At 42.4% G+C, this 57,671-nt stretch carries 56 protein-coding genes and 1 riboswitch (2 of these 57 running past the window's edge); of the genes, 14 read left to right on the plus strand and 42 right to left on the minus strand.

Going from position 1 to position 57,671, the window contains the following annotated elements; genetic code table 11:
- Positions 1 to 292, plus strand: partial view of a pectate lyase family protein gene (locus tag NSQ76_RS19045; RefSeq protein WP_042995243.1) — the end only. It extends 746 nt beyond the left edge of the window; the window shows 292 of its 1,038 coding nt (coding positions 747–1,038); its start codon lies off the left edge, out of view; the stop codon is at positions 290 to 292.
- Between the two features lie 57 nt (positions 293 to 349).
- On the opposite strand, the gene cydC is transcribed toward NSQ76_RS19045, so the two are convergent.
- From cydC to NSQ76_RS19120, 15 genes are all read right to left on the minus strand, one after another.
- A complete protein-coding gene (gene cydC / locus NSQ76_RS19050) occupies positions 350 to 2,083 on the minus strand; it encodes a thiol reductant ABC exporter subunit CydC (protein WP_024427503.1) in 1,734 nt (577 codons plus the stop codon).
- Positions 2,073 to 3,809, minus strand: a complete 1,737-nt coding sequence (gene cydD / locus NSQ76_RS19055; protein WP_341055500.1) for a thiol reductant ABC exporter subunit CydD — start codon at positions 3,807 to 3,809, stop codon at positions 2,073 to 2,075. The genes cydC and cydD overlap by 11 nt, the downstream gene beginning before the upstream one ends.
- The gene (gene cydB / locus NSQ76_RS19060; RefSeq protein ID WP_024423880.1) at positions 3,809 to 4,825 is read right to left on the minus strand and encodes a cytochrome d ubiquinol oxidase subunit II; all 1,017 of its coding nucleotides are present in this window, start codon (positions 4,823 to 4,825) and stop codon (positions 3,809 to 3,811) included. The genes cydD and cydB overlap by 1 nt, the downstream gene beginning before the upstream one ends.
- Positions 4,812 to 6,227, minus strand: a complete 1,416-nt coding sequence (locus NSQ76_RS19065; RefSeq protein ID WP_024423881.1) for a cytochrome ubiquinol oxidase subunit I — start codon at positions 6,225 to 6,227, stop codon at positions 4,812 to 4,814. The genes cydB and NSQ76_RS19065 overlap by 14 nt, the downstream gene beginning before the upstream one ends.
- 323 nt (positions 6,228 to 6,550) lie before the next feature.
- The gene (gene isdG, locus NSQ76_RS19070) at positions 6,551 to 7,666 is read right to left on the minus strand and encodes a heme oxygenase (protein ID WP_274382408.1); all 1,116 of its coding nucleotides are present in this window, start codon (positions 7,664 to 7,666) and stop codon (positions 6,551 to 6,553) included.
- Positions 7,667 to 7,673: 7 nt separating this feature from the next.
- Complete coding sequence (locus tag NSQ76_RS19075) at positions 7,674 to 8,687, minus strand: FecCD family ABC transporter permease (protein WP_024423883.1); 1,014 nt, start codon at positions 8,685 to 8,687, stop codon at positions 7,674 to 7,676.
- Positions 8,684 to 9,622 (minus strand): ABC transporter substrate-binding protein, encoded by a 939-nt coding sequence (locus NSQ76_RS19080; protein WP_034281344.1) that lies wholly within the window; start codon positions 9,620 to 9,622, stop codon positions 8,684 to 8,686. The genes NSQ76_RS19075 and NSQ76_RS19080 overlap by 4 nt, the downstream gene beginning before the upstream one ends.
- An 18-nt stretch (positions 9,623 to 9,640) precedes the next feature.
- Positions 9,641 to 10,393: a class B sortase gene (gene srtB, locus NSQ76_RS19085; protein WP_034281345.1), complete on the minus strand. Its 753-nt coding sequence runs from the start codon at positions 10,391 to 10,393 to the stop codon at positions 9,641 to 9,643.
- Positions 10,394 to 10,419: 26 nt separating this feature from the next.
- Positions 10,420 to 11,190 carry an ABC transporter ATP-binding protein gene (locus NSQ76_RS19090; protein WP_024427508.1) on the minus strand — a complete coding sequence of 257 codons (771 nt, stop codon included), beginning with the start codon at positions 11,188 to 11,190 and terminating at the stop codon, positions 10,420 to 10,422.
- Entirely contained in the window at positions 11,177 to 12,163 is a 987-nt protein-coding gene (locus NSQ76_RS19095; RefSeq protein WP_024427509.1) for a FecCD family ABC transporter permease, read from the minus strand. The genes NSQ76_RS19090 and NSQ76_RS19095 overlap by 14 nt, the downstream gene beginning before the upstream one ends.
- 33 nt (positions 12,164 to 12,196) lie before the next feature.
- Positions 12,197 to 13,084 (minus strand): heme ABC transporter substrate-binding protein IsdE, encoded by an 888-nt coding sequence (gene isdE, locus NSQ76_RS19100; protein WP_268420463.1) that lies wholly within the window; start codon positions 13,082 to 13,084, stop codon positions 12,197 to 12,199.
- A 76-nt stretch (positions 13,085 to 13,160) separates the two neighbouring features.
- A complete protein-coding gene (locus NSQ76_RS19105) occupies positions 13,161 to 14,900 on the minus strand; it encodes an NEAT domain-containing protein (protein ID WP_341055517.1) in 1,740 nt (579 codons plus the stop codon).
- Between the two features lie 19 nt (positions 14,901 to 14,919).
- Entirely contained in the window at positions 14,920 to 15,573 is a 654-nt protein-coding gene (isdC, locus tag NSQ76_RS19110; protein WP_034624143.1) for a heme uptake protein IsdC, read from the minus strand.
- A gap of 20 nt (positions 15,574 to 15,593) precedes the next feature.
- Entirely contained in the window at positions 15,594 to 16,052 is a 459-nt protein-coding gene (locus NSQ76_RS19115; RefSeq protein ID WP_044334343.1) for an NEAT domain-containing protein, read from the minus strand.
- A gap of 369 nt (positions 16,053 to 16,421) precedes the next feature.
- The gene (locus tag NSQ76_RS19120) at positions 16,422 to 16,754 is read right to left on the minus strand and encodes a winged helix-turn-helix transcriptional regulator (RefSeq protein WP_025093788.1); all 333 of its coding nucleotides are present in this window, start codon (positions 16,752 to 16,754) and stop codon (positions 16,422 to 16,424) included.
- A 177-nt stretch (positions 16,755 to 16,931) separates the two neighbouring features.
- Between NSQ76_RS19120 and NSQ76_RS19125 the strand changes: the two genes are divergently transcribed.
- Genes NSQ76_RS19125 through ribD form a run of 3 tightly spaced genes read left to right on the plus strand, consistent with a single transcriptional unit; the run spans position 16,932 to position 19,642 of the window.
- Positions 16,932 to 17,786: a VOC family protein gene (locus NSQ76_RS19125; RefSeq protein WP_044334348.1), complete on the plus strand. Its 855-nt coding sequence runs from the start codon at positions 16,932 to 16,934 to the stop codon at positions 17,784 to 17,786.
- Positions 17,787 to 17,802: 16 nt separating this feature from the next.
- Complete coding sequence (locus tag NSQ76_RS19130) at positions 17,803 to 18,564, plus strand: GTP cyclohydrolase II (RefSeq protein ID WP_024427515.1); 762 nt, start codon at positions 17,803 to 17,805, stop codon at positions 18,562 to 18,564.
- Positions 18,551 to 19,642: a bifunctional diaminohydroxyphosphoribosylaminopyrimidine deaminase/5-amino-6-(5-phosphoribosylamino)uracil reductase RibD gene (ribD, locus tag NSQ76_RS19135; RefSeq protein ID WP_025093787.1), complete on the plus strand. Its 1,092-nt coding sequence runs from the start codon at positions 18,551 to 18,553 to the stop codon at positions 19,640 to 19,642. The genes NSQ76_RS19130 and ribD overlap by 14 nt, the downstream gene beginning before the upstream one ends.
- A 44-nt stretch (positions 19,643 to 19,686) precedes the next feature.
- Here ribD and NSQ76_RS19140 read toward each other — a convergent pair whose 3' ends face one another.
- The 7 genes from NSQ76_RS19140 to NSQ76_RS19170 form a co-directional block, all read right to left on the minus strand.
- Positions 19,687 to 20,055 carry a VOC family protein gene (locus NSQ76_RS19140; RefSeq protein WP_024423896.1) on the minus strand — a complete coding sequence of 123 codons (369 nt, stop codon included), beginning with the start codon at positions 20,053 to 20,055 and terminating at the stop codon, positions 19,687 to 19,689.
- 312 nt (positions 20,056 to 20,367) lie between these two features.
- Positions 20,368 to 21,216 (minus strand): polysaccharide deacetylase family protein, encoded by an 849-nt coding sequence (locus NSQ76_RS19145; protein ID WP_103131790.1) that lies wholly within the window; start codon positions 21,214 to 21,216, stop codon positions 20,368 to 20,370.
- A gap of 65 nt (positions 21,217 to 21,281) precedes the next feature.
- Positions 21,282 to 21,611: a PTS lactose/cellobiose transporter subunit IIA gene (locus NSQ76_RS19150; protein ID WP_024423898.1), complete on the minus strand. Its 330-nt coding sequence runs from the start codon at positions 21,609 to 21,611 to the stop codon at positions 21,282 to 21,284.
- A 19-nt stretch (positions 21,612 to 21,630) separates the two neighbouring features.
- Complete coding sequence (locus NSQ76_RS19155) at positions 21,631 to 21,954, minus strand: PTS sugar transporter subunit IIB (RefSeq protein WP_024427519.1); 324 nt, start codon at positions 21,952 to 21,954, stop codon at positions 21,631 to 21,633.
- A 12-nt stretch (positions 21,955 to 21,966) separates the two neighbouring features.
- The gene (locus tag NSQ76_RS19160; RefSeq protein ID WP_341055530.1) at positions 21,967 to 23,400 is read right to left on the minus strand and encodes a glycoside hydrolase family 1 protein; all 1,434 of its coding nucleotides are present in this window, start codon (positions 23,398 to 23,400) and stop codon (positions 21,967 to 21,969) included.
- Positions 23,401 to 23,431: 31 nt separating this feature from the next.
- Positions 23,432 to 24,742: a PTS sugar transporter subunit IIC gene (locus tag NSQ76_RS19165; RefSeq protein ID WP_024423901.1), complete on the minus strand. Its 1,311-nt coding sequence runs from the start codon at positions 24,740 to 24,742 to the stop codon at positions 23,432 to 23,434.
- A gap of 89 nt (positions 24,743 to 24,831) precedes the next feature.
- Entirely contained in the window at positions 24,832 to 26,790 is a 1,959-nt protein-coding gene (locus NSQ76_RS19170; protein WP_327831104.1) for a BglG family transcription antiterminator, read from the minus strand.
- 137 nt (positions 26,791 to 26,927) lie between these two features.
- Here NSQ76_RS19170 and NSQ76_RS19175 point away from each other — a divergent pair, with 137 nt between their 5' ends.
- The gene (locus NSQ76_RS19175; RefSeq protein ID WP_024427523.1) at positions 26,928 to 27,131 is read left to right on the plus strand and encodes a hypothetical protein; all 204 of its coding nucleotides are present in this window, start codon (positions 26,928 to 26,930) and stop codon (positions 27,129 to 27,131) included.
- Positions 27,132 to 27,178: 47 nt separating this feature from the next.
- On the opposite strand, the gene NSQ76_RS19180 is transcribed toward NSQ76_RS19175, so the two are convergent.
- From NSQ76_RS19180 to NSQ76_RS19205, 6 genes are all read right to left on the minus strand, one after another.
- Entirely contained in the window at positions 27,179 to 27,604 is a 426-nt protein-coding gene (locus NSQ76_RS19180) for a YwqH-like family protein (RefSeq protein ID WP_024423904.1), read from the minus strand.
- Positions 27,605 to 27,891: 287 nt separating this feature from the next.
- Entirely contained in the window at positions 27,892 to 28,155 is a 264-nt protein-coding gene (locus NSQ76_RS19185) for a YwqI/YxiC family protein (protein WP_024423905.1), read from the minus strand.
- A gap of 37 nt (positions 28,156 to 28,192) precedes the next feature.
- Complete coding sequence (locus NSQ76_RS19190; RefSeq protein WP_024423906.1) at positions 28,193 to 28,618, minus strand: YwqH-like family protein; 426 nt, start codon at positions 28,616 to 28,618, stop codon at positions 28,193 to 28,195.
- 295 nt (positions 28,619 to 28,913) lie between these two features.
- Entirely contained in the window at positions 28,914 to 30,320 is a 1,407-nt protein-coding gene (nhaC, locus tag NSQ76_RS19195) for a Na+/H+ antiporter NhaC (RefSeq protein ID WP_341055540.1), read from the minus strand.
- Positions 30,321 to 30,464: 144 nt separating this feature from the next.
- The gene (gene aspA / locus NSQ76_RS19200) at positions 30,465 to 31,886 is read right to left on the minus strand and encodes an aspartate ammonia-lyase (protein ID WP_024423908.1); all 1,422 of its coding nucleotides are present in this window, start codon (positions 31,884 to 31,886) and stop codon (positions 30,465 to 30,467) included.
- Positions 31,887 to 31,914: 28 nt separating this feature from the next.
- Complete coding sequence (locus tag NSQ76_RS19205; protein ID WP_024427527.1) at positions 31,915 to 32,904, minus strand: asparaginase; 990 nt, start codon at positions 32,902 to 32,904, stop codon at positions 31,915 to 31,917.
- A gap of 205 nt (positions 32,905 to 33,109) precedes the next feature.
- Here NSQ76_RS19205 and NSQ76_RS19210 point away from each other — a divergent pair, with 205 nt between their 5' ends.
- Positions 33,110 to 33,457: a helix-turn-helix domain-containing protein gene (locus NSQ76_RS19210; RefSeq protein ID WP_024427528.1), complete on the plus strand. Its 348-nt coding sequence runs from the start codon at positions 33,110 to 33,112 to the stop codon at positions 33,455 to 33,457.
- 54 nt (positions 33,458 to 33,511) lie between these two features.
- On the opposite strand, the gene NSQ76_RS19215 is transcribed toward NSQ76_RS19210, so the two are convergent.
- The 5 genes from NSQ76_RS19215 to NSQ76_RS19235 form a co-directional block, all read right to left on the minus strand.
- Entirely contained in the window at positions 33,512 to 33,976 is a 465-nt protein-coding gene (locus tag NSQ76_RS19215; RefSeq protein ID WP_024423909.1) for a helix-turn-helix domain-containing protein, read from the minus strand.
- Positions 33,977 to 34,075: 99 nt separating this feature from the next.
- Positions 34,076 to 34,603 carry a YfjD family protein gene (locus NSQ76_RS19220; protein ID WP_327831106.1) on the minus strand — a complete coding sequence of 176 codons (528 nt, stop codon included), beginning with the start codon at positions 34,601 to 34,603 and terminating at the stop codon, positions 34,076 to 34,078.
- A gap of 21 nt (positions 34,604 to 34,624) precedes the next feature.
- Complete coding sequence (locus NSQ76_RS19225; protein ID WP_341055546.1) at positions 34,625 to 35,383, minus strand: hypothetical protein; 759 nt, start codon at positions 35,381 to 35,383, stop codon at positions 34,625 to 34,627.
- A gap of 12 nt (positions 35,384 to 35,395) precedes the next feature.
- A complete protein-coding gene (locus NSQ76_RS19230) occupies positions 35,396 to 36,592 on the minus strand; it encodes a DUF6861 domain-containing protein (RefSeq protein ID WP_341055549.1) in 1,197 nt (398 codons plus the stop codon).
- A gap of 4 nt (positions 36,593 to 36,596) precedes the next feature.
- Positions 36,597 to 36,920, minus strand: a complete 324-nt coding sequence (locus NSQ76_RS19235) for a WXG100 family type VII secretion target (RefSeq protein WP_024427532.1) — start codon at positions 36,918 to 36,920, stop codon at positions 36,597 to 36,599.
- A 226-nt stretch (positions 36,921 to 37,146) separates the two neighbouring features.
- Here NSQ76_RS19235 and pepT point away from each other — a divergent pair, with 226 nt between their 5' ends.
- Both pepT and NSQ76_RS19245 read left to right on the plus strand, forming a co-directional pair.
- Positions 37,147 to 38,379, plus strand: a complete 1,233-nt coding sequence (gene pepT, locus NSQ76_RS19240; protein ID WP_171464799.1) for a peptidase T — start codon at positions 37,147 to 37,149, stop codon at positions 38,377 to 38,379.
- 289 nt (positions 38,380 to 38,668) lie between these two features.
- Positions 38,669 to 38,848: a hypothetical protein gene (locus NSQ76_RS19245; protein WP_008345664.1), complete on the plus strand. Its 180-nt coding sequence runs from the start codon at positions 38,669 to 38,671 to the stop codon at positions 38,846 to 38,848.
- 84 nt (positions 38,849 to 38,932) lie between these two features.
- Here NSQ76_RS19245 and NSQ76_RS19250 read toward each other — a convergent pair whose 3' ends face one another.
- Entirely contained in the window at positions 38,933 to 39,610 is a 678-nt protein-coding gene (locus tag NSQ76_RS19250; protein ID WP_024427534.1) for a DUF3298 and DUF4163 domain-containing protein, read from the minus strand.
- 161 nt (positions 39,611 to 39,771) lie between these two features.
- On the opposite strand from NSQ76_RS19250, the gene NSQ76_RS19255 reads away from it, so the two are divergent.
- From NSQ76_RS19255 to NSQ76_RS19280, 6 genes are all read left to right on the plus strand, one after another.
- The gene (locus tag NSQ76_RS19255; protein WP_024427535.1) at positions 39,772 to 40,629 is read left to right on the plus strand and encodes a MurR/RpiR family transcriptional regulator; all 858 of its coding nucleotides are present in this window, start codon (positions 39,772 to 39,774) and stop codon (positions 40,627 to 40,629) included.
- A gap of 197 nt (positions 40,630 to 40,826) precedes the next feature.
- Positions 40,827 to 41,720 (plus strand): 2-hydroxy-3-oxopropionate reductase, encoded by an 894-nt coding sequence (gene garR / locus NSQ76_RS19260; protein ID WP_056765369.1) that lies wholly within the window; start codon positions 40,827 to 40,829, stop codon positions 41,718 to 41,720.
- A gap of 7 nt (positions 41,721 to 41,727) precedes the next feature.
- Complete coding sequence (locus NSQ76_RS19265; RefSeq protein ID WP_285710718.1) at positions 41,728 to 43,149, plus strand: four-carbon acid sugar kinase family protein; 1,422 nt, start codon at positions 41,728 to 41,730, stop codon at positions 43,147 to 43,149.
- A 50-nt stretch (positions 43,150 to 43,199) separates the two neighbouring features.
- The gene (locus NSQ76_RS19270; protein WP_024423918.1) at positions 43,200 to 44,519 is read left to right on the plus strand and encodes a gluconate:H+ symporter; all 1,320 of its coding nucleotides are present in this window, start codon (positions 43,200 to 43,202) and stop codon (positions 44,517 to 44,519) included.
- Positions 44,520 to 44,601: 82 nt separating this feature from the next.
- Positions 44,602 to 44,714, plus strand: a riboswitch (SAM riboswitch).
- An 88-nt stretch (positions 44,715 to 44,802) separates the two neighbouring features.
- The gene (locus NSQ76_RS19275; RefSeq protein WP_024423919.1) at positions 44,803 to 45,924 is read left to right on the plus strand and encodes a 5-methyltetrahydropteroyltriglutamate--homocysteine S-methyltransferase; all 1,122 of its coding nucleotides are present in this window, start codon (positions 44,803 to 44,805) and stop codon (positions 45,922 to 45,924) included.
- Between the two features lie 1,036 nt (positions 45,925 to 46,960).
- Positions 46,961 to 47,950: a GNAT family N-acetyltransferase gene (locus NSQ76_RS19280; protein WP_034667859.1), complete on the plus strand. Its 990-nt coding sequence runs from the start codon at positions 46,961 to 46,963 to the stop codon at positions 47,948 to 47,950.
- A gap of 492 nt (positions 47,951 to 48,442) precedes the next feature.
- Here the strand turns inward: NSQ76_RS19280 and NSQ76_RS19285 are convergent, their stop codons facing one another.
- The 8 genes from NSQ76_RS19285 to NSQ76_RS19320 form a co-directional block, all read right to left on the minus strand.
- Positions 48,443 to 49,861 (minus strand): glycoside hydrolase family 1 protein, encoded by a 1,419-nt coding sequence (locus tag NSQ76_RS19285; RefSeq protein WP_024423920.1) that lies wholly within the window; start codon positions 49,859 to 49,861, stop codon positions 48,443 to 48,445.
- Positions 49,833 to 51,740, minus strand: a complete 1,908-nt coding sequence (locus tag NSQ76_RS19290; RefSeq protein WP_341055564.1) for a beta-glucoside-specific PTS transporter subunit IIABC — start codon at positions 51,738 to 51,740, stop codon at positions 49,833 to 49,835. Before NSQ76_RS19290 ends, NSQ76_RS19285 begins: the two co-directional genes overlap by 29 nt.
- A 326-nt stretch (positions 51,741 to 52,066) precedes the next feature.
- The gene (gene licT, locus NSQ76_RS19295; RefSeq protein WP_025093772.1) at positions 52,067 to 52,900 is read right to left on the minus strand and encodes a BglG family transcription antiterminator LicT; all 834 of its coding nucleotides are present in this window, start codon (positions 52,898 to 52,900) and stop codon (positions 52,067 to 52,069) included.
- Positions 52,901 to 53,134: 234 nt separating this feature from the next.
- Positions 53,135 to 53,950 (minus strand): YwqG family protein, encoded by an 816-nt coding sequence (locus NSQ76_RS19300; protein WP_341055568.1) that lies wholly within the window; start codon positions 53,948 to 53,950, stop codon positions 53,135 to 53,137.
- 169 nt (positions 53,951 to 54,119) lie between these two features.
- Positions 54,120 to 54,959, minus strand: a complete 840-nt coding sequence (locus NSQ76_RS19305) for a methyl-accepting chemotaxis protein (RefSeq protein ID WP_025093771.1) — start codon at positions 54,957 to 54,959, stop codon at positions 54,120 to 54,122.
- A 149-nt stretch (positions 54,960 to 55,108) separates the two neighbouring features.
- Positions 55,109 to 55,843, minus strand: coding sequence for an energy-coupling factor transporter transmembrane component T family protein (locus NSQ76_RS19310; RefSeq protein WP_197202751.1), 735 nt, complete (start codon positions 55,841 to 55,843; stop codon positions 55,109 to 55,111).
- A complete protein-coding gene (locus tag NSQ76_RS19315) occupies positions 55,833 to 57,431 on the minus strand; it encodes an ABC transporter ATP-binding protein (protein WP_341055575.1) in 1,599 nt (532 codons plus the stop codon). Before NSQ76_RS19315 ends, NSQ76_RS19310 begins: the two co-directional genes overlap by 11 nt.
- On the minus strand, positions 57,406 to 57,671 hold the end of the coding sequence (locus NSQ76_RS19320) for an ECF transporter S component (RefSeq protein WP_224426976.1). The gene runs 334 nt beyond the window's last position; only the last 266 of its 600 coding nucleotides appear in the window; the start codon falls outside the window, past its right edge; it ends in the stop codon at positions 57,406 to 57,408. The genes NSQ76_RS19315 and NSQ76_RS19320 overlap by 26 nt, the downstream gene beginning before the upstream one ends.

The following is a 57,671-nucleotide window of genomic DNA, read 5'->3' on the forward strand; positions in this document are numbered from 1 at the left end:
TAACAACTATTACAAAGACATCCTCACAACAGCGATTAACTCGCGTATGGGCGCGAAGATGAGAATTGAACACAACGTATTTGAAAACACCAAAAATGCGATCGGAAGCTGGGACAGCCGTCAAGTTGGTACATGGCATGTCATCAACAACTCGTATATTAACAGCACAGGCAGTCTGCCTACGTCTTCAACAGGTACGTATAACCCTCCTTATAACTACTCTTTGCTTAACGTGAACAATGTGAAATCAGAAGTGATATCAAATGCAGGTGTTGGGAAAGTAAACCCTTAAACCACAAAACGTTCGGGCAGAGATTTCCTGTCCGAACGTTCTTGTCATTTCATTCATTTAAATAGTAGAAAATGGACGATCCATTTCATACAACTTTTGATAACGCGTGTTTTCTTTTAGTAAATCCTGATGCTGACCCTGCATCTCAATGCGCCCGTTTTCAATAAACATGATGCGGTCACATGCCTCACAGCCAGTCAGGTGATGGGTAATCCAAATAACTGTTTTCCCTTTTAACACACGGAAGATGGTTTCAAGCAATTCACGCTCTGTCCGCGGATCAAGCCCGACGGTCGGTTCATCTAATACAACTACCGGCGTGTCCTGAAGCAATATCCGAGCTAACGCTATACGCTGTCTTTCTCCACCTGAAAATCGAACCCCTGTCTCCTGAACACCTGTGTGATAACCTTCTGGCAAAGACTCAATGTAATCATGCAGCTGCACTTGTCTTGCTGCTTCTTTTACCTGTTCTTCTGTCGCCTCTGGAGATCCTAAACGAATATTGTTTAAAACAGACGTATCAAATAAATAAGGCTGTTGATTGAGCACAGACACATAGGCAGACACCTTCTCTTGAATGCTTTGAACCGATTTCCCTTGAATGCTGACCGCTCCTTGATTTGGAACGACTGCCCCTTCTAACAATTTTAAAATGGTCGATTTGCCTGCACCGCTTTTTCCTAAAAGCGCGAGTGATTCCCCTTGCTTCAGAGAAAAGGACAGGTCTTGAAGGACATATCGATGCGTGTCATACCGAAAGGACACTTGATCAAAACAGACAGCTTCATCGTGAGAAATGGCTGACTGATCCACTGCCTTGCTCTCAGCTTCTCCTTCATATGACTGCTTTTCATAATGATGTAATCTGCTGACAGCATGCTGGTAGACGGGAATATCACCTGCCGCATCTGAGAGCGGAAGAAAGGCTTCTGTTAATGGAAACAGCACAAGTACAAAGGCTGCAATCAGTGTGTGTGACATGGATCCTGACTGAACGACCGAGCCGCTCCAATACACAACAAGCACGACAGCTCCTCCAATCAAGAGCTGTGCCAAAAATTGACGCACACGGATAAATCGGTGTTTGGCTGCTTCAAGCGCTAACAGCTGTGCTTCTTTCTGTTCATATCCATCCACAAAATCTTTCTGCCTGCCGCTGAACAGCCAGTCACTAACGCCCATGACTGCATCTGTTAAATGGCTGTACAGTTCATTTCTGCCTTTTTTCATTTGAATTTGTCTTGCCCGGTTCACAAGCACTGTGACGTATGGGAAAACGAATACGAGAAGTGCCATATAAAGCAGCATCAGTCCAGCAAAAGGCCATGAGAAAAGGCCAAGTGCTCCAATGGATGCGGCATATAAAAGCAGTGCACCGATGGATGGAAAGATGGTTTTTAAATAGGCATCCTGCAGTCTCTCCACATCATCTGACAAGAGACCAAGCATTTCACCTGTCCCCAGCTTTGTCCGTTTGGCACTTCGTTCAGCCATGTCATAGAGGCGTACACGCATTTTTTCAATCATTGTCAAAATGAGCTGATGACTTGCCAGCCTTTCTGCGTAGCGGGCAGCAGAGCGCGAAATACCAAAGGTACGTACAGCCACAATTGGGACGTAGACCATGAGTATATTCTCAGGTCTTGTCGCAGCTTTTGAAATGAGAAATCCCGACGTGTACATCAGCATAGAAGCAGAGAATACCGCAATGGCTCCTAAAAATAAAACCAGGGCAAACAGCTTTTGATTCTCCTTGATATAAGGTATAAACCAGCCTTTACTGACCATGTGTGATCGCCCCCATTTGCTCCTGTACCAATTGATAATACACGCCTTTTCTTTGCATTAATGATTCATGTGTCCCCATTTCTGCGACGGTTCCTTGATCCATGACAATGATTTCATCCATGTCCGGCATCCAATGGAGCCTGTGTGTCGCTAAGAACACAAGTTTATGTTCAAACAGTGGAAGCATTGTTTTCTTCAGTTCATACTCTGTTTCAATATCGAGATGCGCCGTTGGTTCATCTAACAGCATAATGGATCGCTGGCCCAACACAGTTCGAGCAAGCGCAATTCTTTGCGCCTGTCCGCCGCTTAGCTCTCTTCCCTGTTCTCCAATGACCTCATCCAGGCCATTTGGCAGCTGCGTAACCAGCTGAGATAAGCCAGCCTCATGCACAGCTCTTTCCACTTCTTCGTCTGTTGCATTCGGTTCATAAAAACGAATGTTTTCTCTTAATGTCATGTGAAATAAATAGGGATGCTGCGGCATATAGACAACTTCCTTTTGCCATTCGTTCATCTGTAAATGAACAAGCGGCTGGCCGTTTAGCGTAATTTGACCTGCAGACGGTTCAACAAAACCGCCGAGGACATCGGTTAATGTCGATTTCCCTGAACCACTGGCACCAATGATGCCGATTTTTTTCTTCCCTTTGACAGTGAGATCCACATCCTGAATGGAATAAGGGGCATGTTCATCATGCTGGACACAAACATCTTGCAGCGTGAGCACGGATTGTTCATCCCACTTATTCAGATGCACAGATTGTGTCTCCTGCGTACGGAAGCCCTTTTCTTCTAAAATGACCTGCATCGCTTCATTCGCTTCTTTTCCATTTAACGTCGCATGATAATCATTTCCCACTTCACGTACCGGCAGGAAATACTCCGGCGCCAGCATAAGCGCCGTCAAAGCCGGCAATAACAGAAGCTCTCCTTCAATTAAACGTAATCCAAGAAAAACAGCGACGGTTGCAATCGATAGCATGGAAAAGAAATCGAGGGCAAACGATGACAGAAAGGCGACCTTCAGCGTACTCATGGTCGCTTTTCGATATCGCTTTGACACCTCCGCAATATTACGGGAGTGTTTTTTGCTGATACCTAAGTAACGAAGCGTCTCAAGGCCCCGGAGAGAGTCAGTAAAATGATTGGATAATTTCTCATACGATCTCCATTGTTTGGCCGCTTTACGCTGAGCAACAAGGCCTAGCAAAATCATAAAAATAATTAAAATTGGCAGCGTCACAATTAAAATGACGGCTGATGTTTCATCTAATGTCCACACATAGATAAGGACCATCGCCGGAATCACTGCCATGTTCACCATTTTCGGCAAAAACAGCTGTAAATACTGACGGTATTGAGCAATTCCTTCCATTGCTAATGTGACAAGCTTTCCTGTCCCTTTTTTCTTTGCAAAGGCAGGCCCTAATCGAAAGAGTTGGTCTAGCAGCTGCTTTCTGACGTCTGCTCCAATTCGGGAAGAGTAGGTAAACATGACCTTCTCCCGAATCAAGGTGAGACCGTGCCGCACAAGAAAGGCAGCAAGAAACAGCATGACGTAAGGCGCTGCCTGCGAGAGGCTTTTCCCGTCAAACAGCGTTGTAATGGCATGTGCCAGCCACTGTGCTTGGAAAATAATACTTGCTCCTTGGATGAGTGACACAATACCTAAGAGGGCAAGAAGCCCTCTCATTCCTTTTAATTGAAGCAAACGTTTATCCATTAGTAGGTCATTGGCTCCTTACCGCTTACACGTTTACGGAAGACGTAATAGCTCCAAATTTGATACCCAAGCACAAAGGGCAGCAAAGAAACGGCAACAATCGTCATGACCGTCAGTGAATAAGATCCAGATGCAGCGTTTTGAATTGTGAGATCAAACGAATGGCTGATTGAACTAATCATGACGCGCGGGAACAATGCTGTGAAAAGCATGGCCACCGTCACCATGATGCCTGTCCCTGTGAATAAGAATGTCCAGCCATCACGTTCTTTTCTCATCAAAACAAGGGCAGCTATATAACAAACCACAATCAGCACAGTTAACGGAATGGTGATGATCGGGCGTACGGTATAAATGTCTGTTTCAATGATGGACACACCGACAAATATAACAAGAACAGGGAGGGCAATGAGCAGGACACGCTGGCCCAATTTTCTTGCACGATCTCTTAAGTCACCCTCTGTACGAAGTGTGACAAAAATCAAGCCATGCAGCAGGCAAAGAACCGTCACAGCTAACCCGCCGATCACTGAGTAAAGATTCACAAAGTCCGTAAATCCAGCGTACATGTTCATGTCTTGATCAATTGGCATCCCGCGTAAAATACTCGTGAATAACACACCGAGCAAAAACGGCGGAAGCAGACTGCCAAAGAAGATCACCCAGTCCCACGCCTTAATCCAAGAGGCTTTCTCAACCTTCCCTCGGAATTCAAAGGCGACTCCGCGCCCAATGAGCGCTAAGAGAAGAACCGCAAACGGAATATAGTATCCGCTGAACATCGTGGCATACCAGTGAGGAAATGCAGCGAAAATAGCTCCGCCGGCAGTAATCAGCCAGACCTCATTCGCATCCCAGAAAGGACCAATCGTATTGATTAAAATGCGGCGCTCGTGCGCGTCCTTTCCAAGCAGCTGCATGGACATCCCGACACCAAAATCAAATCCTTCTAAGAAGAAAAATCCAACAAACAATACTGCGACAAGAATAAACCAAATCTCGTTAAGATATGCCATGATATGCGCCTCCATCAAATGGATCTGTAGACAGGTCCGTTTCATCCTTTTGATCTGTATCCTCTTCAGAATGTGCACCTTTTTTAATTTCTCGAATGAATAAGTAGGCAAGCAAAATGGCAAGAATCAGATACATCGCCGTAAAGCTAATGACTGAGAATAACAGCATGCCATACGATACGTTCGGTGAAATCGATTGAGCCGTCGTCATCATACCAAAGACGGTCCACGGCTGACGCCCAATTTCAGTCATGATCCAGCCGGCTGAATTCGCAATAAACGGGAACGCAATCATCCCTACCATGAAGCGTAAAAACCATTTGTTTGTTTCGAGTTTCTTTCTAAAGCTCAAGTACAAACCAATCATACTAGCAAAAATCATCAGCATGCCGGCACCGACCATGATTCTAAAGCTCCAGAATGTTGTTTTCACTGGTGGAATGTAGTCTCCAGGGCCAAACTTGGCTTCATATTCTTTTTGAAGTGTCAGCATGCCTGGAACATCTCCACTGAACTTCGAATATGCCAAATAACTTAAGGCAAACGGAATATTGATCTCCGCAGAGTTTTCTTTTTTATCTGTGTCAATGTTGGCAAATAGTGTCCAAGCCGCTGGATCTCCACTATCCTTCCAAAGGGCTTCACTTGCTGCCATCTTCATTGGCTGTGATTTCATTAAGTGCTTCGCTTGATCATGCCCAGAGAACGCCACACCTAAGCCAGAAATTAAAGCAAGGACCATCGCAATCTGGAATGATTTTTTGAAAAAGGCGATTTCTTGTTTTTTGATCATTTTATAGGCACTAACTCCTGCAATAAAGAAAGCACCTGTTGCCAGCGCACCAAACAGAACGTGCGGGAACTCAACCCAAAGCTGCGGGTTCGTCACAAGAGCCCCAAAATCATTCATTTCTGCACGGCCATTTTTAATGGCAAATCCAACTGGCTCCTGCATAAATGAGTTGGCGAGTAAAATCCAAAACGCCGAAAAGATCGTACCAAGGGAAACAAGCCAAATGCACAATAAATGAATCTTCTTCGGCAGACGATCCCAGCCGAATATCCAAAGTCCAATAAATGTAGATTCAAGGAAAAAGGCCAAAAGTGCTTCAATGGCAAGCGGTGCACCAAAGACATCACCGACAAACCTTGAATAATCTGACCAGTTCATCCCAAACTGGAATTCCTGTAGAATCCCTGTTACCACACCTACTGCAAAGTTAAGTAAGAACAGGTGACCCCAAAACTTCGCCATCTTTTTATAGATGTCTTTTTTCTTGACGACATAAAGGGTCTGCATCAATGCGACGATAAACACCAAACCTATTGACATAGGAACAAAAATAAAATGAAATAATGTCGTTGAAGCAAATTGAAATCTTGCTAAAAACAGCTCACTCACAGCCTTACATCCTCCCTTACTTTCACATGCCGAACGATTCATGCTCACCATTTCACAAAATATTCACTATTTGTTCAATGTTTCACAAATAAAAGTCCATTTGAAATGGTTCACTCGGTGAAATTTTACTCTTGATTTTCATTCGGTTAGTTATTTATACCTGTACTTTACACCCATACGCTTCAAAAATAAAGTAAATTTTACCTAAAATTTGGATAGTATTGTGTCAGTTGTTTGAATACTTTGTCAAGAATATGTGACGGAAAATAAACAACCGCAAAAAAAATAGCGCTGCATGTGAGCCGCAGCGCTTTGTTTCTATTTTAAGCTTTTTTCTGTAAAGCAGGTCTTGTCACTTGGACTTCATAGTACGTAATTTTGTTTTTTAATAGACCTTCAGGTTTCGCTTTTCCATGAGCGTGTGCATCTCCAAATGCCTGAGACTTTGTCCAGTTCACAAAGTCTTCTTTTCGATTCCAGCGGGTATGAATGGTCACTTCATCGTAATCGGTTGTCTGCTGTGTGACCCAGACTTCCATGCCTAAAAATCCTTCCATGAATTCTACTTGTCCCTGCTTGTTAAAACGCTTGACGAGGTGGTCTGCACTGCCTTTTTCTACTCTAACCTGGTTGTTTACAATGATCATGTTTGATTCATCTCCCTTTTGTTGTTGGATCGAAGCGATTGGGATAATGAGCGGATGCTCTCCATCTAGGTGAACCTCTGCCTGAATCCCAAAGACCTCTTTGAAAAAGTTTTCTGTTAATACTTCGTTTGGTGTCCCTATTTGGTAAACCTGACCACGCTTCATTGCAATCAGGCGGTCACAATATTTTGCTGCCTGCTGCAGGTCATGAAGAACCATTAAAATGGTGATCCCATGCGTTTCATTCAGCTGTTTGAGCAGCTCCAGTAAATCAAGCTGATGCGCAATATCTAAGTAAGTGGTAGGCTCATCCAGAATAATCGTCTCTGTCTTCTGAGCCAGTGCCATGGCAATATACGCTTTTTGCCTCTCTCCGCCTGACAATGTATGCAGCATTCTGTTTTCATTCACGCGGCTATTTGTCACATCAAGCGCCCACTCTATCGCTTCCTGATCTGTCTTCGAGCTCTTTTTCCAGATCGAACGATGCGGACTTCGTCCAAGTGCGACCAGCTCACGTACTGTCATCGATGGGATGGCCGTTCTCGTCTGCATCAGAACGGCGATTTCTTGTGCAATCTCCTGTGCTGTCATTTCTTTTTGCGGGATATCGTGAATATAAATCATGCCGCTTTCAATCGACGTAAGGCGTGCGGCCGCTTTAATAAACGTCGACTTCCCTGACCCATTCGGTCCAATAATTCCTGTTACACTTCCTTTAGGCACAGCTGCTGAAATAGACGACAATCGAAAGCCTCCTTGACTGAGGCTCACGTCATCCATCGCAATCACATCCAACTTAACCCCTCCCTTTCTTTTTTAATAAATAGAGGAAGAAAGGTGCACCAATACAGGCAAGCAGAATACCAACAGGCAGTTCAACCGGTGTAAACCATACCCGTGCTGCTGTATCAGCAAAAACCACAAGTACGCCGCCGCCAAGCATTGAGATCGGCAGCAGGTACCGGTAGTCATCTCCAATTAAAAGGCGGATAAAATGAGGAACGACAAGACCGACAAATCCAATTAATCCGCTCACGCTTACAGCTGCACCCGCCAAAAGCGCCGCCAGTGCAATTAAGAAAAATCGGGTTCGCTCGACTCTAAGGCCGAGCAGCTGTGCTGAATCATCACCAAGCAAAAGAAGATTTGCCGGCTTGATCGCAAAAAAACAAAGACACAATCCAGCAATCGCATAAGGTGACACAAAGCTCAGGTGATGCCAGCTCCGTCCATTTAATCCTCCTGATAAAAAAGGCAGAACGGCCTGCACACGCTCACTATAAAGCACCATAAATCCATTCATGACCGCACCAAGCAGGGCATTGACTGCCACTCCCGCCAGAATCAATTTCAGTGGTGAAACCCCTTGATCGAACGACAAAATATACACAACAAGTGCCGCTAATAAAGCCCCTAGGAAGGCAGCCGCTGGAAGCAGATAAGTGAATTGCGGAAACACAATCATGCTGAGTACAGCAGCTAACCCGCCGCCGGCAGTCACACCGATGATCCCGGGGTCAGCGAGTGGATTTCGGACGACTCCTTGTAAAATGGCCCCTGATGCTGCGAGACAGGCCCCGACGATAAAACCTATGAGAACGCGCGGCAGGCGTAAATCCATGACGATTTTTTCATGGACTGGCTGGCCTGATCCCGTCAAAGCAGCGATCAAATCTGGCAGCGATAATTGAACAGAACCTAATGCAAGCCCTAGGCATATGCCCACACCTAGTGAGATAAGCAGTCCCGGTATCAACCATCTTCGTCTCGACTGTCTTTTTTGAAAATCTAACTCTGCATTCACCTTCATGATGACAATCGCTTCAATCTCTTCTCTAGTTCATCAATCGCCTTTATAACGTCTGCGCCTGGGTTCGTCCCGAATAAATCACTAGGCAGAATCTCCACGCGTCCATTTTTGACAGCTGATACGTCGTGCCATGCTGCATTCTGTTTCATTTCACTCATAAAGCCCGCTTTCACATCGTCAGGATTGCTGTGTGTCATGAGCAGAATGAGATCAGGATCGGCTTCGATCACCTTTTCTGCATTAATTTGAGCGTATTGAGGAAATTTTTCGAGTGCCGGTTCATTCTCAGCAATGTTTGCACCCCCAGCGATGTGCAGCAAATCTCCGCTCAAGGATTGAGGAAGTGCCGCCATATATGTGCCGGGTGCACCGTACACAACGAGTGTTTTCACTTTTTTCTTAGGCTGCTTGACCTGCTTTTTTCGCTCATCAATTTGCTCATTGAGTGCTTTAGCCTTTTGCTGCTTTCCGAGCAACTCCCCAAATAACGAGATTTGGCGCTGGATGTCCTTCACTGAATTGGCACTTGTCAAAAGAAGCTGTGAATCAATTCCTTCTATTGTAGAGATGTCCTTGCTGTTTAATTGTTCATTTCCAAGCACCACATCAGGCTTTAAGCTTGTGATCAGCTCTACATCAAATTGATGTGTTGTGCCAATCGTTTGTACGGACTTTGCCTTTTGTAAGCTGTCTGGTAACTCAGCAGTTGGCCGGCCGACCGCCTTACCGCCTAAAGCATACAGAATACTCATGTCCCCGGTCGACAAGGCGACGATACGCTGAGGGGATTCATCAAACGACAGCGTTCTTCCGGTAAAATCCTTTATTTTCAGCGCTCCTTGCCCGCTTCCTTTCTCTACCGGTGCTGCCTGACTGCATCCGCCGAGGAGAAGCATCAAGACGAGTCCCGCTAAGATCACATGTGAAAATTTCAACCGTCTGTCTCTCCTTTTCTAGTAAACTTTCTTTAGCTTTGCCTGTACCACGAGACGCCCGCTTTTAGGTGCAAGCACATGATCACAGGTCGATAAGGTGAGGATGAGGTCATCTGTGGACACGTCTGTCTTCGTTTGATAGATTGATTTCTTCCGCACAGCTTGCAAGTAGTGCGCATATTCGCCAAGATCTTGAAAATCGGTTTGAATATAGTCAAAGTCAACCGTCGTTTCATACACAGCAAAAATCTCCGCTTCATAGCTTTGATACAGCGTATCGTACTGAAATGTCCGGTGCTCTTGGAAGAAATCTTTTTTTAGATAGTTTGTGAGTCCAGCGAACATGGATCCATCCCTCATCCGATGGCCGTACACCACTGTATTTGGGCTTTCATGCAGGACATCATTACGATAATCCATAAAGATACTGCCTGCCCGGGTGTCGTTTTTTAAATAATTGCGAGTTAAGTAGAACGCATTATCGTGAGATTGAACAATCGGATACTGAATCATCGTGTCTTTCATATTGATCCAGCCGACAATGTCCTCATTCACCTTCCGCAGCTCATCAAATGACGAACGGATCTTTCCCTGCTCCCGTTTTTCAGTCATATCTTCTTCATATCCATACATCGTCTGAGCCTTTGCAAGCACCTGGCGATTTTGATAATAACCGAAAAGTTCGAAGCCGATGGCTGTCCCGCTGTAAATAAATACACCTAAACAAACGATCGTCAGCATCCGCTGCCAAAGCCGTTTTCCTCGTTTCACACTGTCTCACCTGCTTTTTGCCCAGCTTATATACCAACAGGCACGATGTACATCCCTGTTTCTGCATCCTGTCTAATCGTGACGGACACATCATAAATGTGCCGCACGTTTTCCTCTGTTAACACATCGTTTGGCTGTCCTTCACTGATAACCTGTCCATCCTTCATCGCTATGATGATATCGCTGTAGCGGACAGCCTGATTCATGTCGTGCAGCACCATGACAATCGTTAATCCATGCACGGCATTCAGTTCACGGATCAGCTCAAGAATGTCAAATTGATAGTAAATATCCAAATAAGTTGTCGGTTCATCTAAGAAAAGGATCGGTGTTTTTTGCGCAAGTGCCATCGCAATCCATACACGCTGCCGCTCTCCACCTGACAGAGAGGCGAGCGGCACCTTTCGTTTGTCCGTTAGCTTTGTACTGGACAGCGCCCACTCTATCGCTCTCTCATCCTCTTCCTTGTCTCCTCCGCGCATCGTCTGGTACGGCGTTCTGCCGAATGCCACGACCCGTTCGATCGTTAAATCAAGCGGCGCTTCATTTTGCTGATGGACGACAGCGAGCTTTTTTGCCAGCTCCTTTGGCTTGAACGTATTCAGCGTTTGCCCGTCTAAGTGAATTTGCCCTTTATTTGGACAATGATTATTCGACATTAAGGAAAGCAGTGTGGATTTTCCCGAGCCATTTGGACCGATAATGGTTGTGATTTTCCCCTTTTCAATCTTTGTTGTGACTGATTGAACGATGTCCTTCTGCTGGTCATATGAGAATGACACCTCACGAATGTCCATGGAGACGGTCCCCCCTTCTTAATAAAAAGATCAGAAACGGCCCGCCAATCACGGCCATGATCGTAGAAGCAGGAATCTCATTTGGCGCCACAAGCGTCCTGCCAAGCGTATCAGCCGTCAAAATAAGCAAAGCCCCGCTTAACGCAGAAAATGGAATCAGTACCCGGTGATCCGAGCCGACAAGCCTTCTTGAAATGTGCGGAATGAGCAAGCCGACAAAGGCGATCACGCCCGCTACTGCAGCTGTCACCGCCGCAAGTAAAACGGCTGTGATGGAAATCAAAAGGCGCATTCTGGTCACACGCAATCCTAAATTTTTCGCTGTCTTGTCCTGAAGAGCCAGGAGGTTGCACCACCTGCTGAAGAAGAGTGCAACGACAAGGCCGGCAACACCATAGACACCGATTAAACGGACATCTCCCCACGTTTTCATCGTGAGATTCGACTGTCCCGACTGATTAATCGTGATATTGAAATAGCTGCAAATGGTCACAAATGCTTCAGCCATTCCAGTAAACATGGCATTGATGGCGATCCCAACCAAGATCATGCGGATTGGGCTTAAACCACCCTTCCAAGACAGAACATACACGAGGAAGCACGCAATAGCTCCGCCTAATACCGAAAATAAAGGAGAGTAGAAATAAAATTGAGGAAGCGCTGTAATCGCCATTAATGAAAAGAAGCTGGCTCCTGATGAAATGCCAATGACGCCGGCATCAGCTAACGGATTCCTCATGACCGACTGCAGCAGTACACCAGAGACAGATAAGGCGGCCCCTGTAAACATCGCGATAAGCATGCGGGGAATTCTCAAATCTTTAATGATTTCTACCTGTGCATGTTGACCGGTGATGAGCCCTTCTAATAATTCAATTGGGGTGACATGAATGCTCCCAGTAATGGCTGAATAAATAAACACGCAGACCAGTAAGAGACTGACTATCAGAAATAAAATCCCTGTTTTTTTCATCTTGAACGTCCTTTTATCATTAAGATTCGCCGCTTATGACGGATACAACATACGAGTCAATTCATCTAATGCTTCTGCTGCCTTTAAATTGCCTGTTGTCCCGAATAAGCTTTCTTCGAGGTCATACACCCGGTCTTGTTTGACCGCATTGAAATGTTTCCAGATGTCATTTGTTTTGAATTCTTCATCAAACATTTGGACGACTTCGTCTGGCATCCCATGTGCGGCCCGGAGAATGATATCTGGATTGGCTTTTTGTAAATATTCCGTATTGGATGCCAAATACTCCATTTTCTCGCCTTCCACAATGTTCTTTCCTCCTGCGATACGCACAAGATCACCAATATATGAATTCTCTGTCGCCACCAAATAACTGCCTGGCACACCAAGCAAAATCAGAACGGACGGCTTGCGTTTTCCTTTCGTCCTCTCTTGAATGTCTTTCTTTTTTTGCTCAAACTCAGACACAATGCGTTCAGCCTGCTTCTTTCTGTCATACTGATCTCCAAGCTTCGTGATGGCCTTCTCCATGTTGGACATGCTCTCAAGATTTAAGTATGTAGCAGGGACACCTGCTTGCTGAAAGGGTGTCTCTAAATCATATTGAAGGGTTGTGACAGACAGGACATCTGTCGGTTGAAGTGATTGGATGATTTCCATGTCCGGGCTCATTGGGTTGCCGACTTCCGGCAGTCCTTTGTAACGAGCTGGCAAGGATTTTTGACTTGTTGGCACCCCGACAAGATCCACCTCTAAAGCATCCATGATCTCCGCAGCAGCTACAGTCGTTGCTACAATGCGCTCACTTGATTCAGCGCTTTTTTTGCCTTTTGCTGAGCTTTCTGCTGACTGTGAGCAGCCCGATAAGATCACGCACACACTGAGAGCAGCGATCAAGGTACATAACATTCGATGCTTCAAAAACGGAAGCCTCCTTTCGAAAAAAGAGAGTGGATGCGCCGACATAAATGGCGCATCTCACTTAAAATAAAACGAACTATCTTGTCCGTGTTTGATATTTTCTAACGAGTACGAATAACGAAGCGCCGAATAAAAGAATATACACCCAAAGAAGAGAGGTATCTCCCGTTTTCGGATTCAGCTGTCCAGACTCAGATTTGGTTTGATCATCTGATGGCGTAAATGTCATCTGCTCCGCACCCGTTTCCTCAGGTGCTGCATTCTCAAGTTGATTTGTTTGAGAATCGTGATCATTTGGATTTTTGACAAAGCCGATACTCTCATCGTCTCCAATGACTGTTGAAATTCCGCTTCCCTCACCGAGAGCGATTCCTTTTGTGTCATAGACAAGTTTGACATCATACTGCTCATGGTAGTTCGCAGCTGGAATATCAATTTTTACGCGTGCAGCCTGAGCTCCACTTAAACTTTTTGCTTCATATTGAATAACGCGTGTATCTGCTTTTTCATCTGTTTTCGCGACAAGAGTCTCTTCAAACTTTCCGCCTGTTCCTACTTGGAATGACGTGATGGCTGAGCTGTTCTTCACTGTATATGAAACGAAATGGCGGCCATTTTTTACAACCAGTGTCGCAGGACTCACGACGTAATCGTTCATGCGAGAAAGCTCATCCTTATCTGCTTTCTTCATTGAGAAAGGAAGCTTGTATACACCATCTTTTAGCTGAGCCGTCTCTTGATTTGCTCCGCCGTTATTTGTTTCTGTTGTTGGTGTGTTTGGTTTTGGTGTTGCTGGTGCAGTTGGTTTTTCTTCCTCTACCACCTGCCCGTCCTTCACTGGAGCGATACTCTTTGAATCAAATTGAAAACGAATATCGTAGGTTTGGTCATAGTTAGCGGCTGCTACTACAATGTGTACTTTTCCTTTGACCTCGTTTTTCAAATCATCTACATCAAATGAAACCACTCTTGTATTCTTTGCTTCATCCTTGCTGACTGTTTTGGCTTCTTGATAAGAACCGTTTTTCTCTGTTTTTAAAGAAGCGACAGACTTATGGTCCTTCACCGTAAAGGAAATGGTTTGCTTTCCATTTTTGACCGTTAAGGATGCAGGGTGTGAGAAGTAATCACTCATTCGAGATGCCTCATCCGTATCCCCTTTTAGCACACTGTAATTAATACGATATACGCCATCTTTTAATTGATTTTGCGCAGAATCATCTGGTTTTGGTTTTGGTTTTGGTTTTGTGCCATTGTTATTGCCTGGTGTTGTCGGTTGATCGTCTGGTTTTGTACCGTTTTGGTCATCTGGCTTTGTTTCATTATCGTCTGGTTTTGCAGGCGTAACGAGTGTTAGGCTGCTTTGATCAAATGCAAGCTGTACGTCATATGCTTCGTCATAAATAAAGCCGCCTAAATCCCAGTAAATTTTCACCCAGCCGTTTAATTTCGCTGATAAGTCGTCGACATTAAATTTGATCACACGTGTATTGGCTGTTTCGTCCTCACTGACCGTTTCAGTGGTAACGAGAGCACCATTTTGTTCGACCTTGAAATCTGTTATTTCTTTGCTTTGCTTCAGTGTGACATAGGCTGTTTTTTTGCCATTTTCCACAATCAGCTTAGCTGGCTTTTCTGTATAGGTATCCATCATGGACGCTTCTGTGCTGCCATTTTTTAAAATGGTGAATCCGACTGTGTATTCACCATCAACGAATGATGCCGCTTGAGCTGTTCCTTGAGGAATCTGAAACGCAGTCAACAAACTGAATAAAACGAGCAGAATGGCTGCCTTTAGATGAAAAAGACGTTTCAAATGGTGACACTTCCTTCCGTTAATGCTTGATGATCCACTTTCTTGCTAAAAACCCGCCTGAACATAAGACAAGCACAAGGAGCCACCCTGTTTGGCTTGTATCACCAGTTTGAGGATTTTCTTCTTGTTTCGTTGTGGATGAATCAGCTTTGTTCGTTGATTCTTTTGATGGATGCTGACTTTCTGCTGCACCCGCTGATTGATTTGCACTGTTAGACGAAAGTGACTTGATGCTGCTTTCATCAAATTTCAGCTGAATGGTGTAATCATGATCATAATCAGCAGATTTCACAGTGACATGAATTTTTGACGTGATTGGTTTAGACAAGCTTTGAGCCTGGAACTGAACGAGCCTTGTATTGGCTTTTTTATTTGTTGAGAGAACGGTTGTATCGACATAGCCGCCATTTCCTGGTACTTTAAATTCCGTTACCCAGCTGCTATTTTTAATCGTCATTTGCACTGTCAGGTTCCCATTTTTCACTATCACTTTTGCTGGTTTCAGCCAGTAATCATTTGCCATTGAGACCGCATTTCCTTCAGCTTTCAGCACTGTATAATTGACGGAGTATGTACCATCCTTTAATGCGGCAGCCTGTGCGTTTGAAAAAGGCAGCATAAGTGCCAGTAAAAAAACCGCCATGAAGACTGACAGCCTCATTCTTATTTTCATCAAGCGAATTTCCTCCCTTTCTATTGAACAGATGCCGCATCAAACTTGAGACGAATGTCGTAATTGCCTGTATATCCGATAGCCGGTACAGTCACACTCACTTTTGCTGGTACGACCTCAGTCAGGCTGTTCACATTGAATTCTACTGTCCTCTTATTCGCAGCTGTATTTGTACTAATCACCTTCGCATCTTTGTAGACACCTTGATCGAGCGTCTTAAAGCTTGTGATCCAAGAGCTATTCGTTAACGTGACTTGTGCTTTGATTTTTCCATCCTTGACGACAAGCTTGGCTGGTTTTTCGAAATACGTATTCGCTGTTGAAGTCGAATCGCTATCAGCCTTCCAAACCACATATTGCGCTGAATATTGACCATCTGCTAAGCCAGCTGCTGAGGCTGAGCTAACAGGAGCTAGAGCAAATAATAAAACAAAACTAAGGAATAATAATACGGGTGATGTTGAACGAATGACTTTCACGTGAGCCCTCCTAAATGATATTGATAATTATTCTCAATAGACAATAAAAAAAATAACCTTCATAAGTGCTGGAACACACTTATAGATGATTATGATAATCATTATCAATTGAGTTGAAAAAATAAATCTTTGCTTCCTAAAGTCAAAGATGTCTGCTTCTAAATGATGGATTGATAAGAGTTTTAGGCAATCTGTCCCATTCATAATACCATGGCATAACCTCCATTCCATTACAGGGAAAAGAACCCTCTTCTCCTTGATATTATATAATGGGTGAAATAATTGTCAATATCATTTTTCATACTATTGTCTTAGTTTTCTGGAAAATCACACAAAAAAATTTCGATCAGACACACTGATCGAAATGGATTAAGAAGGAACATGTTCCTCCATTTTGCTGTTTTTACGCTCTAAAGACCAAGCATACATTTCACGAATAATCGGTTCAATTTTCTTCCCTTGCACCGTTAATTCGTATTCAATCCGCACTGGAATGTCGGGATATACTTTTTTCTCAACAAGTCCCTCAGCTTCTAAATCCTTCAGCCTTTCTGATAGTAATCTTCCGCTGATGTTCATTTCATTTTCAAGCTGACAAAAACGCTTAGGCCCTGTCAGAAGCTGATTGATGATGAGAATGACCCATTTCTTGCCTAGAATCTCCATGGCATCTGTAATTGGGCAGCCATCTACTTGTGCCATATCTTACTCCCTCCTGCTTTTTTCTCTTTTTTTCATTATAACATAATTAATTACTTGAAATAAGTCACTAACTATTATATAGTTTAGTTACTAAAAGTAACAAGGTATTCATTTTTTATAGATTTTCAAAAACATTTGAACATGCCGATGCATATATCATGAAGGAGATGACCGAGCTTGAAGACAATTGAGCAGCTAAGGTTGGGTGTGACAGAATTACATGTGTCCAGCTTTGATCGTTCTTTACCTTTTTATACAGACATTTTAGGATTTTCTATATTAGAAAAAACAGATTCCACGGTGACACTTGGCAGCAATGCAAAGGAACCGATTCTTTTGTTAAAAGAAGATGCACAGCTCAAAGAGAAGCCTGATCATGAGCCAGGACTTTATCATTTTGCTGTTTTATTACCTACCAGAAAAAACCTGGGCACATGGCTGGCACATGTGATCAAAAAAGGCTATCCTTTAATTGGAGCAAGCGATCACTTTTTCAGTGAAGCCATTTATTTAAGTGATCCTGACGGCATTGGCGTAGAAATTTATGCGGACCGTCCTCAGGACATTTGGGTAGGTGAGCATGGAGAACTGAAAGGTGGCGGAAATTCACCGCTTGATGGAGATGGACTCCTGCAGGAAGCCGCTGATACCACATGGGAAGGACTCCCTGCGGGCACAGTGATGGGACACTTGCATTTCCATCTCAACCCAGAAGAAGCAGATCCTTTTTATGTCCATACACTCGGTTTTCATATCCGAATGGCTCCACCAGCAAGCCTATTTATCGCGGCTGGTGTGTACCACCACCACCTTGCCTTTAATGCATGGGGACGCGGACGAAAAGGAGCCATTGATCCACGTTTCTCAGGAATTAGAAGCTATACACTGGTTTTCCCAGAAGAAGCAGACAGACAATCCGTCATCGAACGCCTGACAAAAGCAGGCACCCAAGTCAACACGACAGGAAAAAGCAGCGAATTTGTTGATCCATTTGGCGTTCTCGTTCGTTTACAGATTGAAGAAACAGACTAAAAAGAAGGTGCAGAATATGGACAAACACACAGAGCTTAAAACAGCCATATTAAAAGATAAAATCAAACGAGTACAGCAAGAAGACGGGTATATATATATCACTGGACCCATTAAACTCCCAGTGAATTTAGACGGCAGAACCGTCATGTTTAACTGGTATTCATGGTTAAAAGATGATGGAAAAGAGCCATTGTCGGATGAAGCTTTAATTGAAAGCCTCTCGTCCCGCCAGCTTGCTGATCATCAGCAGTCAAGCGTTCTTGTATATGGGGATTTTGAGCATGCTGACGAAGCTCTTATCCGCATGCATTCCATTTGCCACACTGGCGATATTTTCGGAAGCAAGCGCTGCGACTGCGGATTCCAATTGAAGCAGTCTATGCGAATGATTGAGGACAATGGAGCAGGAGCCCTGTTTTACTTAGCCAATCATGAAGGCCGCGGCATTGGTCTTTTCAGTAAAGCCATGGCTTATATTCTTCAAGAAAACGGCTATGATACAGTAGAAGCGAACGAAGCACTTGGTTTTGAAGATGACACACGTCAATACGAAGAAGCCATTGCCGTTCTTCAAACACTTCGTACAAAGCCGGTCAGACTCATTACCAATAACCCGAAAAAGACAGATGCGATCAGCCATGCAGGTTTATCTCTTTCTGGACGCATTCCACTTTGGGGAGATGTCTCTGAATTTAACGAAAAATACTTGCAGACAAAAATCAACCGCTCAGGTCACATGAAGGCGGAGCAAGAGGTGCGTACGATTGCCACATCATGAGCGATATATGAAGCTAGCCCTTGATAATGCACGGGCAATGAAAGGTCAGACATCTCCGAATCCGCTCGTCGGGGCTGTGATTGTGCGAGAGAATGAAATTGTTGGAGTCGGTGCTCATATGAAAGCCGGTGAACCGCATGCTGAAATTCATGCACTTAACATGGCCGGGGACAAGGCAAAAGGAGCCACGATTTATGTGACCCTTGAGCCTTGCTCCCACCATGGACGTACAGGCCCTTGTGCGGAAGCGCTTGTAAAAGCCGGCGTCGAAACTGTTGTCGTGGCAGCACTTGATCCGAATCCGCTTGTCGCTGGCCGCGGGATTGCCATTTTACAAGACGCGGGTATCCAAGTCATCACGGGCGTACTTGAACAGGAATCCATTTTGATGAATGAAGTATTTAATCACTTTATTACGAAAAAAACACCTTTTGTGACGCTCAAAGCGGGCATTACCTTAGATGGGAAAATCGCCTCTTCCACGTCTGACAGCAAGTGGATTACATCTGAGACATCCCGTTATGATGCTCACCATATCCGCAGTATCAATGATGCGATTTTGGTCGGTGCTCAAACCGTCATTCACGATGACCCTTCATTAACTGCGCGGATTCCAAATGGAAACAATCCGATTCGAATTGTCTTAGACTCAAAGCTGTCAACACCACTGACAGCAAAGATCGTCACCGATCAGATGGCACCTACATGGATCTTTACAACAAAGCAAGCCGATGAGGAAAAACGAGCGGCCTTAGAAGAAGCTGGCGTTCGTGTCTTCATGACAGACAGCGACACGCGGGTGCCCCTGCAAGAAGTGCTTCAAGTGCTGGGAGAAAAAAATATCTCCTCTCTCATGATTGAAGGCGGCGGCCAGATTAACGCCTCGTTCTTAGAACAGCAGCTTGTAGATAAATTGGTCATCTATATGGCGCCTAAGCTCATTGGCGGACGACTTTCCCCTTCCTTTTTCGGAGGCGAAGGCATACGCCTCATGAGTGATGCCATTGAACTGGATCAACTCACCGTGGAACCACTTGGAAAAGATATTAAAATAACGGGCTATCCCGTTTATCAATAACAAGTAGGCTGTCGAGGAAATCTCGACAGCCTTATTTTTGTCTTCTAGTCTCTTCTCTCTAAAAACTCAATTCGATTCCCAAAAGGATCTTCTACATAAAACCGATTGGCACCCTCCAATGGCTCATCTTCTTTTATACTAATCTGATGCTTCAATAATACCTCTTTTAATTCCGATAGGCTCTTTACAAGAAAAGCTGGATGAGCTTTCTTTGCAGCTTGAAAATGTTCCTGAATGCCAATGTGAAGCTGATGATGACCGCATTGGAACCAGACACCTCCGCGTTTAGCTAAATTACTAGGCTTAGGTATTTCTTTCATCCCTAAAATTTCGCCAAAAAACAAACGAGCTTTCTCTTCACTGCCTTTTGGGGCAGCTAGTTGAACATGGTCGATTCCAAAAAAGTTTGACATATTCCCTCTCCCTTTCTTTTCTCAATTGGTTTTTCTATGTAGGGTTTCTTAAGTTTTGCGTTGCTGAGCAATATTTGATTCTTACTTCATTGGCGGGCTTGATACTTTGAGTCTTTCATTGAGGTGTTTCTTACGATGTAGGGTTTGAATGACAATTTTAAAAAACAGAACTCCCCTGGTCATGAAAGTTCTGTCTATCTAAGTGTCTCTTATAATAACAGTTGAAACCAAGACATATCATGTCAAGGTGTATGGGCGGTGATTCATTTTGGTGAAACTTGTCGTAAAATGTTTCATGTGAAACATTGATCGTTACTTCCCTTCGACCAGCCTGCCAAAGCTTTCTGGTGAAAGTCCCGGTGAAATGCGGACGCGGTGCAAGGACATCATGCCTTGTTCCTTCTTCGCATGTCCTGGTTCAGTGGTGACAGCCATTTGATATCCAGCATCCTTCGCCAGCTTCAACGTCTCTTCATTATAGCGCCCGACAGGATAGCTGACCATTCTCGTACGCTGAGAAAACCGCTGATCGAAGAATGTCTTTGATCCTTTTAACTCTTCTTCCTGCTGCTGTTTTGATAATCGATTGAGCTCTAAATGATGAATCGTATGACTCTCAATCGATATCCCATGTGCCATCATCTCATCCATTTGCTCATCCGTTAAGTGATTTGGACGGCCAATGGATTGCTCAATCATGAAAATCGTTGCTTTCATTCCATACTGCTTTAAAATTGGAAATGCCTTTGTATAGTTATCCGTATATCCATCATCAAATGTAATGAGGACACTCTTCTTACTTGGCATCGAATTTGTTGTGAAAACGCGGTACGCCTCTTCTGGCGACAGTGTGACATAGTCATTGTCCTTCAGCCATTTCATATGAGATGCAAATTCGCTCTTAGGCACACGTAACGAGTTGCCGCTTGAGATACTATGATACATCAAAATCGGAAGCTCGACCGGCTCCTTTTGCTTCATCCAGGTTTTTGTCTCTATCACTGCCGTTTCTTTTTTCTGCTGAATCTCTTTTGTTTGTAATGGACCCTTTTCCTCTTTGACGACTTGCTGGCTTCCTTCCGCCTGCTCTTTCATTCCCATACAGCCCGAAATGAGCAGCAGCATAAGACCAATCGTCATCAGCCTACATGTTTTCTTCATTCACCAATCCTGCTTTCTCTTTATCTACCGAATGATTATAACAGAAATTGGTTATTGATTGACAACTATTTTGACAGGGTATTCATTTTTTTACACATTTCGATCATTTCGATGGCGAGCAGATGAATGGTCTCTGTTGTGAGCATTTGATCTTCTGCGTGTATCAGCAGTAAAGAAAACGGAAGCTGTTCACCTGCCGCTTCTTTTTGAATCAGCGACAAGTGCAGGTTGTGGATGCTTCGAAACGCTTCCTCCCCTTTTTCGATCAACTGCTGCGCTTTTTCAAAATCATCAGCTCTTGCTAGACGAATCGCTTCTACATAATGACTTCTTGCCTCGCCTGCATGGGCAATGATTTGAAAGGCTGCTCCCTGCATTTCCTCTAATACCGTCATCTGCTTCTCCTCCAATTATTCAAGATTCATTTGCTAGTGTCAGTGCATGCTCTAGAATTTTTTCTCCGTTTGCTGTTCCGTATAATCTCACATTGACGACATCGACAGGGATTTGATAGGGTGCCGCCGTTTTTTCAGCTGCTTTTTTCATAAAACTAACTTGCGGTCCAAGTAAAATCGCCTGTACATCCTCTCCATGCTCTTCTAGTTCATCCGCAATGGCTCCTTCAGGTATAGCATAAATATAGTAATCCAGCCCTTTAGCTTCTGCGGCAGCCTTCATTTTGGACACCACAATGGACGTTGACATTCCTGCTGCACAAGCGAGAATGATTCGTTTCATTTCTCATCACTCCTATTGATAAATGACTTCTGTTTCAACCTGCAGTTCCCTTGTTTTGATTAATGTCTGGTACCAATACGCAGATGCTTTCAGCTGACGATTTCGTTCATTCTCCAGCTGGATTTCGACTAATCCGTAGCGGTTTTTAAAGGCATTCATCGGTGAGACATTGTCTGTAAATGCCCAAAGCATATAGCCTGTGCAATTTGATCCTTCTGCTTTCGCTTGAAGAGCCCGCTTCAAATGCTGGCTGATAAATGAAATGCGATACTGATCATCAATGATACCGTCTTCTGTTTTAAACCGTTCTTCCTTTTCGACACCCATGCCATTTTCGGCCACAAACCACTCAATATTTCCGTATTCTTCTTTTATTCTCATCCCCATATCATAGACAATCTTCGGGTAGATTTCCCAGCCTCTGAAAGGATTCATTTTTCTCCCTGGAAGCTCAAACATATCGTAATAATAGGATGGATGAAAAGGTGTTCCTTCGTTCCAAGCCTTACTCGGTGCCTTGACACGATGCGGATAGTACAAGTTAAGCCCAACGACATCCACCGTATGATTCTTGATGATCTGAAGCTCTTCCTCTGTCGACTCGAAAAGAATATCATGCTTTTTCAACACATCGATCAGTTCCTCTGGATACTCCCCTTTGATGGAAGGATCTAAGAACATTCGATTAAAAAACAAGTCATACATACGTGCCGCTTCTTGGTCATGCGGGGCAGACGATCTTGCATACGTCACTTCTGGATTGAGAATCACGCCGATTTTGGCTCCTGCCGATTCCTTCAACCCCATCTCCTGAAACAGCTTCACCACTTTTGCTGTTGCCAGTGCTTTATGATAGTTCCACTGCATCCATTTCTTCGTATTTTGCTCAAACGGATATCGGATGGCATCTAGATAAACACGTGTCTGGACAACAATCGGTTCATTAAAACTAAACCAATGCTTGACCCGGTCTCCGTAGCGCTCAAACACCTTTTCTGCATAGAGAACAAACAGCTCGACAACATGCTTTGATGACCATCCGCCGTACTTCTCAAGCAAAACGGCAGGAAGCTCATAGTGCTCTAAGCAAAACATTGGTTCTACACCTGCTGCGATTAATTCATTGATCAGATCATCAATGTAACGAGCATAGGCCTCATCCACTATCCCATTTTCGTAATCTATGAGAAACCTCGACCAATTGATCGATGTCCTGTAATGTGTCAGCCCAATCTCTTTCATTAAGGCTACATCTTCAGGGTAGCGCTCGTAAAAGTTTGTCGCACCAGCAGGACCATAGCCTTCGTGCCACACGTGATATCCTTCCTTATACCATAAGTCGATGTACGAGTCCTGATGCGCCCGCTTTCCCTTCCATCCTTCGGTCTGCCAAGCAGAAGCCGCAGCACCTAGGATAAAATCACTTGGAATCTCAATTCTGTTCATGTCGCCGCCTCCCTTTTCTTCGTCTGAATGTTTATTCTGAATCTGGTGCTGCTTCTGGCTTGCGGTTAGACAAGAGTACAAACGGTAAATAGATGAAAACAGCAACCACAATACAGATAAGCTGTGTGATGACAGCGCCCATACTGCCAGCGGTGGACAGCCATGCATTCACAAGCGGCGGTGTCGTCCACGGCACCATCACGACCGCTTTTCCAGCGAATCCTGTAGCCGTCGCAATATAACCAATCGTACCTGTCACAAGCGGTGTGACGATAAATGGGATCGCCATCACAGGGTTTAGCATGACAGGTAACCCAAAAATAACGGGTTCATTGATGTTGAACAGTCCGGGTCCTGATGAGAGCTTGGCAATACTTCGCATCTCTTCCCTTCTCCCAGCAATAAAAATCGCAACCAAAAGACCAATGGTCACACCTGAACCACCGATGCTCATATACACATCCCAAAACGGCATCGTGATGATATTCGGTATCTCTTTTCCCTCTTGAAATGCTGTCATATTCACTGCAATCGATCCTAATAAGAGCGGCTCCCGGATCGGCTTAATCATCTGGTTGCCATGGATGCCGATCACCCAGAAAAATTGCGCCACAAACATCAACGTTAAAATCCCAGGCAGCCCCTGTACAACACTTTCTAAAGGACGCTGCACCACGTTATACACTGCTTCATGCAAATAAATGCCTGTCACACGATGAAATGCAAAGCCGAATGAACTAATGATTGTAATTGTAATGATCGATGGGAAAAGTGACGAAAAAGATGTTGCCACATTCGACGGAACCGAATCCGGCATCTTAATTTGCAGCCATTTCACCTCGGTCAGCTTACAAAAAATCTCCACAGATACGATCGCAATGATCATCCCTAAAAATAAGCTTTTTGGATCAGAAAATTGTCTTGCCAACACGTCAACAACCTCACGCATCGATCCATCGACTTCAAGAAGAAGTGTCGTTGGAATAACAGATATAAATGAAATCAATGCCATCAATCCTGGGAACAGAGACTTGTGACCGTTGATTTTCCCAAGCTCAATCCCAATGAGGAACACAGCCCCAATGGTTAAAAAGTTCAGCGTGGCATAATTGATTGCCTTCATAATAGGCTGAAGCTCTGCTAAAAACCTGAATATCTCAAAATGAGCAAGCCCTGTCTCCGGGCTCATGATCATATTCGCCACCAGTACAGCAAAAGCTCCTGTAATGATGATCGGCATCAGTGTGACAAATGCCTGTTTAATCGCCATAATATATTTCTGGTTGGTGATGCGATAAGCCACATGCCCCATGACATCTGCCGCTTTCTCCTTGAAGCTCATGATCCGTCTCCCCCTTTGCAAAAACTCGTGATCATCCTCCTTTTTGATGATATTTTAAAAGCGCTTTCATTAACATCTAATCTTTTTCCTCACAGATGCGGAAATGGGTGCCGCATTTTTTCATTTGGATGCTCCAATACTTGAAGCGCAGCTGTCAGTTCTTCAAATGAAGCGGCTTTGATGAGTTGTTCCACCACTTCCTTCCGTTCTGTCAGCCGCACAAGAAATTGATAAAGCGACTGTAATTCTTTTTGATACGTCTTCTGGATGCTTAACAAGCATACGACTTGTACTCGATCTTCTCCCCACAGCACCGGTTTTTTCAACGTACAGATCGCACAAAACGTGTCATCTGTTGCCGGTTTAATTGGATGAGGAATCGCAACCAAATGACCGAAAGATGTGGGTGATACTTGCTCTCTTTCTAGCAATAATTGTTCAAACTCGTCTGGGATTCGATGCTGCTCCTTTAGCACGTTCACAAAAAATTGAAGAACCTCTTCTCTTGATTGAAGATCTTGCTGAAAAAATGTCAGCGCCGGACTCACATACCGCAAAACTCCTGTATCCTGTGAATTCTGCACAAATCGTTTCAGCCGCACAATATCATCGTCACTTAGAATCGTATGTACATCAATGACTGGCACCGGCAATGTATTCTGAAGCGGAATGGTACTAATAATAAAATCAATTCTTCTTAAATCATACAAAGGAAGTTCCCCGACACTTGCAGTTCCAGCGATCTCCAGCCTTCCGTTAAAAGCTGCCGTGAGTTTATGAAGAAGAAGCTGGCTGCTGGCGACACCCGTCGCACACACAATAAGACATGTCTTTCTTACATGCTGTGATTTTGTCCGCTCGATTGCAGCCCCAATATGAAGCGCCAAATATCCGATTTCATCCTCAGGAATTTCAACACCCTCTTTTTCCTTCAGCCATCTGCCCATATAAACACCCGCCTCAAACGCAATGGGATAATGCCTTTTAATGTCTGGTAAATAAGGATTTCGGATGTTCATATCGTATCTAAAGCGATGAATCGCAGAACGCAAATGAAGACTTAAACCAACGATCAGCTCCTTATCAAACTGAATATCAAGTGACATGTGCTCTTCTACATAAGCAAGCAATTGGTGAGTGAAACGAAAATGGTCTTCGTCCAGCAGATGAAATAGCGTATGGCCAGCCTCTCCATATGCCATCATCTTTGCTCCCATTAAGTGAATCGCAATGTACGCCATTTCAGATAACGGAAAATCAATCGCTAATACGCGGCGAATATCTTCTGCCATTTGTTGAGCTACCTGAAAAACTGGCTGCACTTGAATTTCTTTCAATTCCGCTTCTGGCATCTTGACCAGCTTTTTTTCTTCAATTCGTTTGCATGCGATGGCAATGTGGGTCACTAAATTACTTAAACCGATTTCTGATAGATGAAGTCCGGTAGCTTTTGTACGTGAACGCACGATGTCCTGAATCAATTGATACGTTTCTTCAGGTAACAGTGCAGCATTCGCATGCTCCTGCTGAAACACATGCTCTGCCATACAATATCTTAATTTCATTTCATCGCCTGTCAGACGAAGGCCATATTTAGGCCGGTGCGATATAGAAAGTCCATGCAATGAAAACAAGTGCCTGACAGCTTTCAAATCATTTTTCACTGTAGATTCACTCACAAATAATTCCTCTGCCAATCCCTCTAATTTGATATAGTCTTCTGACAGAAGCAGCCTTTTTAATAGATAAGCCACACGGTCCTCAGGCTGATTGGGAATGGACGGTTCCTTTTTCTCATTCCTTTCTCTCAGTGAGGTTTTCAAAAATGTACGAAATGCTCCATAATCTTCAACGCTCAATGTATACCCTGCCCCGCGTTTAATATGCAGTGCGGCACCATGTTCTTCTAAGATCACTTTAAGCGCTTTCATATCTGTGCGGATGGTTCGTGATGTGACTCCGATCACACGGGCAATTTCTTCACTTGTCAGTTCCTGCTCCGCTTGCATCAATCGTTTCAGAAGCTCCTCCTGACGTAGAGATAGCATGGGCTCTCCTCCCTTGGCATTTACTTTTGCCTATCATCATAAACGAAAATAGAACTCTTTGCCCAGTATTTCTTTCAAATCGGGAACCTAGATATGGCTCATTCGTATGAATATGAAACTAGAGGAGGGATGCTTTTATGTTTGTTGTCATTATCATATTAGCTTTTTTAGGAGCCATCATTGCCAGCTTGTTCGCATCAAATGATAAACGTGCATCTGCTAAGCGTTCTGCACATCATAGCTCAACGACAAGCACTTATACTGATTCGTATACCCATCACGCTTCTGAAGCCTCCTGTGGGAGTGATTCAGGTGACAGCGGCGGTGGTGGATGTGACTAAACAAAAAAACAGCCGCCTTTTAAGAGACGGCTGTTTCGTTTATGGTTTTAAAGAGCTTTCCAGCCCCGTTCAATCAAATGTTTAACATCCTTTGCAAAATCCTCGCCCTTTTCCATCACGTCCTGAGCTCTTCCTGCAAAGTTACTGGCAACAGCCAGCTCCATTTTTTTCAATTCAAAGTGTAAGATTTTTTGATCAATCTCTGTTATATATTTTTCATATTCATTGTTGACGACGTCGTGCATCACGCTGTAAGCATCTTTCCGGTGGCGATGAAAGTCGGTTCCTCTCTCGCCTTTCCATGACGAATCTAGTGCAGGCTTCTTAATTTCTTTGATATCTGACTGGGCAAGATCTTGTTCTGTTCGAATATTACTTTTGGCTGTCTTTAACCGAGAGATCATTTCGTCAAATTCTGCACGTTTGTTCTCAATTCCCATATGCAGATGGTGCAGCATCTCGGATAAACTCATGTCATCCACCTCTATCTGACCTCATACGAAAGCACGGCGTGAGCGCCTTTGGAAACCATCGACTCACTTGATTTTTCCAATCCTGACATTTCTATCGTTCTGCTTTCATTAAGTATAGTATAAGGCGAAAAGCCTCAGGCTTAAATAGGGAAAAGGTGTCCTTTTAGCGACGCGTTTGGAAGAAAAACGGAATAATACAAGGTCTTACACCCCTGATTTTATATGAGTCTTTAAGACTAGAATCATATTATGTCAATGGTACCCATAAATAAAAGCGATTGTGCTGATTATTTTGCAGCAATCGCTTCGTCTTGTTCTTTTAATGTTTTCACGTTAGAGCGTGTATCCTGAACATTTTTAATTAAGGCTTCTTTAAAGCTTGAGACCATTTCGCTCACTTCTGCTTCACGTGCCGTCCACTTGGTTACAAATTCAAGGCTGTTTTCACCCGCTTTATCTGCTGCTTTTTTCATCGCTAAAGCTTCGACGGCTTGGGAGACTTCATCTAGTTTATCCATAACTGTTTGGTAGTTTAACTTAATTTGTCCCATTGTGATATCCTCCAGAATTGTTCAGCATGAAACTTGTTTACAAGCTGCTCCATGCTTTTGAGATCAAGCGTTTTGCGTCCTCTACTGCGTCTTCTCCTTTTTCAGCAAGACGTGCGGCGTCTCCAGCTAAGGAACTGGCAAAGGATAACGCAGCTTGTTCTGCTTCTAATGTACTGATTTTGAATTCGATACGGCTCACGTAGCGTGGGTATTGGTCGTTCACGATCGTTTGCAGCGCATCATGTGCTTCATTTCGGTCTGTTTTGAAATCCTGGCTTCGCTCACCTTTCCAAGAGGTCCCAAGCTTTGGCTGCTTGATTTGCTTTAAATCTGTTTCTGCCGCATCTTGTTCACGTTCAACCTTGCTTTTCGCCTTTTTGAGTCGAGCGATTTTCTCTTCAATTTCTGCTTTTTTATTTGAAATGCCACCGTTAAGGGCAGACAGCATATCCGATAAGCTCATATGGGTTCCTCCTCCTGTCAAAAAATAAAAACGCTGCTTAGAGTCTCTCTAAACGAGCGCAAGGTGAATAGCACTTTTTCCAATATTGTTATTATAAGGTTCAAAGACTCATGTTTGAATAGGGATTTGTGCCCTTTTTATGGGATAAATATGCTTTCATTCTACTTCACACTACCCCTTTCGACCTCATTTATAGGAGGTCTAAACTCCTGTTCGTTTGCTATATGTCACATATAGTCTCACGGTCCTAGGACAAACAAAGCCGCCCCGTTCAGGAGCGGCTTTTGCAAACGGCTTATGAGGCCGATTCTTCTCTTTCTTGTTGATCTTTCACGTACCAAATGAATTTACCTGTATATCCGTAAATGATTGCAAGACCAATGGCAACAAAACTCAACCACATAAATGGTAAATAAGAGAATGTCGATACGCCGAGAATTCCTGCCATGTAAATACCGTTATCTGACCATGGAACCATACCAGACGTAAGCGTACCACCGACCTCAGCGTTTCTGGATAAAACTCGTCTGTCTAACTTTAATTTATCGTAGCTCTTTTCCATAATTTTTGGTGTAAGGATAATTGATACATACATTGCACAACCAAAAATGTTAGCAAAGAATGCAACAAGAATAGTGGAAAGAGTAACATTTCCCGCATTGTGCAGTTTTTTCTCAAAGGTTGAGACAATGACTTTCAATACACCCAGATGTTCCAATACTCCCCCAAAACCAAGCCCAAGAATAATCACTACCAAAGAGCCAAGCATGTTGACCATTCCACCACGATTGAGAAGCTGGTTTAGAAAGTCTACATCTGATTGAATTGAAAATCCATTGTATGCTGCACCAATTGCATCACTAGGATTCGCACCTTGAAAAGCAAAGGCCCAGATCGCCCCAAACAAAGCACCGATTGCAATAACCGGCAGAGCAGGCTTTTTCATGACAAGTAAAACCACAACAATTAGAGCTGGAATGAGCATCCATACATTAATATTGAATGTATCGAGCAATGCATTCTTTAAGTATTCAACCTTTTCTTGATCAATATTACGTCCTCCATAGATAAAACCAGTAACCGTAAACATAATAGCTGTAATAACAAAAGCAGGTATGGATAAGACCATCATCGCTCTTACATGCGCCAGAACTTCAACCTTCGATAAGGACGAGGCGAGAACTGTACTGTCTGACAGTGGAGAAAGCTTGTCTCCAAAATAAGCACCTGACAAGACGGCACCTGCAACGATTGGGAGAGGAATCCCTAAACCTTCACCAATGGCAATCATGGCAATCCCAGCTGTACCAACTGTTCCCCAAGATGTCCCTGTTGCGACAGACATAATGGCACAAATAATGAGTGTTGCCAGTAAGAAGATATTTGGATGAATAAATTCAAGACCATAATAGATCAGTGTCGGCACGACTCCGCCAGCGATCCAAGTTCCAATTAAAGCACCTACAGCAAGTAAAATCAAAACAGCATCTAATCCATTTGATATCCCTTTTGTAATAGCACCCTGTAAATCCTTGTAAGAGTGTCCTAAATGAAGACCAAGCCCAATTGCTAGAAACCAAGAAATAAATAAAGCCAGTTGAATATCCAAGTCAAAATAAATAGTAAATGATAAGACAATCGCCAAAAATAAACCTAGTACGGCGATGATCTCCACCATAGATGGCAAGCGAACCGATTTCAATGTTGTTTCCTCCCTTTGTGCGTGCGTTAAGCGTTTTCAAAATATTGTGAAAGAAGTGTGTCAATTCGAAAGAAAGTGAATTGCCTGTTTTTCTCTTTTTCACAGGCAATTCCACATATTAATAAAATAAAATTTTTGATATTATTATCGCTCTAGTAGCTCTGCACCCGCAATGCCAGGCTTTGTCATCTCAAATGGATTTAAGATAATATCAAGTTCTTCTTCCGTTAAAACATCGTACTGCAAGCAAAGATCTCTGATCGATTGTCCTGTTAAAATGGCTTCTCTTGCAATTCTAGCGGCTGCTTCATAGCCTAAGTGAGGGTTCACGGCAGTGATCACGCCTGCACTTTTTTCTACATATTCTTTCAAACGTATTTCATTTGCTTCAATGTCCGCTAAGCAATGATCTGTGAATGAGCGGAATCCGTTATTCATTATACTAATAGATTGAAGCAAGTTAAAGACCAGAACAGGTTCCATCACATTTAACTCAAGCTGGCCTGCTTCAGAAGCAAGACAGATCGTGTGGTCGTTCCCAATGACTTGGAATGCGATTTGGTTAATGAGCTCTGCCATGACTGGATTGACTTTCCCAGGCATGATGGATGATCCAGGCTGGCGGGCCGGCAATGCGATTTCAGCAAGACCTGCGCGCGGACCAGATGCCATTAAGCGAAGGTCATTGGCAATCTTAGACATGTTCATCATACATACTTTTAAAGCGGCGGATACTTCTGTGTAAGCATCTGTATTTTGCGTTGCATCTACGAGATGCTCTGCGCCTACAAGAGGAAGACCAGATATATCAGCGAGCTTCTTCACCACGATCTCAATATAACGAGGATCTGCGTTTAAGCCTGTCCCAACAGCTGTTGCACCCATATTGACTTCATATAAATGCTGTTTTGATTGGTTGATCCGCTTAATATCACGGCTCAGCACACGGCTGTAAGCTTCAAATTCCTGTCCCAAACGGATTGGAACAGCATCTTGAAGGTGCGTACGTCCCATTTTGATCACATGATCGAATTCTTTCGCTTTCTTTTGAAAGACGTCCTGCATGACTTGCATCGTTTCAAGCAGAATGTCTAACTGCTTGAGCACAGCAATGTGGATCGCCGTTGGGAATGAATCATTCGTTGATTGCGACATGTTCACATGTGTGTTTGGGCTTAAATGGATGTATTCACCCTTTTGATGTCCCATGATTTCTAGCGCTCTGTTTCCAATCACTTCATTGGCATTCATATTCATGGACGTTCCTGCGCCGCCTTGAATTGGATCGACAATAAAGTACTCGTGCAGCTTGCCTTCAATGACTTCGTCAGACGCTTGAACGATGGCATTTCCAATTCCCTCATATAAACGTCCAACTTCCATATTGGCTTGAGCTGCTGCTTTTTTCACGATGGCAAAGGCTCTAATTAGTTCCTCGTGCATCCGATATCCTGTAATCGGGAAATTCTCTTTTGCACGGAGGGTTTGAACCCCATAATACACGTCTGCTGGAATTTCTTTTTCACCAAGAAAATCCTTCTCATAGCGATAAGTTGCTTGAACCATCTCTTATGACCTGCTTTCTATAGAATAGTTAAATCACTAAATCTTCTGCGATTGGCGTTTCCATAATCTTTTTGACTTCTCTTGGATCTGTTGTTTTGCCTAGTGCCCACATCAGTTTCGGCACGATAGCTTCTGTATTCATATTTCTTGAACGTGCCACCAATTCTTGATTGATCTTGCGTCCTACCTCATACACACTCATGTCTTCTCCTTCTTCCAGACACTGAGTGGTGATGACAACAGAAATGCCTTCTTCCAGCAATTCGTTGATCTTTTCTAAAAGGTTTCTTCCTTCGAAAGGAATTCCGCCGCTGCCGTAGCTTTCAATGACAACGCCTTTGTACATGCTTTTGACTGCATCTAAAAACTCAGGCTTCAGGCCTGGGTGCAATTTTAACAGACACACATCTGTGTTCAAAGATGCATCTAATTTAAGCGGTTTCATTGGTGTTCTTTTTACTTTGCTATTGTATTCAATTTGATGGTTTTCAATTGATGCAATATATGGGTAGTTAATGCTTTCAAATGCATCGTAGCTTTTCGTTCTTAGTTTGATCGCACGTGTTCCTTGGATGACCCTGCCATCAAACACGACATACACGCCGCCAACACCGTCACATGCAAAGCGAATGGCATCTGTGATGTTTTTCTTCGCATCTGTTTTCTTAAAAGTAATCGGAATTTGTGAACCTGTAATCACGATCGGCTTATCAGGGTTTTGCAGCATATAAGACAGCGCTGCTGATGTATAGGCCATTGTATCGGTTCCATGAGTAACGACAAACCCGTCATACTGATCATAATTCTCATAAATGGCTGTTGCGATATCAACCCAGTATTCAGGCTGCATATTTGTACTATCTATACTCATTAGGGACTTTGTGTCCATTGTATATTCTGCATTAATTTCGTTTAAATAGCTCAAAAGATCCTCAGCTTTAACACCTGGAGCTAAACCATTTTCACTCTCTACAGATGCAATCGTCCCACCAGTCGTTAAAAGCAATAATTTCTTCAACAGGTCCACCTCTTTCGTAAAATTACTTCGTTTGTCACACATATTATAAGCTAGCTTGTGCTATTCTATAATATACGCTTTACGCGTACCTTCATTGCCATTATAGTCACATAACGCGAATTAATCAAGAAATTGTTACGCATAACGCGTACATTCTATGTCAAAATATGATATACTGTTGTTGTAAATAAAGGAGCGTTCATGTATGATACTCGATCGTTTAACCACCCTTAGAAAAAAGAAAAAATGGTCTCTCCAGCATACGGCAGATCGCCTAGGTATCGCCAAAAGCACCTATGCCGGTTACGAATCTGGGTACCGACGACCTTCGCTTGAAGCAGTGAAGCTGCTGGCTGATTTGTATGATACGTCCATTGATTTTTTACTTGGTAGAACGGACGAGCCAGAGATACAACGCAAAATCTCTGATATCAAAATTGAACTGACGGAAGCAAAAGAAGGAACCATTTATGTAGACGGCGTTCCCCTAAATGATGAAGAAATCAAACAGCTTGTTGCCTTTATTCGGGCGAAAAACACTCTAAAAGTATAAACACAGAAAAGAGAGGCACCTTATAAACAGGTGCCTCTCTTTCCTTTTCCAATCTCAATATGGAGAAGACAGCTGGCTTAATTCCTCTAGCCGCCGCTTCGCTTCTTCTTTATTAAACGAACTATAATAGCGATAATTCTCCTCATCTAAGATGCGGTAATGCTGACTAAGTACATTTTGCTGAAGGCGAAACGTGCCTTTTTTGACAGACGTCCTCCACCAAACCTTGCCGCCAATCGTACGCTCTACTGATAGATGTAATTCATCATGTGCCACAACTTCCAAAATCTCGAGCGGGTCATCCCCTAGGGTTCCTTTCAAAATGTCACTATCTCTGAATAATGCACATACGGCCGCGGATTGCGTCCAGTTGAGACGCAGCCTGTTTTTTTCAACCTGCTGTAGATGCCGTTTCGATAGACCAAGTACCTCCGCCATACGATCCTGCGTATAATCCTTTTCTTTTCGAATCCGTGCCATTTGTTCTGTGACGAGGTCGATTACCATCTCTTTATCCATCTCTCATCGCCTCTTTCGAGTGTTCAGTCTTTACTGACATCATACACGATTTCTTCGAAAAAGTGGCGCCTCATCCTATAGAATTCTGACAAAAACAGCTTAGTCGGTCTTCTCTTCTCCTTGGCCATGCTGCTGTCTCCAATTTTCTTGGGCTGTCTGATGTAAATATGGATAGATCTCCTGTTTGACGGTCTGTTCAAATACTTCTTCATCTAAAATGCTGTACGCCGGAATTTTGATCAATTTCCCATCTACTTTCCGAATGAGCACATCCATGAAAAGAAATCCTCTTATACTGTAACGATGCCTGCGCATGTCAATTGATTGAATATCTTGAAAAGGAATCATTCGCTCCCGGTGCAGCACAGCGCCATTCTCTCCGCGCTGAATGCGAAAAATCACATTTCCCCTCTTCGTAAAAGCAGGCAAAATTATCAAAAAGGAGATCCAGCCATAGACAATACCTAATAGTCCGCCTAAAAATAAAAACAATGTATAGTTCGATTCAAATGTAAGGGCTTCTGAAAATAACCAAATACCGATAATACCGAAGCCGCCCGTTGCTAAGAATGCCCATACTCTTAAAAAAGGTCTGCTCCTTACTTCTATTACTTCACTTGGATTCAAGCGTCATTCTCCTTTTCTCCATTAGAATATAGAACGTAACCCGTCTAGATGAGCCGTCTCAATGCGAAATTCATTTTCTTTTATTCCTGATACAAGCCACGATTGGTTCTCACCTGGAATCACAAATATCATGGACTCCACTTCCGGCGTATTATTTTTGTCATAGACGACCTTCATGAGGGAGTCCATCTTTCCTTTTCTCGTCTGTACATCAGAAACAAATGCCTTCACGAGCTCTTGATTCTCTGCTTTATTCAGAAAGGATGGCCACTCATTTTTCGCTTCGCTTGCTTGCTCTAACAGCATTTCAAATTCCTCTGCCTGCAGGCTGATGACAGGTTCAGGGTGATCATTCATCTGTATATTGAAAAAGGCTGTCACTTGCTCCTCTGCCTGCTGATCGCCTTCCAGTTTGCGAATCTGATGTACTTGTTGATCATAAAGCGTATGATGCGCATATACACCCGCCTGTGTTGTGTGAAAAGAGGTGCTGACTTCTTCATCTGTGTCTCCGAATTTAGATGCCTTGATCGTGTGAGAGGCATCATTCATCGCCTGGATGAAATGACGGTATTCCGCTTTATAACGGTATTGTCTGTTTCGAAATTCCAGTACACCTTTTGCAAGCAAAGAGCGGCACGCAATTTCAAATAAAAACCCAAGGCGCTCGTCCTCTACTTCAGGATAATAGGCCTCCTTTAAGGACATGCCTTGTTCAAAATAGCCTTCACTGTAAAAACTAAAGATGAGTTCCTCAATACTTAGACTTAGCTGATCCAACTTGATCTCTCCTTATCCAAAAGAAAATGCACCCTTAAAGAAATCGCCTGCACCCTTTATGAGCGAATCTGCGGTTTCTTTTGTTTTTTCTATCCCTTTATGTATCACTTGATTTGCCTGATCAATGGTATCATTCACTGCTTTCACACCTTGACCCGCCAGTTCGAATGCTTTTTTCCCTTTATCCACGACTGCATGAATCGGGTCCTTTAATTTCACTGCCATCTGTTCAGCAAAACCGGATGTCAGCTTGGCGACTTTTTCTCCAATAAATCCACCTACTGCTGAACCAATGGCGCCGCCAACAACGGTTCCAATCGGACCTGCAAAGCTGCCAAGAGCACCGCCGACAACGGCACCTGCGACAGAACCGCCAGCGATAAAGACCGTATTGTTCACTGCATTTCCAACAGCCTTTGCATTTTCACGCTTAAGAACTTCTGGCTGATCACCGAATTCTGCATAGTTCTCGGCAATTTTCAAACCACAGCCAACCGTTTCTGTTGCACCAGTGACAACAGTTGCAATAATGGCATTTCCTTTCGCAAATCTTGCACCATTTTTCAGAACAGACTTAATCGCAGCCGTGTCCTTCCAATTAATACTTCCTTTTGTAAAATCACGAACACTGTTTGTGAACGCAACTGTATCGTCAGGATAAAATTTTGTGAATTTCTTATGGACCAAGTCAGCCATCGGCCAGTTCGATCGTTTTAATAATTCTTTTTTACTCAGCCAAATCCTTGCTAACCGGTCAAATCTCGTTCCTTCTACCCGGCTGGTCAGATCAAGCAGCAGCTTTGAATGCTGCGCTGCATATCGGCCATTCTCTTTAATGAAGGTCGTCATCCCAAGCCCGTAATATTTCGCCTGCATCATCACGATACCAGCTAAGCTCGTGAGTGTACCATATTGATCATAGATACTGTACAATTTCCGCAATACATCATCTGCTTCGACCATTTTATCCGTTGCATGTCGAATGGCAATATCATCACTGCTCAATTTGCTGATTAATGCCTGTCCTGCTCCCCATGCATCCCCGACACCAGAAAAACAGCTTCTATACCGAGGATCGCAGCCTAAAATCAGCCCGTCCAGTTCACTATGTAAATCGCGGTGCTTCGTTTCAATGGCTGACAGCTCACCTACAAAATCATTCGCCAGCCCAGTCAGCTGATCTGGATCAACCACAATGTCACGTGCCATCACATCATCTCCCTTCTCGGTTTCTTTCTCTCCGTTCTTCTCGTCTCTTTCGCTCAAGCTCTTCCATTCTGGCAATTTCAGCTTTACGCTCCTCAATTTTAACCGCTGCATCCCGCAGTTCCTGACTTGTTTCAAGCAAATCTTTTTCAAATTGATCGTAGCGTGCCGTTGTTTCTTCAAAGCTTTGATCAAATTTATCCCTTGCTTCTCCCTGCCAGCCTGATCCTACTGCCTTCAGCCGATTTTCCAGCAGCTGCTTGGACTGCCGAATCTCATCAGCCGCTTCCTGAAACTTTTGAGCGAGTGCCAGCGTTTGACTAGAATCCAACTTTCGCACCCCTTTCTCCCAATTTAACGTACAAATGGATGATTTTATATGTCCTCATTATAAATAAAAAGACACCCAAAAAAATCACCCTAAAGAACCATTCAGCACATTACCTAATGAAAGTAGGCCTTTTTCCTCTCTAATTGCCAGAGAAAGCCTTTCTTGTTATGAAGCGCATTCAAGACGTGATAAAATGGACGTATTCTACAAAAGGAGTGACGTATAGATGAAAGAGGAAATGATTCAGCGTTTCACAAGTTATGTGAAGGTAGATACGCAGTCAGATGCAGAAAAGGAAAGCTGCCCATCTACTGAAGGACAATTGAACCTGGCGAGACAGCTTGTTGAAGAGATGAAATCCATCGGGATTCAAGAAGTGACTATGGATGAAAACGGCTATGTCATGGGAACAATCCCATCTAACACAGACAAAGACGTGCCGACCATTGGCTTCCTGGCTCATATCGACACAGCCACTGACTTCACCGGCAAAAATGTAAAACCGCAGCTTCATGAGAACTATCAAGGCGGCGACATTACCTTAAATGAAGATCTACATATCGTTTTATCTCCACAACAGTTTCCAAATTTACAAAAGTACCAAGGACATACGCTGATTACAACAGATGGCACAACCCTGCTTGGTGCAGATAACAAAGCTGGTATCGCAGAAATTATGACAGCAATGCATTACCTCATCAAGCACCCAGAAATCAAGCATGGAAAAATCCGCGTCGCTTTTACGCCAGATGAAGAGATTGGCAGAGGGCCGCACAAGTTTGATGTTGATGCCTTTGGCGCTTCCTATGCGTACACAATTGACGGTGGACCGCTTGGCGAGCTGCAATATGAAAGCTTCAACGCAGCAGGCGCGAAAGTATCCATTAAAGGAAACAACGTCCACCCAGGAACAGCAAAGGACAAAATGGTCAGCGCTGCGAAAATTGGGATGCTCTTTCACAACAAACTGCCTTCTGAAGAATCTCCAGAATATACAGAAGGCTACGAAGGCTTTTTCCACCTGACGAAATTTGTAGGGGAAGTAGAAGAGGCTGAGCTGCAATATATTATCCGTGATTTTGATAAAGAGAAATTCAACAATCGCAAGGCACTTTTTGAAAAAATAGCAAATGACTTAAAAGCCACATACGGAGAAAACAGCATCACTCTCAGCATTCAGGATCAATATTATAATATGAGAGAAAAAATTGAGCCGGTGAAACATATTGTGGACATTGCTCATGAAGCCATGGAAAATCGCTCAGTAACACCGGTCATTGAACCAATTCGCGGCGGCACAGACGGCTCCCAGCTTTCATATAAAGGTCTCCCAACGCCAAACATCTTTACTGGCGGGGAAAACTTCCACGGTAAATATGAATTTATTTCCGTTGAAAACATGGTGAAAGCAACCGAGGTTATCGTTGAAATTGCCCGTTTATTTGAGGAAAAAGCATAAACATGTTTACAACCGTTCCTGTTCGGGAACGGTTTTTTAATAAAAGTTTACAATTTTCTGAAACTTTTATGACACTTATTCGTACTAATAGAGACAACCCCAGAAAAAATTCTTCTTGACGAGTGAAATAACTGGAAATATAATAGTTAAAAACAACCAGTATTTTAGACCTAAAATGGCAGATTGAATGAACCTTAAGAACTAAACCAACTCTGCTGCTTATTTTCAGTTATAAACATCACTCACCCTGTCTACACTTAAAGAATAGGATGAATTGGAGGAATGTCATATGATGATTTTATTGATTATCGCTTCACTTTGCTGCTACTTACTATTCTCTTTCAAAAAAGATAACCGCACCCAAAAAAGAAAAAGCGCAGAGCTTTCGGAGTTTGAAATCTTTCGTATGCGCCGCCACTACAACGGAAAACGCCGTCACCCACTAAACGATGCACCTAAACAAGTATAAATCCAAATAAAAGAGCCTCATGAGGGGGCTCTTTTTGTTGAATAAACAGCAAAAAACGACCACTGAATCTGGTCGTTTTTCTTTTTATTTATATACCTTCGCAGGCACTTGAATCATAGGAATTCCAACATAGTAAGGTGAAATTTCATATGGCTGGAAGACAACAGCAATTCCCTTTTTCGTGAAGTAATACTGCGTGTTGTAGTTGATTTCAATGTCGCTTTTTTTCAGGTTCGCGTAGAATTTGCTTTTATGTTTCTTTGTGTAGTTATAAATATAATCTCTTACTTTCGTACGCTTTTTCTTTGTTTTCACAACGTCTGTCAAGAACAGCTGCTTTGTTTTTTTCTTTGTTAACACATAGTTCATGCTGGAAACCATCGTGTCTCCGTGCATTCCCCCATCATTCATGTAATCATAGTTTAAGATACTTAATTTCTTCCCATTGTTAAATTTCGTTTGAAACGATCTCTCGTACGTGATCTTCCCAAAGCCTTCTTTTTTCGCTTCGTCCTTTAAGTACAAGTAAGTAGAATAAGAAAAAGCGATATCTTCTTTTAAATCACGATTGATGGTTTTCATATGCGTCTTGCTTAGATTTTTCACCTGTGCATATTTGAACGTTTTTTTCTTCTTATAATAGTGTGTGCTTACTTTTGCTTTTTTTGCTTGTTTGGCATCAGCAGATCCAACTGGTGCAAACAAGGAAACAATCAGTGAGAAAATGAGCAGGCTGATCGTTAGGCCTTTTTTCATCGTCATAGTAAAAACCCCCATTTTTGTCTATTACCAAATGAGTATACCATGACAAAAGAACCAAAAGAAGTATTTTTTCCATATTATTCTTCATTTTTCCACATCGGGTTTGTTTACCGTTTTCATAAGTTCCTGTATGCTTAATGTAGAATGCTAGATGAAGTGTGGTGTTTATCATAGAAGAGAATATTTTTAGTCACATTCGGACAACGTTTCATAGTTTGTCCCCAACCCAAAAAAAGATTGCCAATTACATTTTACAAAACCCTCAGAAAGTTGTGCTTCATTCTATAAGTGCACTCGCTGCTGAATGCAGCACAAGTGAAACGACGATCTTTCGGTTTCTAAGAAAAATTGGCTATGAATCGTATCAAGTGTTTCGTGTCCATGTCGCACAGGATATCGCGACCAATACACCTCAATCCATATACGGTGAGATCGAGGCAACCGATAGTGTAGCTGACATTAAACATAAGGTCATAGAGTTAACAACAAACTCTATACAAGATATGAAGCATATTTTAGAAGATCATGCCGTCACACAATTCATTGAACACATGAAACAGGCACATAAAACCGTCTTTTTTGGAGCAGGTGCGTCCAGCTTTATTGCTGGGGATGCTTATCATAAGTTCCTGCAGCTTGGTTTTGAAGTGAGCCTATGCAGTGATCCGCATATGATGAATATGATTGCCACACACGCCACGGAACACGATTTTATCGTCGCAATCTCCCATTCAGGAGAGAGCAGAGAAATTCTTGACGCCGTACAGTTTGCAAAAGAAAAAGGGGCAAAGGTTGCTTCTATCACCAGCTATCCGAAATCTGAGCTCGCAAAGCGGTCTGACTTTCATCTGCTTAGTTCTTCAAGAGAGACAACCTATCGATCAGACTCCATGATCTCCCGTATCAACCAGCTTGTGATCATTGATGTACTATACGTCACCGCTGTTTTAGAGCTAGGATCAAATGCCATTGAAAACGTGAAACGATCTCGTTTAGCCGTAGCTAAAAATAAAACATAAACACAAAAGACCGGAGCTGATTCCGGTCTTTTTTTGTGACTTTTTTCATATTTTCCGTTGACACGTTCTATCACGTCATGTACATTAAATGAACAATAGTTTATTTCCTACTATCAAATTTAAAAGATAGTATATATACTAACAAAATGAAAAGAAAGCGCTTTTTGTAAGGGTTTTCTATATAGGAGGCAGGCAACGTGACAAAGAAGATTGGATTCATTGGACTAGGTATTATGGGGAAACCTATGGCACTCAATCTATTAAAAGCTGGTCATACTTTGACAGTTTTTGACCTAAATGAGGAAGCGATTCGATCGTTACAAGAAGCCGGAGCAAAAGGTGCTGTTTCAGCAGCTGAGGCAGCTTCTGAAAGCGATATCATCATCACAATGCTTCCTAAAGGAGAGCATGTAGAGGCAGTCGTTTCAGGTGATCAAGGCATTTTAACGACAGCTGCACCTGGCACTATCATCGTAGATATGAGCTCAGTTTCTCCTGTCACCTCCAGGGCTTTAGCTGCTCTTGCCAAACAGCATCAGGTGGAATTTATCGATGCACCTGTCAGCGGCGGAGAACCGAAGGCAATAGACGGAACACTTGCCATCATGGCTGGCGGCGAAGAATCCATCTTTGAGCAAGTGAAGGATGTCCTGCTTGCAATGGGCACTGAAGTCGTATTAGTTGGAGCAAATGGCAGCGGGACAACAGCGAAGCTTGCCAATCAAATCATCGTCAACTTAAATATTGCGGCCATGTCCGAGGCGCTCGTTCTAGCTGCTAAATCAGGCATTGCCATTGATAAGATGTATGAAGCCATCCGCGGCGGACTGGCAGGAAGTGCCGTGCTCGATGCAAAGGTCCCTCTCATCTTAGAACGAAATTTTGAACCTGGCGGACGCATCGACATCAACTTGAAGGATTTAACCAATGTCATGGAAACTGCTCACGATATCGGTGTTCCTCTTCCGCTTTCTAGTCAGCTGCTTGAAATCTTCCACGCCCTCAAAGCGGACGGAAAATCCGGGCTTGATCATGGCGGCATCGTTCAATATTACGAAAAAATGGCTCATGTCGAAGTAAAGAAAGGATGAGATGGTCATGAAACAAAGCACTGACATACTGAATGCCATTCCGAAAGCAGATTCAAAGGCCATTCAATCAGCATACGAACAAGCACTGAGCAGCTTTCAGCATAAAGTTATTGTATTAGACGATGATCCAACAGGGATTCAAACCGTACATGGCGTCTCTGTTTTCACCGATTGGTCAGAGGAAAGCATTGAAGCTGGTTTTCTTGAAGATAGCCGCATGTTCTTTATTTTGACCAATTCTCGCAGTATGACAGAGAAAGAAACTGCCGCTGTGCACGAAACAATCGCTGCAACCATTGTAAAGGTGGCTAAACGGCTTAATCAGGACTTCGTCATTGTCAGCAGAGGGGATTCTACTCTTCGCGGGCACTTTCCGCTTGAAACTGAAGTACTCAAAACGACCATTGAACAGCAAAGCTCCCGCCATTTCGATGGTGAAATCCTTCTTCCTTTTTTCCAAGAAGGTGGACGCTTTACGATCGACAATATTCATTACGTACAGGAAGGACATGAATTAATTCCTGCTGGTGACACAGAATTTGCAAGAGACCGCACATTCGGCTTTCAATCATCTCATCTTGGAGAATGGATTGAAGAAAAGTCAGAAGGAATGTTCACAAAAGAGAACACGACCTACATTTCGTTAGCTGATCTGCGGGCTTTACGCATTGATCAAATCAAACATCAGCTCATGAGTGTGAAGGATTTCAAAAAGGTGGTTGTAAACGCGGTGGATTATGATGATGTCAAAGTCTTTGTCACCGCTCTCATTGAAGCCATTCAAGCAGGACAGCAGCTGATGTTCAGAAGTGCGGCGGCGCTCACAAAAGTACTTGGCGGTATAGGGGATCAAGCCTTACTAACAAAAGATGCCTTGATACAAGAAGAAAGCCCGCATGGTGGTCTCATTATGATCGGTTCTCATGTGAAAAAAACAACAGAACAATTAAAAGCGCTTGAGCAAAATAAAGAGATGGCTTTTATTGAATTTAATACCCACCTCGTGTTAAAGCCTGATGCCTTTCGCGAAGAAATTGACCGCGTCATTCAGCAAACTGAAACACTGTTGGCAGCTGGTCAATCTGTGGCTGTTTATACAAGAAGAGAACGGCTTGATCTTGGGGATGATCGCCAAGAGGAAGAACTAAAGCTCTCTGTACAGATTAGTGATGCTGTGACAAGTATTGTCCAGCGTCTCACCATTCGTCCTAAGTATCTTATTGCCAAAGGTGGAATTACCTCCAGCGATATTGGGACAAGAGGACTTAGCGTGAAACGTGCAACCGTGGCAGGTCAAATCAAACCAGGGATCCCTGTTTGGCAAACAGGAGAAGAAAGTAAATTCCCTTTCATGTCTTATGTGATTTTCCCGGGAAATGTTGGGGCAAAGGATACGTTAAAAGAAGCTGTAGACATACTTGAAGGATAAGGCATAGGGGGTGTTTGCACCCCCTTATGCACCACAAAGGAGGAAAGATCATGTCATTAGTGTTTATTGGACTTGGCGTTTTGTTATTGCTGTTACTCATGGTTGTCTTTAAGTTAAACGCTTTCATTTCTTTGATTATTGTCTCTTTAATTGTTGCTGTGTTAGAAGGGATGACACCACTAGAAGCGATCGCTTCCGTCGAAAAAGGACTTGGCAGTACGCTCGGACATCTGGCACTCGTTCTCGGTTTTGGAGCGATGCTTGGGAAATTGATGGCTGATTCTGGCGGAGCTCAGCGGATCGCGATGACACTTATTGACCGATTTGGTATCGGAAAAATCCAATGGGCGACGATGCTGACTGGGTTTGTGATTGGAATTGCTCTATTTTATGAAACCGGATTCATTATCTTAATTCCATTAGTCTTTACGATCGCTCAGGCTGCAAGACTTCCTGTGCTGTATGTGGGTATGCCGCTCGTCGCTGCACTCATCACCACACATGGCTTCCTCCCTCCTCACCCAGGACCAACTGCCATTGCGAATGTCTTTCAGGCAAACATGGGACAAACTTTATTGGTTGGGATTATTTTAGCGATTCCTGCTGTTTTAGTAGGCGGACTTCTGTTTACGAAACTATTTAAAAAAGATCAGTTGCACGCACATATCCCAAAGAACTTATTTAATCCAAAGGAATTCACAGAAGAAGAAATGCCAAGCTTCGGCATTAGCATTTTCACCGCTGTTTTGCCTGTATTACTTATGACATTTAGAGCTTTTCTAGAAATTTTCTTCCCATCCTCCCCATTGCTGCCAACCGCTGAGTTTTTAGGCGAACCGGCGATTGCACTATTAATCTCAGTGCTGCTTGCCATCTACACGTTTGGGCTTGGAAGAGGAAAGAGCATGCAGGATGTGATGAAGTCCATCACGGATTCTATCGGCTCTATTGCTATGATTCTATTAATTATTGCAGGCGGCGGTGCCTTTAAACAAGTGCTCATTGATAGCGGCGTCGATCAATATATTGCTGGAATCATGCAAGGAAGCACACTTTCTCCCCTGCTTTTGACTTGGCTCATTGCTGCTGTCCTTCGTGTCTCTTTAGGATCAGCCACTGTCGCCGGTCTCACGGCGGCTGGCATTTCTGCACCACTGATTGGCCTGACGGGTGTCAGCCCTGAATTAATGGTGATCGCAACAGGTGCCGGCAGTATTACGTTCTCTCATGTGAATGATGCGGGTTTCTGGATTTATAAAGAATACTTTAACCTATCAATGGCTCAAACTTTTAAAACGTGGACATTGATGGTCACCGTGCTTTCACTTGTCGGACTAGCTGGTGTTCTTGTCGCTGATTTGTTCATGTAGGAAATTAAATTGTAAAAACCATTGACTTTTCCCTGAAAACGTTGAATAATTGTGTTTATTAAGAAAATTGAATCAAAAGGTAACCTTATTAAGAGTGGTGGAGGGACTGGCCCTGTGAAACCCGGCAACCGCTGTTCCTAGGAACAGAATGGTGCTAATTCCTTAAGCAAGCAAATGCTTGTTTGAAGATAAGGCAGAGTTCTCACAGTATATGATGCTCTTCCTTATCTAAGGAAGAGCTTTTTTATTTGATTTTTTAACCTGAAGAAAGAAGGGATTCAGCATGACACAAGTACAAACCATTGGAAAGAAAACAACGAAACCGCCATTCCGCGCAGATCAAGTAGGAAGTTTACTTCGTTCAGAGCGCATCAAGGAAGCACGCAAGCAAAAAGCAGACGGTACGCTGACAGCAGAGCAGCTCCGACAAATTGAAAACGAAGAAATTACACGTATTGTAGAGAAGCAAAAAGAAATTGGGTTAGAGGTTGTCACAGATGGTGAGTTCCGACGTGCATGGTGGCATTTTGACTTTCTTGAAGGACTCGATGGAGTTGAAGGATTTGAAGCAGATCAAGGCATTCAATTCCATAACACAACGACAAAAGCTAGAGGTATCAAGGTAACAGGCAAGATCGATTTTACAGATCATCCAATGCTGGAGGATTATCGTTTCCTTCACAGCATCGCTGGTGATCATACGGCTAAAATGACGATTCCAAGTCCGAATATGCTCTTTTTCCGTGGAAAGCTTGAAGAAGGAGTGTATGACAGCTTAGAGGAATTCCACCATGATGTGGCACAAGCGTATAAGAAAGCCATCCGTGCTTTTTATGATGCAGGCTGCCGCTACTTGCAGCTGGATGATACGGCATGGGCAGTGTTCTTTTCTGAAAAAGGCCATGAACAAATCAAAGCCTTTGGCCGTGAAGAAGATGAACTTCGTGAATCGTTTGCGAAGACAATCAATGAAGCTGTTGCCGACCGCCCAGAGGATTTGGTGATTACGATGCACATTTGCCGCGGTAACTTTAAATCAACTTGGGCAGCTGAAGGTGGTTACGAAGCAGCAGCAGAAACTATTTTCGCCGGCTTAGATCTTGATGGTCTCTTTTTAGAGTTTGACGACGATCGTTCTGGCGGATTTGAGCCCCTTCGATATGTGAAGAACCCAAACCTTCAAATCGTACTAGGCCTTGTCACTTCAAAATACGGAGAGCTTGAGCCAGTTGAACAGATTAAAAAACGCATTGAGGAAGCGGCTCAATATGTGGACATTAACCAAATTTGTTTGAGTCCACAATGCGGATTCGCCTCAACAGAGGAAGGCAACCTGTTAACAGAAGAGCAGCAATGGGAAAAGCTGCGTCATGTGATTGAAATTGCTGATCAAGTGTGGAAATAGGCGGAAACTTACAGAAAAAGCTGACCTTCATAATAAAGAACCGCTTTTTTAAGCGGTTCTTTATTTTTTGTCATCTCAATCAACTTGATATTAAGTTTAATCGTATTACTTCTATAGTTGAGTTTAAAAAGATATTGAACATACGTTATCTTCTTAAAAACCATTTTTATACTCATAAGTTGTCTAACAAGTTAAGTGGATTGATACATTCAAGTCATCTTCCTAGCCAGAATATCTCCTACTGAAAATCCACCCTAATTATTAGAAATTACAATACTGCTTTTTCCATCGTTCCCTCAAGCAAACCTAAAAGTGTGACTATAGTTTATGGGGTCTCGAAGCTTTGGTTTAAATATATCGGTGAAATCAAATGCTAAGGCAACTCTTTTTCATACCAACTCTTTGCCCCCTACAGGTGGTACTAAAAATTCGTTAAGGTCACTGCCTCCTCAATGATATTCACTTTATTAGATAGAGAGTATCGATATAAAAACTTGTCAAAAATTTATTGATCTAAATTAAAAAAATAAGAAAAATGTGATATTATGACTTCCGTTAGGGTATTAACTTGAAATTTAATACATAAATAGAAAAATGATTACAAGAATAAAGTTTATAAAACTACTCTTCTTGTTGAGTTTAGTAATGTAGTTATTGCTAATGGACATGTATTATAAACTTGTTTTTTCATACCTTAACACTTTAGGAAAGGAGTGTACATTCATGGCTAACTTATGATGAATGTTATTTATATAATGATTTCGCCAAAGAAAATAAACTATCCGTCGATAGGTAATAAAATTATAAACCATACCCCCATTACACCAGCACAGGTATTCAAATTATTCATTCCATCCTTTAGAATTCTCCGTTGAACGGAGATATTCCAACAAGTATGGATACAAACGAGCCAAAGCCACAATCTTGGTAACTTGTTAGAAATTACTGAAGAATATGATACAGATGTTCAAACTTGTATCGAAGACCTGCAAGCATTGAGTAAACAATTAATTGAAAAGGAAGTTGTATATGTAAAATGAATAAACTTAACAACGATATTTTAGAAAACATCTATAAAAACATTTCAACTAAGAGAAGCAAAACAATCGTTAATTACATTGCAATGCTAATGGCACTAGCGAGAGATAATGAACTAAACGAGGATGATTTAATTAATTGGATTCACAGCAAATTAAGTGAAATAGGATATTTTCAAGAAAAAAACCGTATATTTACTCAAAACAAATTAGATGAATTTGTCTTAGAGTTTATTGAAGGAAGAGCACTATTATATGATGATATCAGCATAACTGAAACAAAACAAAACGAATATGTCATCAGTAGCAAACTGTGGTACAAAAAGAATCCACCTGAGAGTTTTTTTTATTTTGGTATTGACCCTGAAGATTTTTCGAACTATGCACAAAAACTTGCTCAAATAAACGCCGAAAAACTAGGCATCTCAATCCATTTTTCTGAGGATCAAGCGCATGAAAAAGAAATAGCCCATATCCAGCTGTCAAAAAAATGTTCTCTTTCAGAAGAATTGATAATAACTCAGCCAAGTTCAAAAGACTTTTCGTGGTTAACATGGTTTTTTAATGAACATTGGGGTGGAACGACTATGGTGTCTAAAGGGACAACTTATAATGTTTTAAATGAAAACATTTTGTTGGCTAAACGTGGAGATTATATAGTAGGAATATTAGTTTACAAAATATTCAAAGAAGAGGCAGAAATCCTGACTTTGGAGGCTCTAGAAAAGTACCATGGTGTTGGAAGTAGATTACTTTTTGAGTTAGAACAAAATCTAAAAACACAAAATATACACTCTATTAATTTAATCACTAGTAATGATAACTTAAATGCAATTAGGTTTTATCAAAGAAAGGGATATTCTTTCAAAAACATCTATATTGGTGCAATTGATAAAGCAAGAATGGTTAAACCTACAATTCCCTCTATAGGAAATTACGGAATACATGTCAAAGATGAATTAGAATTTGAAAAAAGGTTGATACAATGACTATAAAAAGCTGACTGACTAGTTCCATAAGTACTACCAAGTTATTAATAGTCTATCCTGGGCTAGTTAAATTTTATAATATTGATTATGAATTCATACAGTGGAGAAAGATTCAGATGTATAATTACTGAATTGAAGACAGAATTGCTGCTGATAACCATTTGAGAATAGGATTCTTTTCTTAGACCACAATTGGGAAAGGGTTAAGTCTACTAGAATTTAATTTTAAATACCCTAATCATTGAAGATATAAAAGAAATACTTGAAGAATGGGTATTACCGAATTAAAACCATTATATGATTTATATGAACCACGCAACAAATTAAAGTGTGGTTTATTTTTTGTTCGATAATGTCTTTTTCATAAAAAAGGCATTATCACCCATCATGCCCCTAGAGGAGACCCAATGAATGATAATGCCTGATTCAAATTGTTTTCACCATTTCAAGACACTAGATGTTCTTAAAGGATCGAAACAATATTTCCTCTGTTTAGTAATCCAAATGTTCACCATTTGTCGCAATCACTTGTTTATACCAATCGAAGCTTTTCTTTTTCTTTCTATCTAATGTACCGTTTCCTTCATTATCACGGTCAACATAAATGAAGCCGTAGCGTTTTTTCATTTCAGCCGTTGATGCGCTGACAAGGTCAATTGGGCCCCAGCTTGTATAACCGATCAGGTCAACTCCGTCTGCGATCGCTTCTCTCGCCTCCAGCAAATGGCTTCTGAGGTAATCAATTCGGTAATCGTCTTGAATAGATCCGTCTTCTTCTACTTGATCGACAGCACCCAATCCATTTTCTACGATAAACAATGGCTTTTGGTAGCGGTCATACAGCTGATTCAGTGTTGTACGAAGTCCTTTCGGATCAATTTGCCAGCCCCAATCACTTGCTTCTAGATAAGGGTTTTTCACACCTTCAAATAAGTTACCGCCAGTCACTTGTCCAAGAATCTCTGGATCTGTACTTGTCACAAAGCTCATATAATAACTGAAGCCAATATAGTCCACTGTATGGTTTCTTAAGATGTCTTCATCGCCATCTTGGAACTCGATGTTGATGTCATTTTCAAGGAAATAACGTTTCATGTAACCTGGGTAATAACCTCTTGCCTGTACATCTGAGAAGAACAATGTTTTACGGTCTTGCTCAATTGCAGCAAACATATCTTCTGGTCTTGAGCTGTACGGATAAGTTGTCATCGCTGCAATCATACAGCCGATTTTCGCATCAGGAATGATTTCGTGTCCTGCTTTGACAGCCAAAGCACTTGCAACAAATTGGTGATGCGCTGCTTGATATTGAATGCTTTTCTCGTCATCACCCTCTTCAAATACAAGTCCGCCGCCAGTGAAAGGCGCATGTAATACAACGTTGATTTCATTGAATGTCATCCAATATTTCACTTTGTCTTTAAAGCGAGTGAACAATGTTTTCGCGTATGTTTCATAAAGATCCACAAGCTTACGGTTTCTCCATCCGCCGTAGTTTTTCACAAGTGCGAGCGGCATTTCATAGTGAGAGATGGTGACAACTGGCTCAATTCCGTGCTTATGCAGTTCATCAAATACTTTTTCATAAAAAGCGAGGCCTGCTTCATTCGGTTCCGCATCGTCGCCATTTGGGAAAATACGCGGCCAAGAAATGGATAATCTGAAGCACTTGAATCCCATTTCTGCAAAGAGTGCAATATCTTCTTTATAGCGATGGTAGAAATCGATTGCATCATGATATAAGTTCAAGTCTTTCATTGATTCATCGAATGGGTGCATAATACCATTTGGTGATACATCAGCTGTCGATAAGCCTTTTCCATCTTGATTATATGCGCCTTCAACTTGGTTGGCTGCAACAGCGCCGCCCCATAAGAAACCTTTAGGAAATGTTTTTTCTAACTTGTTCATGTTGAATACCCTCCTCTTTTTCTTCTACACTGACTGTAAGCAGTGTCTCTTTTACTGTAATCGTGCCATCTGTTTTCGCATCAACTTGTGCATAATCATTCGTGTTGGTGACAATAACAGGTGTGGTGACATCATAGCCTTCTTGCTGAATGCCCTCGATATCAAAATCAATGAGTACATCTCCTGCTTGAATCAGATCACCTGACTGCACATGACTTGTGAAATACTTTCCGCCAAGTTTTACCGTGTCAATCCCGACATGAATGAGAAGTTCTGTACCTTGTTCACTCTTCAAGCCAATGGCATGTTTTGTGTGGAAAATGGTTTCAACCTTGCCGTTGAACGGTGCTACAACACGCCCAGCTGTTGGTACAATAGCTGCACCTTTACCCATGATTTCATTAGAGAATGTTGCATCATTTACTTGATTGAGCGGCTTTAGTTGACCTTCAAGCGGGCTTTGTACCACTTCATTTTGAAGTGCCGCTGTGTCTTTCTTTTCTTCTGGTTTGTCTGCTTTTGTATCATCTTTCACTGGTACATCTTTGAATCCTAGAACAAGTGTCATGATCGTTGCTACAACAAATCCGATGACTAAACCGATGATTGAGTAGACAAATGTTGGTCCAATGAATGTTGGTAGTCCTGGGAGGCCTGCTGATCCAGATATCACATATGATTTTACTTTAAAGATTGACATGAACACGCCGCCTGCTGCTGCACCAATAAGGGCTGCAAGGAACGGTTTTTTCAATCGCATGTTCACACCATACATAGCAGGTTCAGTAATTCCCATTAAGGCTGTGATACTTGTAGACATCGCCAATGATTTGAACGTTTTGTTTTTTGATCTTAAGAAGACACCGAATGCTGCGCCTGCTTGTGCCATATTCGCTACAAACATCATTGGAAGAATGTAGTCAAAACCGTTTAACGTAATGTTGTTGATCATGATTGGAAGCAGTGCATAGTGCATGCCCGTAATGATCAATGGTGACATGAATCCGCCGATCAAGAGTCCGGCCAAAAGACCTGCATGTTTAAACAATAAATCAATTCCACCTGAAAGGCCACTTCCGATAATCCCGCCAAGCGGTCCAACCGCGATGAGCATAACTGGTACAACGACGAGAAGTGTGACTGTTGGAACAAGGATGATCTTTAATGATTTTGGACTATATTTTTCTGCGAATCTTTCAACATATGAACCAAGCCAGATGGTGAGTAGAATTGGAATCACCGATGAAGAGTACACAACGGCAACCACTGGCAAGCCTAGAAATTCTGTATTTCCCGCGCCCAGTAAAGCGGTTAACTGCGGGTGCAGTGCTGCTGCTGCAATGGCAGCAGCGATATACTGATTTGTGCCAATTTTTTTGGCTACGCTTACAGCAAGCAGAATCGGTAAGAAGTAAAAGGCTCCATCTCCGATGGCTGTTAAAATCGCATACGTACTGCTTTTATCTGATATCCACTGGAATGTGAGCATCAGTGCCAAAATCCCTTTGATCATACCGGCCCCAGCGATGGCTGGAAGAATCGGTGTGAAGACACCAGAGATAAAATCGAAAAGCTTTGATATCACATTTTGTTTTGACGCTTCTTCTGTACCGCCTGACTTTACATCAGATGATAGACCTGAATCAGCGACCATCGCTTGATAGACATTTGAGACATCATTGCCGATAATGACATGATATTGGCCTCCGCTTTGATTCACGCCCATGACGCCGTCTGTTGATTGTAGCTTTTCTTTATCTGCCTTGCTTTCATCGTATAAGTTGAAGCGAAGTCTTGTCATACAATGTGTAACTTGCTTAACATTTTTTTCACCGCCGACAAGTTCTAGCACTTCTTTTGCTGTTTGTTTGTGGTTCATTGTGTTACCCTCCAATCGTTGATTTCATCTTGATATAGAAAAAACCTAAACATCCATTAATGTCCGAGAAATAGCGATTCAGACATTAATCGATATTTAGGTTTTGCCTGCTTAACCAGTAACAATCCTTCATAGCGATTGATCGTTATTTAATTTTTATAAGTCTTTAGATATAAAAAACCTAAATCACGCCTTATCAAAGATAGGGACAATGATTTAGGTTTTGCCTGCTTGACCAGTAACAATCCTAAAAGATTGTGGGTTATTTAGTTTATATTTATAAATTATCATGTTAATTTTGTGATGTCAACGCTTTCTTTTTGAATTTATTTTCTTTTTATTACTCTGTCTATATGCAAAGTTAAATATAGCATTTCATCTTCTATGAGACTTCGGTTGTATTCTTTTTGAACATACTCGTTAATTTTTTCTGCGCACTGAAAAGCTGCGGTGTTTTTCTCTTTTACCACTTCATACAGAAACTCATTTTGATTTTCCATTTGTGTTTCGTTAAACAGACGCTGACCAAAAAACTTCAAATGCGTCACAAAACGGAAATAATTTAATGATTCCTCATCCAAATCAATTTGAAAGTGATACTTAACGATGTTTAAAATGTCTTGAATGAGTTTGGTGATTTGAATCACGTTTGGCATTTCTTCATTGAGCTCTGCATTGACAATATGCATGGCAATAAAGCCGGCTTCATCCTCAGGAAGATGGATGCTCAGCTTGTCCTCAATGATCCGAATAGCTTCTAAACCGCATTTGAACTCATCTTTATACAGCCGTTTGATTTCCCAGAGCAAGGCATTTTTGATATCCATTCCTTTTTGATGACGTTCAATGGCAAAGGTGATATGATCCGTCAGCGTCACATAGATGCTGTCATTTAAATTTTTGTTAAGGGTTGTTCTCGCATGCTCAATAATCGCCTCACACACTTGCATATACTCGATTGGAATATCATAAAGCAGGGTTTTGAATTTTTCTGATATATCTTTATTTTGAATAGAAAATACTTTTTCGATTCGTTCTTCGTCAATCGGGTCTCCGCTTTTCTTTTGAAACGCGATCCCTCTGCCCATAATGACCAGCTCATGCTGCTCGTCATCATACGCACTGACAACATTATTATTGATTACTTTAGAAATGATCAATTGATACCCCCCAGTACATTCCGCTTTTTCGAGCATTTTATCGTTGATTGATATGTCATGTTATTATTATTTTCAAAAAAGAGGACTTTAAGATGATTTTACATTTTTTTTTGATCCGGTCAACTAGAAAGAATGACATATTACCTCTCAAAAATGACGAAATAGGGGCAAAAAAGTCTAAAAACACACTTTAAACACTCTATAAAGAGTGTTTAAAGTGTGTTTTTTACAAAATCAGGAGCAGTCCCAATTATAGACGACATTCTCGAAATTTTTTCGTTTAAGGTCTTCTGGTTTGATAAAGAAGTTGGCAATACCGCAATCTCCCCACATCAAATCTACTTCATCATCTGAGTCAATTTGCAATAACAGAACGGTATGTTCTTGATCTACATAGGTACGCGGGTCTTCTTGTGTAAACCCTGAGTACCCGCCCAATTTGTGACCAAAGCCACTCGCTGTTTCATAAAATTCATCCAGCAGGGCATCTGCTTCATCGCCATTAACACCTTCTGCATCTTCGAATAGGTCCCAGCTGTTCTTTCCTGTGACTTTTTCAAAGCGGAAATCTCCTACACTGATCGTTTCGCTTGATAATTCACCTGTAATTGCGCCTTCCTTCGTCACAGGAAAATAAAAATCGTCTGGAATTTTCACAAAAGAAAAATCAGTCATTAACTCTTCTTCTGCCAAGAAAGGTTCCTCAATAAATTTGATGCGAAAATCTTTTTGCTCTGTTTTATGGTCAATATTCATCCCATAAAGATCATCATGCACAGAAATAAAAACTTGCAAAAGTCCTGTTTCTGGATAATCCTTCAGCTTGGGCAGCTGGCCGAAATTAATTTGTGCCAAAAGTTTCATAGGATGTCCTTCGCCGTCAACTGGATATTCGTCGTTTTTTGGAAAATAAGGATCACCAGCTATTTTGCTGTCGTATGGTCCTGTTTTTCCTTGTTTCATCTGCAATTGAATCATTGGTTTTTCCGTTTCATCTAACAACGGACGGTAGGGTGCAAGTATTTCTTTCAGCTTCGCTGATTGTGTCACGATGATCTTCCTCCTTATGAATAGGTCTAATGACAAAACTAGTCTCTCTTTTTCTATCATACAGAAGTGTATCCTGCCTGTCAGCGATAAAACGGTCATAATCCTAACAAGTTTCTCACCTTGAAATGATAAAAAAACCTCCGATTCAGCTGGAGGTTTTGTCGTTCTTTTATTTCACTTGATAGTTTACTAAGTCGTTTGCTAATGCTTTCATCGTTTCGTTTGTTTCGTGAAGACCTTCAATAATTTTCGTAAAAGTGCCTACTAGTTCTGCTTGATGCTCAGAGGAAGCGACAATTTGCGCAATTTCTTCTTCCATTCCTTTGATCGACCCCTGCACATCTTTTAGGGCTGTTTCAATATCAGTCGTCGCCTGTTTCGCATGAGTTGACAGCTTTCTCACTTCTGTTGCGACCACTCCAAAGCCTGCTCCTGCTTCCCCTACTCTTGCAGCTTCTATTGATGCATTGAGTCCAAGTAAGTTCGTTTGATCAGAGATACCTTTGATGAGATTGGACACTTGATTGATTTTAGAGGAATTTTCGACAGTGGTTTTCGTATTTTGTAGAATTTGTTCACTTGTCGCTTGTAGTTCCTCTGAATGTGCGGCAACCTGCTGTACCATTGCGACTAGTTTTTCGGAAGCTTCGTTGCTCTCCGTCATGATGTGATCTAATCGTTGTTGATTCGTTTGGTCATATGCCACACAGAAGGCAGCAACCACTTGACCTGATTCATCATTAATTGGAACGGCTACGATATCCATTGGAATCCCGTATACTTCTTTCGGAATTTGGATAAACGATGGTTCTCTCCCATTTTTCAGCATCGCAAAGTTTTGGAATCCAGCATCTAGTGCATCACCAGCTTTAAATCCTAAATCAATATTCCCATGCTGCTGATAGTAAAGAACCTTCTCTTTCCCTAAAACAGAAAAGGTTAGCTGCTCTCTCATAGCGAGTCCAATGATTGGTAAAGCGTCTATTATGTTATCGATTCTCTGTGACATTCGCTTACGTTCATCCTCTCTTTTTCTAGTACACCTTCTTTATCGGTTCGTTATATGATCTATTACAGCCTGTAATGTGTACTAATATCAATCAAATGACCTAAGACATATAAAAAGCCCACATTCTATCAAGAGAATGTGGGTGTTTTTTAAACAAAGTAAATGCACATGAAGACACTGATACCGATGAGAAAAAGATACATATAGTCAATCCATGAGGTGCTGATGATATGATAATACGTTCGCTCTCTCGTCCCTGTGAAGCCCCTGGCTTCCATTGCAATCGCTAAGCGTTCTGATTTTCGTACGCCTTGCGTAAAAAGGGGCAATGCATAACGCATAAAGGCTTTCCAGCTGTTTTTTTGCTTGTAGCCTCTGATTTTGTGTGCAGCTTTCATTTGTTTTAATTCACTTTGAAATAACGGAATAAACCGGAAGCCGGCAAGCATGCCATACGCCCATTTTGGGGACATTCGGCATTGATGAATCAGACTCATCATAAATGCCGTCAAATCTGTTGTGGACGTAAAAAGGAGACCAAAAGTCACAAATCCCAGCATTCTAAAAGCGATGGTGAGCCCATTTCTTAAACTCTCCTCTGTGATATGAAACCACGCCCACTTCCAAACGGTATGATCCCCCTTGCCGAAGGCCGCCATCATCCAAAAGACGAGAATAAAAAAGAGCAAATAAGGGACAAGCCTTGTAACGAGATACTTCATATTCCATCCACCTAAAACAACTCCAATGCCAAGAGCAAACAGCCAAATGATAAAGGTAGTTTTAGGGTCAGAAATCGACATGAGACAGCCCATCGCAAGCAGATGAGCGAGTAATTTCATGACTGGATTCACAGTAGAAAGAAAGGATTGATTACTTTGCAATCGTCAGCACGTCCTTTCTTTCTGCCACATAGCGATAATGTAAAGGAGCTCTCAGCTGATAAGCATCGACAAGTTCTTGATTTGAAAATAAATCATAAGGGGTGCCATCATACACATGCTTCCCTTGATGAAACAGAAGCACTTGATCGGCACACTCATCGACAAGCTCCATATCATGTGTGACCATCACAATGGTCGTACCTTGGCGCTGACGCTCTTTTAAACGCCTCATCAATTCCTTCGCCGTTTTTTCATCCTGCCCGAAAGTCGGCTCATCTAACAGCAATACATCTTGATCAAAAAGGAGCATCGTGGCAACACTTAATCTTCTTTTTTGCCCTAAGCTTAAGGTGAAGGGATGTGCTTTTGCATGCTTCTCTAAACCGAACTCTTTCAGCAGCTGAACCGTTTTTTCTTGTACGACTGATTCTGGCCAGTTTCGCTGTCTGCCGCCAAAGGCAATTTCATCGAATACTGTGTCTTGTATAAATTGAAGCTCCGGATTTTGAAACACAAAGCCTGCTTTTTCATATAGTTCTCGGTCTGACCACTTTTTTAGGAGTGTATCTTTTAAGAAAATGTGGCCTTTTTTCGTTGGCTCTAAACGAACCAAATGTTTGAGAAGTGTGCTTTTTCCACTTCCATTTTCCCCAATGATCGCCACCCAATCCCCTGATTTGATATCAAGCTGGAGATCACTCATAATCCTTTTTTTCCCGTAGCTTAATTGAAGATTTTCTGTAAGAATCATTGTCTTTCGTTCGATTGATGGCACTTTTTCTCGCTGCTCTTTTCGTGTTTTAAAAGTGTGCATAAAGGTTTGACTCAGTGGATGAAATGGATCTTGAATGATCGTGGACCATTTCTCGGGAAATAATTTGGGCCGCCAAATACCAGCCTCTTTCATTTCTTCCTCATATGCCGTGAGCACATCTTTTGGAGCTCCATCTGCTAAAATGCTGCCTTGATCATCTAATAAAATCACCCGGTCCATCCATTCGATGACACCGTCAAGCACATGCTCTACAAAAATCATGGTCTGCTGCTGATCGGCTGCAAGCTGCTGCAGCAGTTGAAATATGTCCATTCTACCTGCCGGATCAAGCTGTGCGGTCGGTTCATCAAAGAATAGAACATCCGGCTGTAATGCGAGTAAACAAGCAAGTGCCAATCGCTGCTTCATGCCGCCAGATAACGTGTGAATCTCTGTATGCGGATCGACATTCAGTTGGACTTTTTGCATGAGCTGCTGAATGATGTCATCCATCTCTTCACGAGGGACGGAACGGTTCTCTAAGCTAAAGGCAATTTCTTCATTGACGCGGTGCATACAAAACTGAGAGTCTGGATCTTGAAACATCACGCCTGTATGTCTTTGCAGCACCACTTCGCCCTGCATGTCTGCTTCCACATGCTCTGGAATGATTCCAGCCAGAACCGAAATGAGCGTGGATTTCCCGCTTCCGCTCGGTCCTAAAATAAGCACCTTTTCCCCTTTTTGAATCGTAAGGGAGATTTGATGCAAAACGGGCTTAGGCTGTTCATAAAAACGGACAGAGAGTTCATTGCACGCGAGAAATGAATTCATGCTGTTCACCTTTGTTTCGTTTTTCTTTCATGATGGCATATTGATTCAGTACACCTGTTTTGGATATTGCGTCTACCACCACTTTCGCAAGGCAGCCGCCAAGTATCATTCCACTGATAATTTGAGTCACAAGGGTCATAAGTAAAACTTGAGGCGTGTAATAACCAAAGCCATTTGCCACGAGACTGTACGCCATCGCTCCGATAGCGGCAAAGGCACCAGAGAGCATCAGTGTCCACA

The organism is Bacillus sp. FSL M8-0256 (genome assembly GCF_038005765.1).
GTDB lineage: Bacteria > Bacillota > Bacilli > Bacillales > Bacillaceae > Bacillus > Bacillus safensis.

What these genes read in the sequence shown, in the direction of transcription:
- cydC (WP_024427503.1), bottom strand. Translation starts at nt 2,083, where the DNA reads ATGGTCAGTAAAGGCTGGTTTATACCTTATATCAAGGAGAATCAAAAG.
- cydD (WP_341055500.1), bottom strand. Translation starts at nt 3,809, where the DNA reads ATGGATAAACGTTTGCTTCAATTAAAAGGAATGAGAGGGCTTCTTGCC.
- cydB (WP_024423880.1), bottom strand. Translation starts at nt 4,825, where the DNA reads ATGGCATATCTTAACGAGATTTGGTTTATTCTTGTCGCAGTATTGTTT.
- NSQ76_RS19075 (WP_024423883.1), bottom strand. Translation starts at nt 8,687, where the DNA reads ATGAAGGTGAATGCAGAGTTAGATTTTCAAAAAAGACAGTCGAGACGA.
- NSQ76_RS19090 (WP_024427508.1), bottom strand. Translation starts at nt 11,190, where the DNA reads ATGGACATTCGTGAGGTGTCATTCTCATATGACCAGCAGAAGGACATC.
- NSQ76_RS19095 (WP_024427509.1), bottom strand. Translation starts at nt 12,163, where the DNA reads ATGAAAAAAACAGGGATTTTATTTCTGATAGTCAGTCTCTTACTGGTC.
- isdC (WP_034624143.1), bottom strand. Translation starts at nt 15,573, where the DNA reads ATGAAAATAAGAATGAGGCTGTCAGTCTTCATGGCGGTTTTTTTACTG.
- NSQ76_RS19120 (WP_025093788.1), bottom strand. Translation starts at nt 16,754, where the DNA reads ATGGCACAAGTAGATGGCTGCCCAATTACAGATGCCATGGAGATTCTA.
- NSQ76_RS19130 (WP_024427515.1), top strand. Translation starts at nt 17,803, where the DNA reads ATGGACAAACACACAGAGCTTAAAACAGCCATATTAAAAGATAAAATC.
- NSQ76_RS19140 (WP_024423896.1), bottom strand. Translation starts at nt 20,055, where the DNA reads ATGTCAAACTTTTTTGGAATCGACCATGTTCAACTAGCTGCCCCAAAA.
- NSQ76_RS19145 (WP_103131790.1), bottom strand. Translation starts at nt 21,216, where the DNA reads ATGAAGAAAACATGTAGGCTGATGACGATTGGTCTTATGCTGCTGCTC.
- NSQ76_RS19150 (WP_024423898.1), bottom strand. Translation starts at nt 21,611, where the DNA reads ATGACGGTATTAGAGGAAATGCAGGGAGCAGCCTTTCAAATCATTGCC.
- NSQ76_RS19155 (WP_024427519.1), bottom strand. Translation starts at nt 21,954, where the DNA reads ATGAAACGAATCATTCTCGCTTGTGCAGCAGGAATGTCAACGTCCATT.
- NSQ76_RS19160 (WP_341055530.1), bottom strand. Translation starts at nt 23,400, where the DNA reads ATGAACAGAATTGAGATTCCAAGTGATTTTATCCTAGGTGCTGCGGCT.
- NSQ76_RS19165 (WP_024423901.1), bottom strand. Translation starts at nt 24,742, where the DNA reads ATGAGCTTCAAGGAGAAAGCGGCAGATGTCATGGGGCATGTGGCTTAT.
- NSQ76_RS19170 (WP_327831104.1), bottom strand. Translation starts at nt 26,790, where the DNA reads ATGCTATCTCTACGTCAGGAGGAGCTTCTGAAACGATTGATGCAAGCG.
- NSQ76_RS19175 (WP_024427523.1), top strand. Translation starts at nt 26,928, where the DNA reads ATGTTTGTTGTCATTATCATATTAGCTTTTTTAGGAGCCATCATTGCC.
- NSQ76_RS19180 (WP_024423904.1), bottom strand. Translation starts at nt 27,604, where the DNA reads ATGAGTTTATCCGAGATGCTGCACCATCTGCATATGGGAATTGAGAAC.
- NSQ76_RS19185 (WP_024423905.1), bottom strand. Translation starts at nt 28,155, where the DNA reads ATGGGACAAATTAAGTTAAACTACCAAACAGTTATGGATAAACTAGAT.
- NSQ76_RS19190 (WP_024423906.1), bottom strand. Translation starts at nt 28,618, where the DNA reads ATGAGCTTATCGGATATGCTGTCTGCCCTTAACGGTGGCATTTCAAAT.
- aspA (WP_024423908.1), bottom strand. Translation starts at nt 31,886, where the DNA reads ATGGTTCAAGCAACTTATCGCTATGAGAAGGATTTTCTTGGTGAAAAA.
- NSQ76_RS19210 (WP_024427528.1), top strand. Translation starts at nt 33,110, where the DNA reads ATGATACTCGATCGTTTAACCACCCTTAGAAAAAAGAAAAAATGGTCT.
- NSQ76_RS19215 (WP_024423909.1), bottom strand. Translation starts at nt 33,976, where the DNA reads ATGGATAAAGAGATGGTAATCGACCTCGTCACAGAACAAATGGCACGG.
- NSQ76_RS19230 (WP_341055549.1), bottom strand. Translation starts at nt 36,592, where the DNA reads ATGGCACGTGACATTGTGGTTGATCCAGATCAGCTGACTGGGCTGGCG.
- pepT (WP_171464799.1), top strand. Translation starts at nt 37,147, where the DNA reads ATGAAAGAGGAAATGATTCAGCGTTTCACAAGTTATGTGAAGGTAGAT.
- NSQ76_RS19245 (WP_008345664.1), top strand. Translation starts at nt 38,669, where the DNA reads ATGATGATTTTATTGATTATCGCTTCACTTTGCTGCTACTTACTATTC.
- NSQ76_RS19250 (WP_024427534.1), bottom strand. Translation starts at nt 39,610, where the DNA reads ATGACGATGAAAAAAGGCCTAACGATCAGCCTGCTCATTTTCTCACTG.
- NSQ76_RS19265 (WP_285710718.1), top strand. Translation starts at nt 41,728, where the DNA reads ATGAAACAAAGCACTGACATACTGAATGCCATTCCGAAAGCAGATTCA.
- NSQ76_RS19270 (WP_024423918.1), top strand. Translation starts at nt 43,200, where the DNA reads ATGTCATTAGTGTTTATTGGACTTGGCGTTTTGTTATTGCTGTTACTC.
- NSQ76_RS19275 (WP_024423919.1), top strand. Translation starts at nt 44,803, where the DNA reads ATGACACAAGTACAAACCATTGGAAAGAAAACAACGAAACCGCCATTC.
- NSQ76_RS19280 (WP_034667859.1), top strand. Translation starts at nt 46,961, where the DNA reads ATGAATAAACTTAACAACGATATTTTAGAAAACATCTATAAAAACATT.
- NSQ76_RS19285 (WP_024423920.1), bottom strand. Translation starts at nt 49,861, where the DNA reads ATGAACAAGTTAGAAAAAACATTTCCTAAAGGTTTCTTATGGGGCGGC.
- NSQ76_RS19290 (WP_341055564.1), bottom strand. Translation starts at nt 51,740, where the DNA reads ATGAACCACAAACAAACAGCAAAAGAAGTGCTAGAACTTGTCGGCGGT.
- NSQ76_RS19305 (WP_025093771.1), bottom strand. Translation starts at nt 54,959, where the DNA reads ATGTCACAGAGAATCGATAACATAATAGACGCTTTACCAATCATTGGA.
- NSQ76_RS19315 (WP_341055575.1), bottom strand. Translation starts at nt 57,431, where the DNA reads ATGAATTCATTTCTCGCGTGCAATGAACTCTCTGTCCGTTTTTATGAA.